Annotated in this window: 50 protein-coding genes, 1 other RNA gene and 1 pseudogene (1 of these 52 running past the window's edge); 32 read left to right on the top strand and 20 right to left on the bottom strand. The window is 46.4% G+C overall.

Annotation, left to right across the window (positions count from 1 at the left end):
* Positions 1–631, bottom strand: the 5' portion of a protein-coding gene (locus BQ5453_RS13225) for an SIMPL domain-containing protein (protein WP_071123540.1). The gene continues 80 nt to the left of window position 1, outside the view; 631 of the gene's 711 nt are visible here — the first part of the coding sequence; it begins with the start codon at positions 629–631; the stop codon falls past the left edge of the window.
* A gap of 388 nt (positions 632–1,019) precedes the next feature.
* Between BQ5453_RS13225 and BQ5453_RS13220 the strand changes: the two genes are divergently transcribed.
* The 21 genes and pseudogenes from BQ5453_RS13220 to BQ5453_RS13115 all read left to right on the top strand — a co-directional run bounded on the left by BQ5453_RS13220 (position 1,020) and on the right by BQ5453_RS13115 (position 25,068).
* Positions 1,020–1,235 (top strand): DUF4492 domain-containing protein, encoded by a 216-nt coding sequence (locus BQ5453_RS13220; RefSeq protein WP_071123539.1) that lies wholly within the window; start codon positions 1,020–1,022, stop codon positions 1,233–1,235.
* A 203-nt stretch (positions 1,236–1,438) separates the two neighbouring features.
* Positions 1,439–2,932: a cytochrome ubiquinol oxidase subunit I gene (locus BQ5453_RS13215; protein WP_071123538.1), complete on the top strand. Its 1,494-nt coding sequence runs from the start codon at positions 1,439–1,441 to the stop codon at positions 2,930–2,932.
* Between the two features lie 51 nt (positions 2,933–2,983).
* Positions 2,984–3,166: pseudogene (locus BQ5453_RS13210) on the top strand (cytochrome d ubiquinol oxidase subunit II); the annotation flags it as partial.
* Between the two features lie 123 nt (positions 3,167–3,289).
* Positions 3,290–3,667 carry an ISAon1 family transposase N-terminal region protein gene (locus BQ5453_RS13205; RefSeq protein WP_143033257.1) on the top strand — a complete coding sequence of 126 codons (378 nt, stop codon included), beginning with the start codon at positions 3,290–3,292 and terminating at the stop codon, positions 3,665–3,667.
* Positions 3,668–3,701: 34 nt separating this feature from the next.
* Complete coding sequence (locus BQ5453_RS13200; RefSeq protein WP_074027632.1) at positions 3,702–4,745, top strand: transposase; 1,044 nt, start codon at positions 3,702–3,704, stop codon at positions 4,743–4,745.
* 168 nt (positions 4,746–4,913) lie between these two features.
* Positions 4,914–5,291, top strand: coding sequence for an ISAon1 family transposase N-terminal region protein (locus tag BQ5453_RS13195; protein WP_143033257.1), 378 nt, complete (start codon positions 4,914–4,916; stop codon positions 5,289–5,291).
* Positions 5,292–5,325: 34 nt separating this feature from the next.
* Positions 5,326–6,369 carry a transposase gene (locus tag BQ5453_RS13190; RefSeq protein ID WP_074027632.1) on the top strand — a complete coding sequence of 348 codons (1,044 nt, stop codon included), beginning with the start codon at positions 5,326–5,328 and terminating at the stop codon, positions 6,367–6,369.
* 33 nt (positions 6,370–6,402) lie between these two features.
* Positions 6,403–7,362, top strand: a complete 960-nt coding sequence (locus BQ5453_RS13185; RefSeq protein WP_071123536.1) for a cytochrome d ubiquinol oxidase subunit II — start codon at positions 6,403–6,405, stop codon at positions 7,360–7,362.
* Between the two features lie 1,274 nt (positions 7,363–8,636).
* Positions 8,637–9,842: a tyrosine-type recombinase/integrase gene (locus tag BQ5453_RS13180; RefSeq protein ID WP_071123535.1), complete on the top strand. Its 1,206-nt coding sequence runs from the start codon at positions 8,637–8,639 to the stop codon at positions 9,840–9,842.
* A 1,418-nt stretch (positions 9,843–11,260) separates the two neighbouring features.
* On the top strand, positions 11,261–12,916 hold the full coding sequence (locus tag BQ5453_RS13175) for a hypothetical protein (protein WP_071123534.1): 1,656 nt from the start codon (positions 11,261–11,263) through the stop codon (positions 12,914–12,916).
* 140 nt (positions 12,917–13,056) lie between these two features.
* Positions 13,057–13,458, top strand: coding sequence for a hypothetical protein (locus tag BQ5453_RS13170; RefSeq protein ID WP_071123533.1), 402 nt, complete (start codon positions 13,057–13,059; stop codon positions 13,456–13,458).
* A gap of 39 nt (positions 13,459–13,497) precedes the next feature.
* The gene (locus BQ5453_RS13165; RefSeq protein ID WP_071123532.1) at positions 13,498–15,027 is read left to right on the top strand and encodes a lipopolysaccharide biosynthesis protein; all 1,530 of its coding nucleotides are present in this window, start codon (positions 13,498–13,500) and stop codon (positions 15,025–15,027) included.
* The gene (locus tag BQ5453_RS13160) at positions 15,015–16,100 is read left to right on the top strand and encodes a polysaccharide pyruvyl transferase family protein (protein ID WP_071123531.1); all 1,086 of its coding nucleotides are present in this window, start codon (positions 15,015–15,017) and stop codon (positions 16,098–16,100) included. Before BQ5453_RS13165 ends, BQ5453_RS13160 begins: the two co-directional genes overlap by 13 nt.
* A gap of 204 nt (positions 16,101–16,304) precedes the next feature.
* Positions 16,305–17,552, top strand: a complete 1,248-nt coding sequence (locus BQ5453_RS13155; protein WP_071123530.1) for a Coenzyme F420 hydrogenase/dehydrogenase, beta subunit C-terminal domain — start codon at positions 16,305–16,307, stop codon at positions 17,550–17,552.
* Between the two features lie 62 nt (positions 17,553–17,614).
* Entirely contained in the window at positions 17,615–18,766 is a 1,152-nt protein-coding gene (gene wecB / locus BQ5453_RS13150; protein WP_071123529.1) for a non-hydrolyzing UDP-N-acetylglucosamine 2-epimerase, read from the top strand.
* A gap of 213 nt (positions 18,767–18,979) precedes the next feature.
* Entirely contained in the window at positions 18,980–20,188 is a 1,209-nt protein-coding gene (locus tag BQ5453_RS13145) for a glycosyltransferase family 4 protein (RefSeq protein WP_071123528.1), read from the top strand.
* The gene (locus tag BQ5453_RS13140; RefSeq protein ID WP_083361242.1) at positions 20,160–20,540 is read left to right on the top strand and encodes an acyltransferase family protein; all 381 of its coding nucleotides are present in this window, start codon (positions 20,160–20,162) and stop codon (positions 20,538–20,540) included. The genes BQ5453_RS13145 and BQ5453_RS13140 overlap by 29 nt, the downstream gene beginning before the upstream one ends.
* Before the next feature lie 594 nt (positions 20,541–21,134).
* Positions 21,135–21,845 carry a glycosyltransferase family 32 protein gene (locus BQ5453_RS13130; RefSeq protein WP_071123525.1) on the top strand — a complete coding sequence of 237 codons (711 nt, stop codon included), beginning with the start codon at positions 21,135–21,137 and terminating at the stop codon, positions 21,843–21,845.
* Positions 21,846–21,968: 123 nt separating this feature from the next.
* On the top strand, positions 21,969–22,925 hold the full coding sequence (locus BQ5453_RS13125; protein WP_071123524.1) for a glycosyltransferase family 2 protein: 957 nt from the start codon (positions 21,969–21,971) through the stop codon (positions 22,923–22,925).
* 51 nt (positions 22,926–22,976) lie between these two features.
* On the top strand, positions 22,977–24,044 hold the full coding sequence (locus BQ5453_RS13120; RefSeq protein ID WP_235860099.1) for an EpsG family protein: 1,068 nt from the start codon (positions 22,977–22,979) through the stop codon (positions 24,042–24,044).
* Between the two features lie 31 nt (positions 24,045–24,075).
* On the top strand, positions 24,076–25,068 hold the full coding sequence (locus tag BQ5453_RS13115) for a glycosyltransferase (protein WP_071123522.1): 993 nt from the start codon (positions 24,076–24,078) through the stop codon (positions 25,066–25,068).
* Positions 25,069–25,073: 5 nt separating this feature from the next.
* On the opposite strand, the gene BQ5453_RS13110 is transcribed toward BQ5453_RS13115, so the two are convergent.
* Entirely contained in the window at positions 25,074–26,288 is a 1,215-nt protein-coding gene (locus BQ5453_RS13110; RefSeq protein WP_071123521.1) for an ATP-binding protein, read from the bottom strand.
* Positions 26,289–26,449: 161 nt separating this feature from the next.
* Between BQ5453_RS13110 and BQ5453_RS13105 the strand changes: the two genes are divergently transcribed.
* Positions 26,450–27,505 carry a glycosyltransferase gene (locus BQ5453_RS13105; RefSeq protein WP_071123520.1) on the top strand — a complete coding sequence of 352 codons (1,056 nt, stop codon included), beginning with the start codon at positions 26,450–26,452 and terminating at the stop codon, positions 27,503–27,505.
* Positions 27,502–28,620: a nucleotidyltransferase domain-containing protein gene (locus BQ5453_RS13100; protein WP_071123519.1), complete on the top strand. Its 1,119-nt coding sequence runs from the start codon at positions 27,502–27,504 to the stop codon at positions 28,618–28,620. Before BQ5453_RS13105 ends, BQ5453_RS13100 begins: the two co-directional genes overlap by 4 nt.
* Positions 28,621–28,695: 75 nt before the next feature.
* Here the strand turns inward: BQ5453_RS13100 and BQ5453_RS13095 are convergent, their stop codons facing one another.
* The 4 genes from BQ5453_RS13095 to BQ5453_RS13080 form a co-directional block, all read right to left on the bottom strand.
* On the bottom strand, positions 28,696–29,739 hold the full coding sequence (locus BQ5453_RS13095) for a transposase (RefSeq protein WP_074027632.1): 1,044 nt from the start codon (positions 29,737–29,739) through the stop codon (positions 28,696–28,698).
* A gap of 34 nt (positions 29,740–29,773) precedes the next feature.
* Positions 29,774–30,151, bottom strand: coding sequence for an ISAon1 family transposase N-terminal region protein (locus tag BQ5453_RS13090; protein ID WP_143033257.1), 378 nt, complete (start codon positions 30,149–30,151; stop codon positions 29,774–29,776).
* A 168-nt stretch (positions 30,152–30,319) separates the two neighbouring features.
* Positions 30,320–31,363, bottom strand: coding sequence for a transposase (locus tag BQ5453_RS13085; RefSeq protein WP_074027632.1), 1,044 nt, complete (start codon positions 31,361–31,363; stop codon positions 30,320–30,322).
* Positions 31,364–31,397: 34 nt separating this feature from the next.
* Entirely contained in the window at positions 31,398–31,775 is a 378-nt protein-coding gene (locus BQ5453_RS13080) for an ISAon1 family transposase N-terminal region protein (RefSeq protein WP_143033257.1), read from the bottom strand.
* Positions 31,776–31,984: 209 nt separating this feature from the next.
* On the opposite strand from BQ5453_RS13080, the gene BQ5453_RS13075 reads away from it, so the two are divergent.
* The 3 genes from BQ5453_RS13075 (at position 31,985) to BQ5453_RS13065 (ending at position 35,544) form a co-directional block, all read left to right on the top strand.
* Positions 31,985–32,608, top strand: coding sequence for a sugar transferase (locus BQ5453_RS13075; RefSeq protein WP_071123676.1), 624 nt, complete (start codon positions 31,985–31,987; stop codon positions 32,606–32,608).
* A gap of 19 nt (positions 32,609–32,627) precedes the next feature.
* A complete protein-coding gene (locus tag BQ5453_RS13070; RefSeq protein WP_071123518.1) occupies positions 32,628–32,840 on the top strand; it encodes a hypothetical protein in 213 nt (70 codons plus the stop codon).
* A gap of 175 nt (positions 32,841–33,015) precedes the next feature.
* A complete protein-coding gene (locus BQ5453_RS13065; protein WP_083361241.1) occupies positions 33,016–35,544 on the top strand; it encodes a DEAD/DEAH box helicase in 2,529 nt (842 codons plus the stop codon).
* Between the two features lie 315 nt (positions 35,545–35,859).
* Here the strand turns inward: BQ5453_RS13065 and clpX are convergent, their stop codons facing one another.
* The 3 genes from clpX to tig all read right to left on the bottom strand — a co-directional run bounded on the left by clpX (position 35,860) and on the right by tig (position 39,399).
* Positions 35,860–37,113 (bottom strand): ATP-dependent Clp protease ATP-binding subunit ClpX, encoded by a 1,254-nt coding sequence (gene clpX / locus BQ5453_RS13060; RefSeq protein WP_071123516.1) that lies wholly within the window; start codon positions 37,111–37,113, stop codon positions 35,860–35,862.
* An 18-nt stretch (positions 37,114–37,131) separates the two neighbouring features.
* The gene (gene clpP / locus BQ5453_RS13055) at positions 37,132–37,800 is read right to left on the bottom strand and encodes an ATP-dependent Clp endopeptidase proteolytic subunit ClpP (RefSeq protein WP_071123675.1); all 669 of its coding nucleotides are present in this window, start codon (positions 37,798–37,800) and stop codon (positions 37,132–37,134) included.
* A gap of 216 nt (positions 37,801–38,016) precedes the next feature.
* Positions 38,017–39,399 (bottom strand): trigger factor, encoded by a 1,383-nt coding sequence (gene tig / locus BQ5453_RS13050; RefSeq protein ID WP_022102058.1) that lies wholly within the window; start codon positions 39,397–39,399, stop codon positions 38,017–38,019.
* A gap of 283 nt (positions 39,400–39,682) precedes the next feature.
* Here tig and BQ5453_RS13045 point away from each other — a divergent pair, with 283 nt between their 5' ends.
* From BQ5453_RS13045 to BQ5453_RS13025, 5 genes are all read left to right on the top strand, one after another.
* Complete coding sequence (locus tag BQ5453_RS13045; protein WP_202614971.1) at positions 39,683–41,707, top strand: transketolase family protein; 2,025 nt, start codon at positions 39,683–39,685, stop codon at positions 41,705–41,707.
* Positions 41,708–41,721: 14 nt separating this feature from the next.
* Positions 41,722–42,147, top strand: coding sequence for a ribose 5-phosphate isomerase B (gene rpiB, locus BQ5453_RS13040; protein ID WP_071123514.1), 426 nt, complete (start codon positions 41,722–41,724; stop codon positions 42,145–42,147).
* Positions 42,148–42,249: 102 nt separating this feature from the next.
* Complete coding sequence (locus BQ5453_RS13035) at positions 42,250–42,540, top strand: HU family DNA-binding protein (RefSeq protein WP_022102061.1); 291 nt, start codon at positions 42,250–42,252, stop codon at positions 42,538–42,540.
* Positions 42,541–42,854: 314 nt separating this feature from the next.
* Positions 42,855–44,438, top strand: a complete 1,584-nt coding sequence (locus BQ5453_RS13030) for an Rne/Rng family ribonuclease (RefSeq protein ID WP_071123513.1) — start codon at positions 42,855–42,857, stop codon at positions 44,436–44,438.
* A 157-nt stretch (positions 44,439–44,595) separates the two neighbouring features.
* Positions 44,596–45,558: an aldo/keto reductase gene (locus tag BQ5453_RS13025; RefSeq protein WP_071123674.1), complete on the top strand. Its 963-nt coding sequence runs from the start codon at positions 44,596–44,598 to the stop codon at positions 45,556–45,558.
* A gap of 92 nt (positions 45,559–45,650) precedes the next feature.
* Here BQ5453_RS13025 and hemW read toward each other — a convergent pair whose 3' ends face one another.
* From hemW to BQ5453_RS13010, 3 genes are read right to left on the bottom strand one after another with little or no spacing between them, the layout of a single operon-like run.
* Positions 45,651–46,781 (bottom strand): radical SAM family heme chaperone HemW, encoded by a 1,131-nt coding sequence (hemW, locus tag BQ5453_RS13020; protein ID WP_071123512.1) that lies wholly within the window; start codon positions 46,779–46,781, stop codon positions 45,651–45,653.
* 21 nt (positions 46,782–46,802) lie between these two features.
* Complete coding sequence (locus BQ5453_RS13015; RefSeq protein ID WP_022102066.1) at positions 46,803–47,411, bottom strand: trimeric intracellular cation channel family protein; 609 nt, start codon at positions 47,409–47,411, stop codon at positions 46,803–46,805.
* Positions 47,412–47,452: 41 nt separating this feature from the next.
* Positions 47,453–48,640 (bottom strand): type IX secretion system plug protein, encoded by a 1,188-nt coding sequence (locus BQ5453_RS13010; RefSeq protein WP_161942432.1) that lies wholly within the window; start codon positions 48,638–48,640, stop codon positions 47,453–47,455.
* Between the two features lie 311 nt (positions 48,641–48,951).
* Between BQ5453_RS13010 and rnpB the strand changes: the two genes are divergently transcribed.
* Positions 48,952–49,363: RNase P RNA component class A (gene rnpB / locus BQ5453_RS13005), an RNA gene on the top strand.
* A gap of 28 nt (positions 49,364–49,391) precedes the next feature.
* Here rnpB and BQ5453_RS13000 read toward each other — a convergent pair.
* The 8 genes from BQ5453_RS13000 to BQ5453_RS12965 are packed head-to-tail and all read right to left on the bottom strand — an operon-like array spanning position 49,392 to position 57,640.
* Positions 49,392–50,087 carry a phosphatase PAP2 family protein gene (locus tag BQ5453_RS13000; protein WP_071123510.1) on the bottom strand — a complete coding sequence of 232 codons (696 nt, stop codon included), beginning with the start codon at positions 50,085–50,087 and terminating at the stop codon, positions 49,392–49,394.
* 27 nt (positions 50,088–50,114) lie between these two features.
* On the bottom strand, positions 50,115–50,939 hold the full coding sequence (locus BQ5453_RS12995; protein WP_071123509.1) for a tetratricopeptide repeat protein: 825 nt from the start codon (positions 50,937–50,939) through the stop codon (positions 50,115–50,117).
* A gap of 36 nt (positions 50,940–50,975) precedes the next feature.
* On the bottom strand, positions 50,976–52,841 hold the full coding sequence (locus tag BQ5453_RS12990; protein ID WP_071123508.1) for a BatD family protein: 1,866 nt from the start codon (positions 52,839–52,841) through the stop codon (positions 50,976–50,978).
* 48 nt (positions 52,842–52,889) lie between these two features.
* Entirely contained in the window at positions 52,890–53,600 is a 711-nt protein-coding gene (locus BQ5453_RS12985; RefSeq protein ID WP_071123507.1) for a tetratricopeptide repeat protein, read from the bottom strand.
* Entirely contained in the window at positions 53,597–54,610 is a 1,014-nt protein-coding gene (locus BQ5453_RS12980) for a vWA domain-containing protein (protein ID WP_071123506.1), read from the bottom strand. Before BQ5453_RS12980 ends, BQ5453_RS12985 begins: the two co-directional genes overlap by 4 nt.
* A gap of 39 nt (positions 54,611–54,649) precedes the next feature.
* The gene (locus BQ5453_RS12975) at positions 54,650–55,651 is read right to left on the bottom strand and encodes a vWA domain-containing protein (RefSeq protein ID WP_071123505.1); all 1,002 of its coding nucleotides are present in this window, start codon (positions 55,649–55,651) and stop codon (positions 54,650–54,652) included.
* 13 nt (positions 55,652–55,664) lie between these two features.
* Positions 55,665–56,762: a BatD family protein gene (locus tag BQ5453_RS12970; protein WP_143033417.1), complete on the bottom strand. Its 1,098-nt coding sequence runs from the start codon at positions 56,760–56,762 to the stop codon at positions 55,665–55,667.
* Between the two features lie 11 nt (positions 56,763–56,773).
* The gene (locus BQ5453_RS12965) at positions 56,774–57,640 is read right to left on the bottom strand and encodes a DUF58 domain-containing protein (RefSeq protein WP_071123504.1); all 867 of its coding nucleotides are present in this window, start codon (positions 57,638–57,640) and stop codon (positions 56,774–56,776) included.
* Positions 57,641–57,671: the final 31 nt, after the last annotated feature.

Here is a 57,671-nt window from a genome sequence, read left to right as displayed (position 1 = left end):
TAGTAAACAAGCCTTGTGACGCATTCTTTATTTTGCCAAGTTTGCTGTCAGAATCCTTTGCAAACTTTTCGGCAGCCTCGCGTGCGTTCTTAGTAGCCTCCTCAATCATTTGTGGCTTGATCTTGTTGAGGCTCGTAAACTCATACTGCACCCTTGTGTCGTAGTCGTTGGCCGAAATGGCAATGCCTTGTTTCAGCAGTTCGCCCATGCGCGACATCAAACTGCGTACCACATCAACCTGCGACGACGATACCGTAATGATGCTCGTCACATTGTATCGGTCGCGCGTTTTGATGTCGTCGGCAGAGCCGTAGCGCTCGGCGCGCAGGTCTACAATTTGGGGAGCCCCCACACTGATGTCGGTCTTGGCCACCCCATTTGATGTGAGGAAAATTGCAATGCGGTCGTTAACGTTATTCAAGTCAGTGTAAATAGTTTGCAGGTCGTTGCCTGTGGTCTTGTAAGTGATAGGCCAAATCACCTTGTCAGCCTTCACCTCGCGCTCTGCCAGTCCGCGCACGTCCACCACGCGGTCTTTTGCAGCAAAGGCCGAAAGCCCCCAATAGATAAACACACCCAACATGAGGGTGCCAATAGCCAGAATGATGGCTTCAATGCGATAGTTCTTCATAATGTATGGTTGTAAAGTTGTTAAAGTTCCAAATTTAGCCCGCACTTGCTAAATCCGAAAGTTGAGTAAAGTTGTTAGTAGTAATGCGTCGGCTGAGTTTGAACACACGCTAAGTAATTCAGTGTACCAACTAGCCAAAGCAAAGGTAAGTGCTTTTATGTTATGTTGCAACATTTTGCCCACAAATACACCATAGCAAAGAACAACGTATGTCAGGAAAAGAAATTCTCAAGCCGTAGGTAACAGAACAACGGGTGGTATGTGGCTGTGTTACACCAACGTACTCGTCCGTCAATTTACCCCCTGCAGGTATGTTATGCAGCATACTTTGTGCAAATAAACAAGTTTCGTATTTGTAATGATTACACCAAATACATATATTTGCCGCATGAACAAATTAGCAGACATATTGAGTGGCATCTGGCTATTCTATTACAATGGCTTCAAGCAGATGACATGGGGGCGCACCTTGTGGCTGATTATTGTGCTCAAATTGTTTGTAATATTTGTGGTACTGCGCTTCTGCTTTTTCCGTCCGGCTATGCAAGGACTCAGCAATGATGAAAAAAGCGAAAGGGTAGGGCAGCAGTTGCAACAGAAATGACAACAACTCGTTGGCGGAATTCTTGGTTAACGGGTTGACAAGTAAGTTCGCTATACACGACTGGTTATGCTAAAGTAAGAATGCTAAGAATCTAAAAGTCTTGGCAAACTTACCCGTCAACCCGTTACCCCCGTCACCCCGTAATTAAAAACTCAAAATCAGGTGTCTGAAACGTCACCTAATTAATCGAACATCTATTTATCATGACACTACTCACAGCATTAGACCCCGGTGCCATTGATTGGGCACGGGCACAGTTTGCACTCACAGCATGCTATCATTGGCTGTTTGTGCCGTTAACTTTAGGTTTGGCATTGATAATGGGCATCATGGAGACGCTCTATTATGTCAAGCGTGACGAACATTGGCGTCGTACCGCCCAATTCTGGATGAAACTCTTTGGCATAAACTTTGCCATAGGTGTGGCCACGGGATTGATACTCGAGTTTGAGTTCGGTACAAACTGGAGCAATTACTCGTGGTTTGTGGGCGACATATTTGGCGCACCATTGGCCATCGAGGGCATCGTGGCATTCTTTATGGAGGCCACATTCATAGCCGTCATGTTTTTTGGTTGGGACAAAGTCAGCCGCGGATTTCATCTGGCTTCAACATGGTTGACAGGTTTGGGCGCCACCATCTCCGCTTGGTGGATATTGGTGGCCAATGCCTGGATGCAGCACCCCGTTGGCATGGCATTCAATCCCGACACTGTGCGCAACGAAATGAACGATTTTGCCGCTGTGGCGCTCTCGCCCACGGCAGTAGTCAAGTTTTTGCACACCGTGTCGAGCGGTTGGCTGACAGGTGCCGTGTTTGTAATAGGTGTGAGCTGCTGGTTCCTCATCAAGCAGCGCAACCGCAATATGGCTTTGCGTTCCATTAAGGTGGCCAGCCTTACGGGTATAGTGGCCGGCCTCATTGTGCTTGGCACGGGCGACCAAAGCGGTGTGACCATGGCACGTGAGCAACCCATGAAACTTGCTGCGGCTGAGGGTTTGCAACAAGGTGGTCAACGTGCTCCCTTCAGCATTGTGCCAGGCATCGAGGTGCCGGGAGCCCTTTCGGTGCTTGCCACGCACAACATAGATGGTTATGTGCCAGGCATCAACGATTTGCTCAACGGCTACAAGCGTCCCAATGGCACATCGGAGCCTTCTGCCGACGAAAAAATGCAACGTGGCCAAAAGGCTATCAATGCCTTTGCCGCCTACCGTCAGCTGCGTGCCGACAATCCGCAGGCTGCTAAATTGGCACTCGACACCCTTAGGGCACATCAGCAATATATGGGCTATGGCTACCTCAAGGACAAGTCCGAACTTGTGCCGCCTACACCTATTATATATTGGGCCTTCCGTTTGATGGTTGGTTTTGGCACATTGCTGTTCGCCATATTGCTCGTGGCGGGTTGGTTGGCTTGTTGTGGCACGTTGCCGCAGCACAAGTGGCTGCTTTGGCTGGGAGTGACATCAGTACCCATGGTCTACGTAGCCGGACAGGCCGGTTGGATAGTAGCCGAGGTAGGCCGCCAGCCTTGGGCCATACAAGACCTCCTGCCGGTTGGCGTGGCCGTGTCGCAGTTGCCCACAACCAATGTGATGTCCACATTCTTTATGTTTGTCGCACTGTTCACCTTGCTGCTTGCGGCCGAAGTGCGCATTATGTGCAAGGCCATAAGTGGCGAAAAATCGGAATAAAGGATTGACGGGTTAACCAGAAAACAATCAACTATCAAATACTTTCTCAATATGTTATCATACACATTCCTTCAGCAGTATTGGTGGTTCTTGGTGTCGCTGCTTGGTGCCTTGTTGGTGTTCCTTATGTTTGTGCAGGGAGCCAACTCGCTGATATTCCGCATAGGGCACACCGAAACCGAGCGCGGCACAATAATAGCCATCACCGGTCGAAAGTGGGAACTGACATTCACCGGCGCACCCGACAAACCCTGTGGAGGGCTGTGCAGATGCTAACCCAAAAACTGAGTTGCCAAACGATACATGATTGCCCAAAAGTAGTACCTTTGCACTATGAATCAGAATGGCAATAAAAATATGTATGAGGGCCTCGCCTCATATTTCCTCCCCGAAGGAGTTCTTAAATATTTCGAGGTGACAGACTTTGCAACACAGCGTACTCTGGACAAGGATGTTCTTTACACAACAGAGCTTCACATCTATCTGGATGAGCGCGACAATCGCACACCAGACATGAAGGATTCCGTGAGCAATGGTTTTGGGGAAGAATCATGTTTACTTGACTATCCAGCCCGAGACAAGAAGGCGGTACTTCACATACGAAGAAGGCGTTGGACAATGCCGGATGGCACAACAAGAAGTGTTGACCTTGACAAGGAGTTTGAACTGAAGCATAAGGGCACTCGATACGCGAAGGACTTCGCGCTTTTTTTAAAGAGGGCGAATGGACTCTGAGACGATAACCGCTCGTCAGATTGGTTATACGTACATGATTAACAGCTCCACGTTTGCCAAAAGATACAAGGACGCCCTGAGTAACTTCGAGACGTGGGAGCAGAAGGATCACGCATCCAAGTGGATTCTTATTCCGCAAAACGTAGGTAAGGAGCAAGGCATAGACGAGACCTCCCTCCAGGGCGAACTGTACACTATCGTTCACAACAAGGATGCCCATGGTCGCAAGGGTGCAATCATAGCAGTAGTCAAGGGAACGAATCCTGCTGACGTACTGAAGGTTCTCATGCAACTACCTGCAGATAAGCGTGAAATGGTTGAGAATATCACGATGGATCTCTCAGATTGCATGCGTGTCATAGCCCGAGAGGCATTCCCTAAAGCCACAGTCATACGTGACTGCTTCCATGTCGTAAAACGCGGTGGAGAGGGCTGCGAAGAGATACGCCTGCGCCTGAAACGAAAAGCCGTAAAGGAGGCGAACAGACAGAAGGCAGAGTTTCGCAAATACCTCGAAAATCTGGCAGCGCAGAGAAAGGCTTACCGCGAGCGAATGAGGAAAAGGCATGGGAAGAACTGGAAGAAGAGCAAGCGCGGAAGAAAGCCTATGAGGCTGAACACTCGCTTTGAACCCAAAAGGCTTGAAAATGGCGAGACTCTTGTAGAGGCACAGACACGATGTCGCAAGCAATTGTCCATGAGCCGAGAGAAGTGGAGCGCAACGCAGAAAAAGCGTGCGAAGATACTTTTCGCACTCTACCCAAAACTTGAAGAAGCATACAATCTGATCAACTCCCTTAGAGCCATATTCAGAAACAAGAAACTCACAAAGGAGACTGCCAAACAGAATTTCAAGGGGTGGTATGAGAAAGTGGCTTCCTGCACTCTGCGTGAAATCAAGTCCGTACGCGATACCATCAGATTCTATGAGGATGAAATCCTGAACTACTTTGACGGACGTAAGACTAACGCTTCAGCTGAATCGTTGAACTCAAAGATCAAATGCTTTCGTGCACAAGTAAAAGGAGTCATAGACATACCATTCTTCATGTATCGTTTAGCAACAGTTTTGGGTTAGCATCTGCACGGCCTACTCCACAGGGTTTGTCGGGTGCGCCNNNNTGGCGCACCCGACAAACCCTGTGGAGGGCTGTGCAGATGCTAACCCAAAAACTGAGTTGCCAAACGATACATGATTGCCCAAAAGTAGTACCTTTGCACTATGAATCAGAATGGCAATAAAAATATGTATGAGGGCCTCGCCTCATATTTCCTCCCCGAAGGAGTTCTTAAATATTTCGAGGTGACAGACTTTGCAACACAGCGTACTCTGGACAAGGATGTTCTTTACACAACAGAGCTTCACATCTATCTGGATGAGCGCGACAATCGCACACCAGACATGAAGGATTCCGTGAGCAATGGTTTTGGGGAAGAATCATGTTTACTTGACTATCCAGCCCGAGACAAGAAGGCGGTACTTCACATACGAAGAAGGCGTTGGACAATGCCGGATGGCACAACAAGAAGTGTTGACCTTGACAAGGAGTTTGAACTGAAGCATAAGGGCACTCGATACGCGAAGGACTTCGCGCTTTTTTTAAAGAGGGCGAATGGACTCTGAGACGATAACCGCTCGTCAGATTGGTTATACGTACATGATTAACAGCTCCACGTTTGCCAAAAGATACAAGGACGCCCTGAGTAACTTCGAGACGTGGGAGCAGAAGGATCACGCATCCAAGTGGATTCTTATTCCGCAAAACGTAGGTAAGGAGCAAGGCATAGACGAGACCTCCCTCCAGGGCGAACTGTACACTATCGTTCACAACAAGGATGCCCATGGTCGCAAGGGTGCAATCATAGCAGTAGTCAAGGGAACGAATCCTGCTGACGTACTGAAGGTTCTCATGCAACTACCTGCAGATAAGCGTGAAATGGTTGAGAATATCACGATGGATCTCTCAGATTGCATGCGTGTCATAGCCCGAGAGGCATTCCCTAAAGCCACAGTCATACGTGACTGCTTCCATGTCGTAAAACGCGGTGGAGAGGGCTGCGAAGAGATACGCCTGCGCCTGAAACGAAAAGCCGTAAAGGAGGCGAACAGACAGAAGGCAGAGTTTCGCAAATACCTCGAAAATCTGGCAGCGCAGAGAAAGGCTTACCGCGAGCGAATGAGGAAAAGGCATGGGAAGAACTGGAAGAAGAGCAAGCGCGGAAGAAAGCCTATGAGGCTGAACACTCGCTTTGAACCCAAAAGGCTTGAAAATGGCGAGACTCTTGTAGAGGCACAGACACGATGTCGCAAGCAATTGTCCATGAGCCGAGAGAAGTGGAGCGCAACGCAGAAAAAGCGTGCGAAGATACTTTTCGCACTCTACCCAAAACTTGAAGAAGCATACAATCTGATCAACTCCCTTAGAGCCATATTCAGAAACAAGAAACTCACAAAGGAGACTGCCAAACAGAATTTCAAGGGGTGGTATGAGAAAGTGGCTTCCTGCACTCTGCGTGAAATCAAGTCCGTACGCGATACCATCAGATTCTATGAGGATGAAATCCTGAACTACTTTGACGGACGTAAGACTAACGCTTCAGCTGAATCGTTGAACTCAAAGATCAAATGCTTTCGTGCACAAGTAAAAGGAGTCATAGACATACCATTCTTCATGTATCGTTTAGCAACAGTTTTGGGTTAGCATCTGCACGGCCTACTCCACAGGGTTTGTCGGGTGCGCCCATTCACCACCCTTGTCACCTTTGGCGGTGCCTTCTTCGCCTCATTCCCCTTGTTCTACAGCACCAGTTTTGGTGGAGCCTATTGGGTGTGGGTATTGTTGCTCGTAAGCTTTGTGCTGCAAGCCGTAGCCTACGAGTATCAGGGCAAGCCCAACAACCTGTTTGGCACCACAGCCTATCGTTGTTTCTTGGTGTTCAACGGCTTTGTAGGGCCCTTTGTGTTGGGGGCCGCAGTGTCAACCTTCTTCACAGGTTCGGCATTTAGTGTGAGCCACGACGCCATGGCCGCTTCATTGTTGAGCAATGCCTCACCCGTTATCAGCCAGTGGGACAGTGCTTGGCACGGACTCGAAGCCTTGGCACAGCCTTGGAATTGGGTGCTCGGCCTTGCCGTGTTCTTTTTGGCACGTGTGCTCGGTGCATTATATCTGCTCAACCGCACCGACCAACCACAGTTGCAGACACGTTTGCGCCGGCAACTGCTAATCGATGCCGTGCCGTTCGTACTTCTGTTTGTGGCCTACGTGGTGTTTCTGCTCACAGCGTCGGGATTGACTTATCAACCCGCCACCCAACAGTTTGTAGCAGAGCCCTATAAATATCTGCACAACCTTTTAGCTCTGCCTTTGGTGTTTGTGCTTTTTGTTGTAGGTGTGGCATTGGTGCTGTATGCCATTGTGTCGTCCGTTCGGCGTGCAGCGTGCCGTTGTGGCATTTGGTATGCCGGTCCGGGTGTAGTGCTTGTCGTGTTAGCGTTGCTCCTGATGGCAGGGTTGAACAATACGGCCTATTATCCATCGCTCACCAGTCCGCAGTCGTCGTTATGTCTGGCCAACAGTTGTTCGAGTCAGTTCACGCTTGGCGTTATGTCGGTTGTAAGCTTGCTCATACCTTTTGTGCTTGCCTACATAGCTTATGCTTGGTGGGCATTGGAGCGCAAGCGCAAGCCATGATGTTGGGAGATAATATCTTTCCTGACTTTATCACTTTTTTGCACCTTCGCTAACGCGAAAACATAGGGACATAAGGACAAAAGGACATAAGAACAAGAGTGCTTCAAGACATACGGGCATGGACTTTTGTTCTTATGTCCTTTTGCCTTTATGGTTCCGCGTTAGCGGTGACGCATTGACGGAGTAAGGAAATCATATCCTTTATTATTGCTGTCTGGTGAAGTGCCCAAGCTTCTATTTATACTTTGGAGTTTCACCCGGACAGCAATATTTTTTAATTGCACAATTTGTCTACACTCTACACTATTTGTCTGCACTGCGTTGATTATCAATCTGTTACGTAGTGTAGACAACTTTATTTTTTATCTGCACTCGTCTACACTTGTCTGCACTTATCTGCACTCGTTTACACTTGTCTGCACTTACCTGCACTCTACACAATTTGTCTGCACTGCGTTGATTATCAATCTGTTACGTAGTGTAGACAACTTCGTTTTTTATCTGCACGGCTGTCTGCACTTATCTACACTCGTCTACACTCGTCTGCACGCTAATTCTTCCTCTGTTTTCCTCTGCCACCGCAGCATGACGTAATGCCTGTGTGGGGGCGGTTAGAACAATAATGGGAGGCAGATTTTTCGGTTGCTCTAATCAAAAATCCGTTTCCCCTATACCGAATTATGTAGGTGGTATAACCGTCGTGCAGCCAGGTGCAGAGGTTTGTAATGAAGGGGGTGCAGACAAGTGCATACAGCGTGCAGACGAGTGTAGATAAGTGCAGACAAATGCAGACAGCGTGTATACAAAAAATGAGGTTGTCTACACTCCGTAATGTATTGATAATCAGTGCGGTGCATACAAAAAGTGCAGAGTGCAGACAATTCGCAATATAATTTTTTGGTGGGCTTTGTGAGAGGTGAAAACTAAATTCTTTTTATTGCCGTATGGTAAAGCGCACACATGCGAACGGACTCAAGCACCAAACGCAAGCACTAATGGGGGCGACGCGTCCCGCGTCGGGAAAAGATTCAGCTATTATTTAGTGTATCTTTCCTTTTAATTATCCCGACGCGAGACGCGTCGCTCCCATTAGTGCTTGCGTTTGGTGCTTGAGCCCGTTCGCATGTTTACTTTTCACCGAACAGCCATAACAACGAATAGAATTCCCCAAAGCGGTTTCGCTAAAAAGTCTATTTTGAACGCCCTGCCTGTTAAGGGCAAAAGCATAACTATCCGCTAAGTATCTAAACTAAACAGCAATAACTTAAAGACTAATGACAAGTATAAAAATCAAGTTCCGTCCCTCGGCAGTGAAGGGCAAAGAAGGCGTATTGTATTTTCAGATAACCCACCAGCGTGTGACACGTCAAATTGCAACCATACATCGGGTGTATGCACATGAGTGGTTGGCTGCGCAGCAACGTGTAGTGACAGATAAGGGCGGGCACGACAGACGGCAATATTTGGACAACGTGACAACCATGCTCGACGGTGAACACCGTTTGCTCAGCCATGTTATATCGCGGTATGAAGTCTGTGCCATGCCTTATACGGCCGATGTCGTAGCGAACGAGTACCGAAGGCTGCACGTTTGTCACACCCTTATGACTTTCATGCAGAGTGTCATACAACACCTTGTTCAGAACGGACAACATTGCACAGCGCGCAACTATCAATCGGCATTACGCAGTTTTATGCGTTTCAGGGGTGGGGCCGACATGCCCGTCAATATGCTTGATGCCTTGGTGGTGCAAGCCTTCGAGGCATGGTTGAAGCGCCAGGGTATATGCCGCAACACCTCGTCGTTTTATATGCGCATATTGCGTGCGGTGTACAACCGTGCGGTCGACAGTGGAATTACCGGACAGTGCCACCCCTTTGCACGGGTGTATACGGGCAATGACACAACACGCAAACGGGCCATGGATATTGTGATCATCAAGACCCTTAAGCAAACCGACCTGTCGGCACGGCCCCAACTCGATTTGGCGCGCGACTTGTTTATGCTTTCATTTTATTTGCGTGGTATGTCATTCGTCGATTTAGCGCATTTGCGCAAAAGCAACCTTTGCAATGGCTATTTGCGCTACACGCGCAGCAAAACGGGACAGAAGCTCTGCATAAAGTGGGAACAGCCCATGCAACGCATTGTTGAGAAATATGCCGCGCAAACAAAAACGTGTGACTGGCTGCTGCCCATATTGCACAACAACCCAACCGAACAAACATACCATTGTGTACAGATGCGTATGGGGCTTTACTTGAAAAGGGTGGCGCGCATGGCTGGCATACAAGGCAATCTTACTTTTTACACCGCCCGCCACTCGTGGGCTACTATTGCACACGACAACCACGCGCCAATATCGGTTATCAGCGAGGCTTTGGGACATGATTCGGAACGGACAACACAAATATATTTGCGCTCCATTCAAACGGCTGAAGTGGATAAGACTAATGCAAATATATTGGCTATGTTGTGAACAAGTGAAGAAGAAGTATCTCTTGGCTTTGTCAATGCGTAACCAAAATCAATCATAGCGGGCTGATAGGGTAAAACATGTCTTATCGGACATTGGGAGCAATGAGTCTTGTTCTGTACTTTAAGGGCTGTTCGCCCTTGTGCCGCTTACCGCGGGGAACATAAGAACATAAGCTACATAAGTAACATAAGGCTGGCGCCGTGTTTTTTTACATAAGTTGAGGCAGGGCTTGCCGCCCTGCCTGTAAGATACATAAGGGTTGCCGCCTGATGAAGAGAACTCTTTAATTGTGTTTCATTATGTGATCACTACAAATTACATAAGAACCAACGACACGGCGCCAGCCTTATGTCTCTTACAAGCAGGGCGGGCAGCCCTGCCTCAGCTTATGTAAAAAACCACGGCGACAGCCTTATGTTACTTATGTAGCTTATGTACTTATGTCTTCGCGGTAAGCGGTACAAGGGCGAACAGCCCTTAAAAGAGCAAAAACGGGCATGGACTTTTGTCCTTATGTTTTCGCGTTAGCGAATAACTATAAACAAATTTGTCATGGATGCCACGTGACAAGTCTTGGCGAAATTTGCGCTTTTATATTTGCGCTCTATTCAAACGGCTGAGGTAGATGAGACAAATGCAAATATATTGGCTATGTTGTGAACAGGTGAAGAAGAAATATCTCTTGGCAAGAGATATAGTTGTATGGAGCAAAGGTAGTGAATATATTTGAAATGACTGCTCTTGGCCTAATATATTTTTGACTTTGATCGTAATAATTGCCAAACATTATACCAACGATTGTTTGACTGTTTTCGTTTTGTAACGGATTGAAATGAATGTGCCTCAACAAGATTTGTGCTTGGCTATATCTCTTGCCAAGAGTTATAGAAATGCATTACATGATAAACAGATGCCGCAGTGACAATTTACATAGAGATAGAACTAAGCCCAACATATCAGTGACTGATGCTTGTCTGTGTAGAGAGAAGTTGCTGCATCAAAGCATAGCAAATGAAGCATGAACTGCTGGCTTTATGCCCATCTGTAGGTATGCTACAGACTGAAAAAGGACATAAAAGCATTGGCAATTAGTGGAAGTTAGTCTATTGATTATCAATGCTGTGGCACCGTTCACACCCAACAGAATCTGGGAAGAGCATTCTTTTCAGGGGAAGAGAGGGTGTATACCTGCAGCAAGGATAACATATCAGCACATTCGCTTTTTAACCTGTCAACCTAATTTAAGACGCAAACACTAATGGGGGCGACGCGTCCCGCGTTATTTTCAGCAGCCTCGTCCCGCATCGGTAAAAATGCAATGTCCGTAAACACATAGGGGCTAACGCCTGCTTGTCCGTCAGAAAACTTTACAGAGAAATTTCAGGTGTCATCACCGTGCTTTTCCCGTTAACATAATTATGTGGCTAATAGTAAGAGTTGAGGATTTTAAGGAACAGAATACCAAAGAAGATCTGTACGAAAAATATCCCGATGTCATTAAAGACATCTATCTGCCGTTGTGCCGCAAGGAGCATGTTGATGCCCGCGGGGTTAAACGTCTGCGTTTCAGACCTCTGTTGTATGGCTTCCTGTTTGTAAAGGTAAAGTCTGTTTCCAGTCTTAAACGGCACATCAACCATAAGGGCTATTTTGTTTACAAACAAGATGCCGCATACGGTCGCACGGGCAATGTTAACGGACAACAAACCGTGAGCATGAGGGCCCACTTGCTTTGCAGCCATGTGCAAGGCTATGATCAGCAGACCATCATTGCACGTTCAACCATAGACAATGAGGATATGGAGCGCTTCATGTTTTACAGCAACCGTTATGCTGACAACATTGAGGGGCTTGCCATTGTGGACAAATGTTACAAAGACCTCATTGGCGAACATGACGTGGTGCGTGTGCTCAATGGACCGCTCGAGGGTTGGACGGGAGTGGTAAAGCAGGTAAAGCACAAGGGCGTGAAGGACCGCCGTCTGTTTGTGAGCTTTGGCAATGACCATTGCCTGAGCATCTCCGATATCCGCAAGTACGACTTGTGCATAGAGCACGAGGCGCGGCACGGACAGCGTTCGGCCGAAGTGGGGGTGTGGCGCGCCATCGACCAGATTATAGGTCACTTGCAGGCGCAGCACCCCACAGAGAGTGCCCCCGCCACATTGCGCGCATTGCTCAAGACTTATAACCTGAAGCAATCCGTGCGTCGCACGGCAGCCATGAGCGATGTGGCGTATGCACGGCAGAGCCAGGAGGTTGAAGTGCGTTACCAAAATAAGGTGCTGGCACAGCTCGATGCCTCCATGCACAGCAACTTCCGCATACTGGCTAAATACTTCAAGGCCGACCGGTCAAACATTGATGAGGCGTTGTGTGAGTTCATTCCCGACCACACGTTGCGTCCGTTTCTTACCCCCACAGCAGGGAGTGTCATGCCCACCGGTGCCGACCATGTGGTGTTGACACACAATGGCATTGTTGAACTGATATGGCGGTGTAACCTTCGTGCACTGTTCTCGTTTGCACAATATGCGCCTGACCGCTACGCGCCGCCTGCTGATGTCGATTACGAATATTTTGCCCATTTTGCCTTACTCCCAACCGATGGCGGACGGGTGAGGGTGGTGGCCTCGTGGGGTGACTTTTATGACCATTTGGCCAGTTTGACGGCCGATGAGCATGACCAGTTGCTTACCGATTTGGTGGCGAAGAAGTATACTAATATGCACCATTTACTGACCAGTACTTTGTGGCATGGTGCCAAGGTGCCGCTTTCGCCCAAGGTGTCATTATCGCATACAGCCGACTGCATTTCAGGATTTTATCACGACACCGCCGTCAATTATGATTTGTCTCATGCCGACAGTATGGCAACGCAAGTGGTGGCAGCATTGAAGGCACCCTTGCCAGACAACCCTTCACTGTCCATATTCAACGCTTTGGCTGCTGCGGCTGTCGAGATGTGGCAAGGCACGCGTCTGCTCATTTGGCGACAATTGCTTCAGCGCCATGTGTTGCTGCACAAAGTGCCGGTGGCAGAGATGGTGACTCATTATTATAATCACTATTAACCTTTTAAGCAAATGATGCTGTGACTTAAAGTTAAGTCTCAGTAATGCAATAAATATACTAAAATATAAAGCAGTAATGGCAGGCACAGCAATGTGTCCGCCTTTTTTCGTGCGTTTTTTTACTTCTAATGCCCCAACTTATGACACCCCACAAAATCATTGTGCTTTATGGTCGTGGCAATCTTGGCAAAACGCGCACCTTGCGTATGGTCATTGACATACTTAACGGCGAGCCCATATCATACACCACCAGCGACACGCAGGCCATCTGCCATTACAACGACCTCACCATAGCCGTTGCCACCAAAGGTGACAATGCCGCCGAGTTACGCGCCAACGTATCATACTTCAAGTCCCACCCATGTGACATTGCCATCACCGCCGCCCGCTCACGTGGCGGCACGCACGACGTGATTAAGGCTTACGCCCAGGAAACTGGTGCCGAGGTGGTGTGGATATACAAACGCGCTGAAGCTGGCGCTGAGAATGCCGTGAACTTGAAGTGGGTCGAGAGAGTGGTGGGTGAGGTGTGCGAACTCTAGAAGCTTGTTGTGGCAGAAGGCCATTAATGTTTAGTATTTATGATATCAGACAACAAACGTATAGCCAAAAACACGTTGTTTCTTTACGTGCGCATGCTGTTCAAGACACTCGTGACGTTTTACACCTCGCGTGTGATACTTGAAGTGCTCGGTGTGGAGGACTTTGGCATCTATAATGTGGTGGCAGGCATAGTGGCCCTGTTTGCTTTTGTCAATAGTTCGATGGCCATATCCGTGCAGCGCTATTTGTCGTATGAGATAGGCCGTGGCGGCAGTGCAGGCAAACTTAACACCATATACAGCATGTCGGTGCTCATACATGCCTTCATAGCTGTGGCACTGATTGTGCTGAGCGAGGCCGCCGGTCAGGTGCTGTTTGAGCATTACTTAAATATTCCCCCTGCCAGGTATGCCGCAGCTTGCAGCTTGTTTCATTGGTCGGTGCTCACTTGTTGCATGTCGTTCATACAAGTGCCTTACATAGCCCTGCTCATATCGTACGAAAAGATGAATGCCTACGCCTATGTGGGCATACTCGAGGTGGTGCTGAGGCTTGCGGTGGTGTATGTGCTCGCGTGGTGCAGTTTCGACCGCTTGCCGTTTTATGGCATACTGCTGTTTGTGGCCTCGTTACTCGTCACGGCGCTCTATGCCTGGTGTTGCCATGTGCAGGTGCGCGCGGTACGCTTCAAGCGTGTGTGGGACACCCGCGTGTTCCGCAATTTGTTCTCCTTTGCCGTGTGGAGTGCTTTGGGCGAGATGGCCTGGGCCGGCACGGGGCAGGGCGTGAACATACTGCTCAACATATTTTTCAGTCCTGTGGTCAATGCCGCACGTGCCATAGCCGTGCAGGTTATTACGGGGCTGAACCAGTTTGTCATGAGTTTTCAAACGGCCGTCAATCCGCAGATTATCAAGTCGTATGCCGCCGGCGACAAGGGCCGCATGATGATGCTCGCCAACAAAGGCGTAACCTATTCGTACTATCTGCTCATGCTGTTGGGGGTGCCCGCCATGCTCAACATGGACTATATACTGAGGTTGTGGCTCAAAACGCCCCCCGACTATTGTGCGGCCTTTTGCAATTTGGCCATAGTGGGTGCCATGGCCGACTGTCTGTCAAACCTGCTGGCCACGGTGGCCAAGGCTTATGGCCGCATACGCAATTACCAGCTGGCCGTGTCGGCGGTGCTGTTCCTCAACCTGCCGCTGTCGTATGTGGCACTCAAGGCCGGTGCTTCGCCAGTGTCGGTGTATGCGGTGTATGTGGTCGTGTCGCTGTTGCTGCTTGTTTTGCGCCTGTGGCTGTTGCACAAAATGGTGGGGTATGATGCCCGCCTTTATGTGCGCACCGTGTTGTGGCGCATATTGCTTGTCACACTCATTGTGGTGCCGGTGGCCTATGTTGTTCGCGCCCAGATGAGCGACGGGTGGCAAACTCTGATAGCCTCGTCACTACTGTCTGTTGTGATAATGGTCGTAACCGTTTATGCAGTTGGCATAACCCAAAGTGAGCGGGCTATTGTTAATGACAAAGTGAAACTATTGATAGCGAGATGGAAAAAGTAAAGACTGCCACCGTTACGTGGATAAACTACAATAATTGTGGCACCTACTTGCAGGCGTATGCCTTGCAGCATGTGGTGCAGTCATTGGGATATGAAAACCACATACTTAATGACGCTCCGCATTTTATAGACCCGCGTCCCGTGTGGCGCAAGGCCCTGTCGTGGTTGTGGCACAAGCTGGTGGCACGGCCCCCCAAAGTGATGCGCCGCGTGAATGAGTGTTATGCACGCTTTAGCAATGACTGGCTCAAAATAGACAGGCAAACGGCCGACCTTGCGCGTGTGAGCAACCGCTACGACACCTTTTTGTGCGGCAGCGACCAAATATGGTCGCCCATTATCAAGCCTGTCAATCCCTACTTCTTTCTCTACTTCACAGACAAGAAGAAGGTGGCTTACGCCCCGAGCCTTGGCAGTACCAGTGCCTCAGATGAGTGGCGGCAGGTAGTACAACCCCTGCTGCAGCAGTTTGCCCACCTTTCGGTGCGTGAACAACAGGGTGCGACATTGCTTTCAGATATGTTGCACCGCAATGTGCCGGCAGTGGTCGACCCCACGTTGCTGCTCACGGCCGACGACTGGCAACCCTTGTGTGCTGAACGCGTGGTGCCTGACGGCTGCAAATATTTGTTCTGTTACCTGCTTACCAACAATCCCGTCTATCTGGACGTGGCGCGGCGTTATGCCGGTCAGCATGGCCTCGAACTGGTGCTGATGGGGCTGCACCCCGAATATGAGGGACAGGCCAGGCATGTGTTGTGGGGCGGGCCGTCGGAGTTTTTAAGTGCTGTGCGCCATGCCGATGTGGTCATGACCGACTCGTTTCATGCCACAGTGTTCTCCATCTTGTTCAAAAAACAATTCTACACCTTCCAACGCTTCAAAGCCGGCGCGTGGAACAATCAAAACTCACGACTTGAAAATTTGCTTGGCAAACTTGCTATCAAGGGCCGTTTCGTGACAGACGGCAATTTTGATAATGTACCGCCAATTGACTGTGACAAAGCCCTTGCCCTGCTTGAAACAGAGCGCGCAGCCTCGTTGCGCTATTTGTCATCATCGTTGAAAAACTGACCATACTCCTTCCCTGGTTGACAGGTTGACGGGTTAACGGGTTGACAAGTTAACGGGTAAGTATGCCATACGCTACTTGTTATGTTAAAGTCAGAATGGTCAGGAACTTAAACTTACCCGTTACCCCGTCAACCTGTAAACTTGTTACCCCGTTAATCCGTTAACCCGTCAATCTGTCACCCCGTCAACCACCTATATCAAAATATGGAACAGATATGTCCCGAACAGCAGTGCACCGCTTGCTCGGCCTGTTATAATGCCTGCCCCAAGCAGGCCATCAGCATGGTCGAGACAGGGGCCGTAGGCTATGTGCACCCCCGCATTGACGCCGCCAAGTGCATTGACTGCAAACTGTGCCAAAAGGTTTGCCCCGTGGTGAACCCTGTCGAAAAGCATGCCCCCTTGCAGGCCTTTGCAGCAATATGTAGTGAGGCTGAGGCGCTTGACAAGAGTGCCTCAGGCGGAGCGGCAAGTACAATGGCACGTGCCATTATCGAACAGGGCGGTGTGGTGTATGGTTGCCGTATGCGCAGCTACACCGACATAGCCCACGAACGCTTTGCCTCGGTGGAAGACATGTGCGCCATGCGCGGCTCAAAATACGTGCAGAGCAGTATAGGCACCACTTTCAGACAGGTTAAAGCCGACCTTAATGCAGGCCTTGTAGTGTTGTTCACTGGCACGGCGTGTCAGATAGCCGGCTTGCGTAATTACTTGCGCCGCAGCTATGACAACCTTTATTGCCTTGACCTGGTGTGTCATGGTGTGCCGTCGCAAAAGCTGTTGCGCGACAACGTCGAAAGTATGTTTCGTAAAAAAGGGCTTCGCCCTGATGGAACGGAACGTGTGACGTTCCGCCGTATACACTCAACCCAAACCTCAAATCTTGATTTGAGGTTTGGCACTTTCGTTGAAAGTGCCATACCTGCTTCGGGCAGCCCGCTGCCCGAAGCAGCGCAGCGTTTTTTGCGCAACACCTACATCACGGCCTTTATGTACGGCCTCACATTCCGCGACAATTGTTACCACTGCCCTTATGCCTGTGCTGCGCGCACCGCTGATGTGACGGTGGCCGACTTTTGGGGTTACCAGGGCACAGTCATACCCCGTGGCAAGGGGGTGTCGCTCATCATGCCCAGCACAGCCAAGGGGCAGCGCCTTGTAGAGATGGTGCGCCCCCACATGTTGATGGAGGAGCGTACTGTGGCCGAGGCCGTCGACGGCAATGGCCAGCTCAAGCGCCCCTCAACCTGTCCGCCCGAGCGTGCCGCCTTTGTCAGTGGTTACGCGCGCCAGAGCGATGCCGTGTTCGCCCCGCTGCTGAGGGGGTATAAGCGGGGGTATAGACTGAAACAAATGAGGGTGAATGCCATAAGTGCCATTCGCCGCATACCTGTAGTTTACCCCCTACTTAAGTATTTGTACAAACGAATTAAACACCGCGTTGGCTGAATTCATTGTCAACTTGTTTGCTAATTCCGTCAACGCGTTAAACATTAACCTTTGATATAAAGATGAAAACAATCCTTTTAGTGTTTGGAACACGTCCGGAGGCCATCAAGATGGCGCCACTCGTGAAAGCTTTTCAACATAATCCCGAAGATTTTAAGACCATTGTGTGTGTGACAGGCCAGCACCGCGAGATGCTTGACCAGGTGCTCAAAATATTTGAGATAAAACCTGACTATGACCTCAATATCATGAAACAGGGTCAGGACCTGTATGATGTGACGGCGCGTGTGCTGACCGGTATGCGCGATGTGCTGAAAGAGGTGCGGCCTGATGTGGTGCTGGTGCATGGCGACACCACGACGTCAACAGCCGCTGCCTTGGCGGCATTTTACCAGCAAATACCTGTGGGCCACGTTGAGGCCGGACTGCGTACGCACAACATTTACAGCCCCTGGCCCGAGGAGATGAACCGCCAGATAACTGGCCGCATAGCCACATATCACTTCGCCCCGACGCAGCTGAGCCGCGAGAATTTGCTGGCTGAGGGCGTGAAGGATAAAATGATTGCAGTTACAGGCAACACTGTGATTGATGCGTTGCACATAGTGGTGGATAAAATTAAAAACGATGCCAGTTTGAACCAGTTGTTGGCAGCAGAACTTGTTTCGGCAGGTTATGACACCTCACGTTTGGTTGGCGGTAAACGGCTTGTGCTGATTACGGGCCATCGCCGTGAAAATTTTGGCGATGGCTTTATCTCGATGTGTCGTGCCATCAAGGATTTGACCATGCAATTCCCCGATGTGGATTTTGTTTATCCCATGCACCTCAATCCCAATGTGCGAAAGCCCATACACGAGGTGTTCGGCACCGATTTGACAGATCTTGGCAACATGTTTTTCATTGAGCCGCTTGAATACTTGTCGTTTGTCTATCTGATGGAAAAGGCCAGCATTGTGCTTACCGACAGCGGCGGCATACAGGAAGAGGCTCCCGGCCTTGGCAAGCCTGTGCTTGTGATGCGCGACACGACCGAGCGCCCCGAGGCATTGGAAGCGGGCACCGTAAAGCTTGTTAGCACGAATTATAACAAGATATATAACAATGTGTCGGAACTCTTGACAGACACTGATGCGTATGCCAAAATGAGTCATGCGGTTAATCCCTATGGCGATGGCAAGGCATGTGGACGTATTGTGGATAGCTTAAGGTGAGTTGTTGAATATAAGCATAACGCGTTGGTGGAATTAGTAAACAAGTTGACAAGCTAACGGGTTAACAGGTAAGTTTGCCAGGCTTTTTAAGCTTCTTACCATTATGGATTTAACATAACAAGTAGTGTATGGCAACTTACTTGTTTGTCAACTTCTTAACTCGTTAACCTGAAATTCCGCCAACGGGTAAGCATAACAGTTAATCATTACATTATGAAGTTAGAAGGCAAGAACGTGATATTTCTTTGGGCTTGTAATTCTCCATACCCAGGCCGCATAATACCATTGTTTGAAAAATTATCTGCGCAACTTAAAGCGGGGGGGGTAAAATCGGTAAGTTGGATTTTCCCTACCCAGTCAGCCCACAGAGGTTGGATTGATGATATCAAGAAGGTTGACAGGGTGTTCTTTACCAATGGAGATTATTCAAAGGTTGCAGGGCAATTGGTACAAATCTTTTCAGAGGTAGCCCCAGATATTATTCATACCAATTTTGAGGCATACGATATACCAGCAGTAAAGGCTTTAAGGTGCATTGGCAGTAAGTGCAAGGTAGTATTTCATGGCCATGACTGGGTACGTTTGAAGCGGACAGGACCATTAGCCTTACTGAAGCAAATACGTTTCCGCTTGCTGATGTGGAGGCATTATCATTGGTATGGAAAGAATGCTTATGTGGTGGGCGTATCGCCGGAGGTGGCTTCGATTATAGGTCAGTGCAAGTGTGCCGGTTTGTTGCCGATAAGGCAGTATGATAACGAGACCTACAAGAAATTGCACTATCCAGGTGTCATGTATCGTATAAATGGTTTGGTGATGGATATGTTTGACGATGTCACACCTATGTCACTTGGTGAAAAGAATTTGACTTTGCCCACATTTACGGCGTATGCAACCCAGCCTGAAGGAAAAGGTGCAGATGTAATATTGTGTGCAGCTGATTTGTTGTGGAAAAAGGGTGTAAAGTTTAAGCTAATCCTTACATACATACGAAGAGAATGGTTTGACGCTTTTCTAAGAGACAGGTTAGGCTTGACATCAATGCCAGAATGGTTGGAGCTTAAGCAAGCGGAGAATAATATAGCTCCATTGTTAGAGCGAACAAGTTGCTTTATTTGTGCCTCTCGAGGTGAAACAATGTCATTAGCCATAGCCGAGGCTACTTATTTCTTGACGCCTGTCATTCAAAGCGACATTCCAGGGATGTATTGGAACTCAAAGAACCCGTCAGCGTTCTTGTTCAAAGACGGAGATTATGAGGATTTGGCAAACAAAATGGAGCAGTTTATACAAGCTGATAAGAAAGAGTTGGAAGAGAAATGTAAAGTAAGCAAGCATAATAACGAAGAATTGCTCTCACCTCGTAGTTGGTGTGAGGATATGACGCAATTGTATGAAAGAATTTTGGGTAAATCAAAATAAATGTATTGACATTACGGCATCGGAGCGTAATGCCATCAGCGTTGTACGTTCATGCGCGATGCTGATGATAGTGCTGTGTCATCTGTTGCAAGCCTATGGCAATAATTGGGCATGGCTATTCAATGTAGGTGTGCAGGTGTTTTTTGTACTCAGTGGCTATTTATATGGACACAAGTACATAGCAGATTGGCGCAAATGGTTCAGCGCAAGAATACGCAAACTGTACATACCCGTAGCATTGTTCTCTGTTGTAATGCTGACAGTCATGAAATTCGCTTGCAATGAGCCTGTGAAACTTCTGAATTACGTGTCGTATCTGTTTGATATTCAAGCTTTTAGGGGGGGGGTATAACGGCCTCTCTCATTTGTGGTTTATGACGGCTATAGCGGTGTGCTATGCCACAACGCCATTGCTGCAACGTTTTAAGAAGTTTGCTCCATATTTGTTGCTCATATTGCTTGTAGCTAATGCGTTAATTTATATGATGCTAAAAAAGGACATTGCTTGTTTTACATGGATTTCACTTTATTCCGCAGGGTATTGTTATGCGAGATTAGGAAGGCTCAGAAATTACGCATTGTGCTTTTTCTCTGTGCTTTTCGTATTATTGACTTGTTACTTGAATTGGGAGGTGATACTCCAGTATGATAATGTGTTGAATAAGGCTTGGCATGGTGTGGCGGGCGTAGCGTTCTGTTTGTTGGGCATCAAGGTCCTTTCTCGCTTGCCCGTTGCTCGCCTTATGCCTGCAATAGTTCCTTTCGACAAATACAGCTTTTACATATACATCACGCATCACATCTTTATACTTGGTCCTTTAGCTCTGATACCACATATCTCTTCACCCTATTTAGCCATAAGCCTTGTAGTTGTGTCGACAATTCTGTCGACAACTGCGTTGGTGATGGCAACAAACTATATAAACAATAAAATAATCAAGACATCATGATTCCCAAAAGGATACATTACTGTTGGTTCGGGCGCGGCAAAATGCCCGAAATGGCACGAAAGTGCATTGCTTCGTGGAAGAAATACCTGCCGGAGTATGAGATAAAAGAGTGGAACGAGGACAATTTTGACCTCGACCAATACCCCTATGTGCGTGAGGCATACGACAATCGCAAATTTGCTTTTGTAACAGATGTGGTGCGTCTGCATGCTTTATATCACGAAGGCGGCATATATATGGACACAGATGTTGAGGTGCTTAAGCCGCTTGACGTGCTACTCCAATATGATGCGGTGTCGGGATTTGAGTCAGCGACGCGAATCCCGACAGGCCTGATGGCTTGTCGGGAGGGCTTGCCAATATTCAAGGAGCTACTCTCTGAATATGATGGCTTGCACTTTGTGAAGTCCGACGGTTCAATGGACTTGACCACCAATGTGACGCGCATCACCAACACGTTGCTTAAATATGGTTTTGTGCCTAACAATCAGCTGCAGACCGTCAACGGTTTCACCCTGCTCCCGCAAGACTGGCTTTGCCCCAAGGACTACGAGACCAAGGTGGTGAATATAACTCCCAACACATTGTGCATTCACCACTTTGACGGGAGTTGGGTGCCGAAGGGTATGAAGGTAAAAGAAAAAATACAAAGAATATTAGGTCGCAGATTGACGGAGCTTTTTGTGAAAATAAAGAGACGTGTATGATATGGTAACTATTTAGTTGTAGCTGATATCTTGTCCTAATCCATATATTATTATTCAAATATGGCTGCTACAAAAAATACAACTATTGTTTGTTAAACGGTAAGAAATGTAGACTGTTATAGTATGGAGAATAAGAAAGTTTCAATACTTGTACCTGTTTATGGTGTAGAGAAATATATAGAGCGTTGTGTGCGAAGCCTATTTGAACAAACGTACGAAAATATAGAATATATTTTTGTAGATGATTGTACAAAGGACAAATCTATAGAAATACTCAATAGCGTATTAGCAGAATATCCTGATCGTAAAAAGCAAACCAAAATACTTCACCATGATAAGAACAGAGGATTATCTGCTGCAAGAAATACTGCATTAGATGCTTCTACAGGTGATTATCTCATGCATGTAGATTCAGACGATTATTTGAGAGAGGACGCAATATTTTTATTGGTCGAAAGGATTAGCCAAAAATCTTCTCAAGTGTTGATTTTTGGTTACTCAATAGTAAAATGTGATGGAATCTTCCCTGTGCCATTGCAAGTAGAGGATAAAGTATCGTTGATAAATAACTATTTATCAAATAGAGTTCCTGCTTCAATGTGGAACAAGTTTTATGATTCCAAATTTTACAAGGCAACTGAAGTTCGGTCTGAAGAGGGCATTAATCAAGGTGAGGATTATGTCGTGGTTCCAAGAATTATTTATAAGGCAGAAAGGATAGATTGGCTTGAAGATACACTATATTACTATGAGCAATCTAATGTGTCTTCATATTCAAACAATATAAATGAGACGTCTATAAATAATATGAAAAGGGCTGATGACTTGTTATTCGATTTTTTTATAAAAGTAGAAGATAAGGACAAGTTTGCACGAAGCTTAAAGGTTTTGTATGCTCGTTCAGCGTTGTTCCTGCTTAAAACAGGGAATCGTGAAAGTTGGAGTAAAATTGAAAGTGTTTATGATATGTATATCCGTAACAGTTTAGCTCTTAGTGTCCGGGATAATTTTATAGTGTTATGCTATAAGATGAAATTGTATGGTTTGTTGGAGTCTATTTTTAATTTGTATAAAAGATAGGTTTATATGCTTTTTACTTATTTCGTTTATTGGGGGTTGATAATACTATCGGTGATTACAGGCTTGTTTGTAAAGCATATAGCCAATGAAAAGAGGAAAATAATTGCTTATTTGTTATTATTCTTGGTTATCGGCTTATTATTGGGCGGGCGTTACGAGGTTGGATCTGACTGGGAAAATTATAAAGGTTATTATGAAGCAATATGTAATTATGGTATAAGTTGGAATGAAATTGTAACTTCGAGACTGGAACCTTTGTATTTAATTATAAATACTATTTGTGCATCGTTGAAGATGTCAACTTCGTTGTTCTTTATGACAATAGTATTGTTGATGATGTTTTTGACGTTTTATTCTACAGACAAAGATTATAAGAGATTTCATTATGTTCTATTCTTCTTTTTTACAACGTTCTTGGCATCGGCATTAAATATACAGAGACAAGCTTTGGCCGCTTGTTTCTTTTTCTTGTCAGTGAAATATATAGGGAAAAACGTATTCAAGTATATAATTTGTTGCTGTTGCGCTTTTTTCATACATTATTCATCGGCTATTTTATTTCCTTTTTATTTTATTGGCAATAAACGCTTAGGGGTATTAGAAAATAGAGGGATTATGATTGTAGTTTACATAGTCTCTATCTTATTTGCTTCGTTTTTTGGAGATTATATAACAAATCTTTTGCCGATGTTTATCTCAAATGAAAAATATTTGGGCTATTTGGAAAACCTTGATATTGATATGGAGGTTTCGACAGGTTTGGGAATCATGGCAAACCATTTGTTGAATATAATTGTTATATCTTTTTCCGTGCCAATGATTAGATATTATAAGTGTGAGTGGGTAAGAAATATATATCGATGTTTTATCGTAGGTGTATTGTTTTCAAACATTTTTGGTATATCTATGTTCTTAAGTCGTGTCCCGTTTGCTTTATGCTCATTAAAAGTCTTATTATTTGCTTATTTGACCTATTTCTTGTTGCATGATTCCAATAGAAATGGTTTATATAAGGTTGTTGTTGGCATTGTATTTATATTTATTTGTATTTCAATGTCGTATTTTGGAATACAACATGGTGATGGTGGAATTTCACCTTATACTTTCAGATGGATTTAAGGAATAAATATGAGTAATTTGTAAAGTAGGCATGAAAGTATCATTTATACTCCCTGTTTATAAAGTAGAGAAATATCTTTCCATTTGTATTGAAAGTCTTTTGTCGCAAACATACAAGGATTTTGAAATACTTTTGATAGACGATGGGTCTCCAGACAAATGTCCAGTGTTATGTGACGAATGGGCAAAACGCGATGAACGCATAAGGGCTTTACACAAGACTAATGGTGGGCTGTCTGATGCCAGAAATTATGGTTTAGAACGTGCTCAAGGTGATTACATTATTTTTGTGGATAGTGATGACTTTTGGGTAGGCAAGGAAAGTCTGGAAAAAATAATGGCGTTGGTTGAGGCTCACCCTGAATGTGATTTTATTAGTTTTAATTGCTCTTATTACAATCAAAATGCCAATACATATACAAAGTGGCCGGCGTATGATGAGAGATTGGCTGTACCTACAGACAAGGACACAGCCATGCGCTCATTGGTAGCGTCGGGGACGCTACCAATGAGCGCATGTCTGAAAGTGATTTCGAAGAAATCACTTTCAGACATGGGGCTTACTTTCATTAAAGGAATGTTATCCGAGGATATACCTTGGTTTATTGATTTGCTTGACGGCTCAAAGAAATGTATGTTCGTTAATGAGTACATTTATGCGTACAGGCAAGGTGTGTCAGGTAGTATAACAAGTTCAATATGTGGCAGAACTATTGATTGTCAACTAAATATAATAGAACGTGAGTTAGAAAAGATTGCTAAACGTAGCTTTGAAGATCGTACTAAAGATTATCTAAAATCTTTTCTTGCGTATGAACTTAGTATTTGTTTGGGGGAATTGGGACAACTGGATAAATCTATTAGGGAAACGTATTATGAACGCTTAAGGCGCTACAAGTGGTTATTAAAGTATAAGCAGAACCCTAAAGCGAGGAACGTCGCATTGTTACATTCTTTATTGGGACTTAGAATAACAAGATACTTTCTTGAATATTATTTCGCAAAGAGGCAAATTGTAAAATAGCAATGTTAGTACCTCTCCATCTTCAAGAAATCTCCCAGATGCACATGCTTGATGCCATCGACATTGCTGCCGGAGGTCCATTCGTCGAGGCTGACCACGTATTTGGGGTAGTTGTTGGCTATAGCTAACAAGTTGCCGAACTCACGTTGGCGGGTGGATTCATCGGTCAGTTGCAGGCAGGCCTGCACATAGACAACCTCGTCCTTGCGCATGGCAACGAAGTCTATCTCGCGCCCTCCGTTTTGCTGGCCTGTATATACCTGGTACTGAAGTTGGCGGAGGTGCAGGTATATGGCATTTTCAAGTAATTTGTGAATGTCCTTTTGCAAGTTGAAGCCAAGGTGACAGTTGCGCAGACCCAGGTCTTCGAAGTAAAATTTGTCGCCAATCTCGAATTTTCGCAAGCCGTTCACGTCGATGCGTTGCACTTTGTGTATGAGAAAAGCGTTTTGCAGTGCGCGCAAATAGTTTATGACAGACAAGGGCGTCATGTTTACCTTTTGTGATTTCAGATATTTGCTGATGTTGGTAGATGAGAACAGGTTGCCGACATTATCTGCTGTGTAAAGGGCCAGTTGTTCGAGAAAATCTACGTTGCGAATGCCCTCGCGTTTTACAACATCTTTCAACAGAATGGTGGAGTAAACATTGCGCAGGTATTCGAAGGCTATGTCTTCCTCTAAAACGAGGTTTGACAAATAAGGTAGTCCGCCGAAGGTAAGATATTTGCGCAGATTTGCGGTGGAGTGGTCAAGTTTGTGGAATGTCAAGAACTCAAGGTAGCTTAGGCTGAATATGTGAAATTCGATGTAGCGGCCAGAAAGGTAGGTGGCAAGTTCGCTTGACAGCATGGTGGCATTGCTTCCGGTGATGTAAATGTCGCAGGCGTCTTGCGCTTGCAGGCTGCGCAGGGTATGTTCGAAACCTGCGATGTCCTGCACTTCATCAATAAAAAGATAGTTAGGCTTTGTGTTATCGAGGTGCTGATTGATGTAATCGGTTAGCTCTGTGTTTGAACGCAGAGATGAAAATTGCTCAAACTCCTTGTTGATGTAAATGATGTTTGCCTCTGGGGTACATTCCTTTATGTGTTGTTGTAATTGCAGCAGAATGCAGCTTTTGCCAACGCGGCGTTGGCCGGTTAGCACTTTGATGATGTTTTTATTGACAAATGGCTTGATACGCTCTGTGTACTGAGGACGATTGATAAGTTGTATCATGTGTAACTTTTTGCTATGATTAAAAGATATGGCAAAAATAGATATTCTTTTTGTTATAACAAAACGAAATAGTATGTCTGGCTATATGCGTATGGTATAGCAAAAAGATATACGTGTTGTTTGTAATGTATAAATTGCAATAAGTAGATTTATTTTAGAATATGACCATATTACAAGTTATAACGTGCTCCAATCTTGGTGGAGCGCAGTCGGTTGTAGCCTGTCTGTCGAATGCTTTGTGTAGAGAACACAAGGTGATAGTTGTGGCAGGTGAGGGAGATGGAAAATTGTGGAATATGCTTGACGAGAGAGTAGTACGCGAACCGTGTATGTGCTTGAAGCGTGCTTTGTCTCCGTTGAATGACGTAAAGGCATGTTTCAGCTTGCGCGCCTTGTGCGGCAAATACAAGCCCGATGTGATACACTTGCATTCATCGAAGGCTGGTATGTTAGGGCGTGTGGCTTTGCCGAAAAGCAAAATTGTGTACACGGTACATGGGTTTGATTCCATACGTGTGGCTTACCGCAAATTGTTACCAATAGAGAAACTGATGCAGCGGCGTTGCCAGTACATCGTAGGGGTGAGTAAATACGACGAGAAACATTTGTATGAAGAGGGTATAACTCACCATGTCAGAATGGTGTATAATGGCATTCCGCAAAGTGACAATGGTGCGGTATGTCGTGTGGATTGGCAAAGTATTAGTGATGGTTACGAAAAGACTGTGCTTTGTATAGCCAGACTTTCCCCTCAAAAAAATGTAAGCCTATTTTTGCAGATTGCAGCATTGTTGCCTCAGTATGCGTTTGTGTGGATTGGTAATCAGCAACCCGTGACCGAGCCACATGGTAAAAATGTGTATTTCTTAGGCAATATACAAGAGGCCGGGGCTTGCTGTAAAATGGCAGATATGTTTGTGCTGTCAAGTAACTACGAAGGGCTGCCGATGGTGCTGATTGAGGCAATGCGGGCGGGATTGCCTGTTGTGGCATCGAATGTGGGGGGCGTAAGCGAAATCGTGCGAAACGGTGAAAATGGTTTTGCGCTTGAAAACAAAGCGGAGGTTTTTGCCGATAAAATAAAATACATATTAGAGCGTGAAGATATTTATAAAGCCTTTGCCGAAAAATCTGCAAGGATTTTCAGTACAGAACTGACAGCAGAACAAATGGTAGATGGATATAAAAAACTATACGATAGAATCATAAACAAATGAACAATTTAGGCATTGACCAAAGGCACATGCCTTTGGTGAGGCTGTTGCGTAAATCTTTTGCATTGCCAACAGAAGCCCCGTTAGCGTTTTCGCAACATGAGTGGCAGCAAGCTTTTGATGATGCGCGCAAGCAGGCTTTGGTGGGTGTGCTCTGGCCATACGTCAGCAGTTTGCAGGAAAAAGAGCGTCCGCCACGAGATGTGTTGCTGAGGTGGTATGCCGTGGCAGAACAAATACAGGTGATGAACGAACGCGTGAATGCGGCAGCAATAGATGTAGTGAAAACTTTTGCGGCTAATGGATTTCGTTCGGCAGTATTAAAAGGACAAGGACTTGCGTTACTTTACCCGCACCCTGAACTCCGCAATCCAGGTGATGTAGACTTGTGGGTGGAGGGAGAGCGCAAGCAGGTGCTTAAATATGTGCGCAAGGTATGTCCAAAGGGTGAGGTACGCTATCACCATGTAGATTATCCGCCCGTGAATGGGGTGGAGGTGGAGGTGCATTTTACCCCTTCGTGGATGAACTCTTGTTTGTCGAATGCCCAATTGCAGCACTATTTCAAGCAGCAATCGGCTTTGCAATTTGAGCATTTTGAATTATTGAGAAATGGTAGCGGTGCTACCTTGCCAGTACCAACGGAGAGCTTCAATGCCGTATATGTGTTGATACATATCTATCGTCATCTGTTGGGCGAGGGCATTGGGCTGAGGCAGGTGATGGATTATTATTACGTGGTAAAATCATTGCCGGTTGATAAGCGTGAACAAGTGGTTGCGCATTTTGAAAGTTTGAATTTGACGTCATTTGCCAGAGCCTTGATGTATGTGTTGCAACAGTTATTTGGGCTTTCGACAAATTATTTTATTGTGCCGCCCGACGAATATTCTGGCCGCTTTGTAATGGACGAAATATTAAGGTCGGGCAATTTTGGTAAATATGACGAACGGCTCAAGCGTAAGGCTAACGAAACGGCTTTGTATCGTTTTGTGCGGTCGTTACATCGCAATGTACGCTTTGTAAGATATTTCCCTACTGAAACATTGTGTGACCCTTTGTTCAAATTGTGGCAGTTTACATGGCAGCATTTGCATCGTTACAGAAGAAAAAACTAACCTTTTTGATAAGCGCGCTATAAAGACCAAAAGGCGGCGCACCCGACAAACCCTGTGGAGTAGGCCGTGCAGATGCTAACCCAAAACTGTTGCTAAACGATACATGAAGAATGGTATGTCTATGACTCCTTTTACTTGTGCACGAAAGCATTTGATCTTTGAGTTCAACGATTCAGCTGAAGCGTTAGTCTTACGTCCGTCAAAGTAGTTCAGGATTTCATCCTCATAGAATCTGATGGTATCGCGTACGGACTTGATTTCACGCAGAGTGCAGGAAGCCACTTTCTCATACCACCCCTTGAAATTCTGTTTGGCAGTCTCCTTTGTGAGTTTCTTGTTTCTGAATATGGCTCTAAGGGAGTTGATCAGATTGTATGCTTCTTCAAGTTTTGGGTAGAGTGCGAAAAGTATCTTCGCACGCTTTTTCTGCGTTGCGCTCCACTTCTCTCGGCTCATGGACAATTGCTTGCGACATCGTGTCTGTGCCTCTACAAGAGTCTCGCCATTTTCAAGCCTTTTGGGTTCAAAGCGAGTGTTCAGCCTCATAGGCTTTCTTCCGCGCTTGCTCTTCTTCCAGTTCTTCCCATGCCTTTTCCTCATTCGCTCGCGGTAAGCCTTTCTCTGCGCTGCCAGATTTTCGAGGTATTTGCGAAACTCTGCCTTCTGTCTGTTCGCCTCCTTTACGGCTTTTCGTTTCAGGCGCAGGCGTATCTCTTCGCAGCCCTCTCCACCGCGTTTTACGACATGGAAGCAGTCACGTATGACTGTGGCTTTAGGGAATGCCTCTCGGGCTATGACACGCATGCAATCTGAGAGATCCATCGTGATATTCTCAACCATTTCACGCTTATCTGCAGGTAGTTGCATGAGAACCTTCAGTACGTCAGCAGGATTCGTTCCCTTGACTACTGCTATGATTGCACCCTTGCGACCATGGGCATCCTTGTTGTGAACGATAGTGTACAGTTCGCCCTGGAGGGAGGTCTCGTCTATGCCTTGCTCCTTACCTACGTTTTGCGGAATAAGAATCCACTTGGATGCGTGATCCTTCTGCTCCCACGTCTCGAAGTTACTCAGGGCGTCCTTGTATCTTTTGGCAAACGTGGAGCTGTTAATCATGTACGTATAACCAATCTGACGAGCGGTTATCGTCTCAGAGTCCATTCGCCCTCTTTAAAAAAAGCGCGAAGTCCTTCGCGTATCGAGTGCCCTTATGCTTCAGTTCAAACTCCTTGTCAAGGTCAACACTTCTTGTTGTGCCATCCGGCATTGTCCAACGCCTTCTTCGTATGTGAAGTACCGCCTTCTTGTCTCGGGCTGGATAGTCAAGTAAACATGATTCTTCCCCAAAACCATTGCTCACGGAATCCTTCATGTCTGGTGTGCGATTGTCGCGCTCATCCAGATAGATGTGAAGCTCTGTTGTGTAAAGAACATCCTTGTCCAGAGTACGCTGTGTTGCAAAGTCTGTCACCTCGAAATATTTAAGAACTCCTTCGGGGAGGAAATATGAGGCGAGGCCCTCATACATATTTTTATTGCCATTCTGATTCATAGTGCAAAGGTACTACTTTTGGGCAATCATGTATCGTTTGGCAACTCAGTTTTTGGGTTAGCATCTGCACAGCCCTCCACAGGGTTTGTCGGGTGCGCCNNNTCGGCGCACCCGACAAACCCTGTGGAGTAGGCCGTGCAGATGCTAACCCAAAACTGTTGCTAAACGATACATGAAGAATGGTATGTCTATGACTCCTTTTACTTGTGCACGAAAGCATTTGATCTTTGAGTTCAACGATTCAGCTGAAGCGTTAGTCTTACGTCCGTCAAAGTAGTTCAGGATTTCATCCTCATAGAATCTGATGGTATCGCGTACGGACTTGATTTCACGCAGAGTGCAGGAAGCCACTTTCTCATACCACCCCTTGAAATTCTGTTTGGCAGTCTCCTTTGTGAGTTTCTTGTTTCTGAATATGGCTCTAAGGGAGTTGATCAGATTGTATGCTTCTTCAAGTTTTGGGTAGAGTGCGAAAAGTATCTTCGCACGCTTTTTCTGCGTTGCGCTCCACTTCTCTCGGCTCATGGACAATTGCTTGCGACATCGTGTCTGTGCCTCTACAAGAGTCTCGCCATTTTCAAGCCTTTTGGGTTCAAAGCGAGTGTTCAGCCTCATAGGCTTTCTTCCGCGCTTGCTCTTCTTCCAGTTCTTCCCATGCCTTTTCCTCATTCGCTCGCGGTAAGCCTTTCTCTGCGCTGCCAGATTTTCGAGGTATTTGCGAAACTCTGCCTTCTGTCTGTTCGCCTCCTTTACGGCTTTTCGTTTCAGGCGCAGGCGTATCTCTTCGCAGCCCTCTCCACCGCGTTTTACGACATGGAAGCAGTCACGTATGACTGTGGCTTTAGGGAATGCCTCTCGGGCTATGACACGCATGCAATCTGAGAGATCCATCGTGATATTCTCAACCATTTCACGCTTATCTGCAGGTAGTTGCATGAGAACCTTCAGTACGTCAGCAGGATTCGTTCCCTTGACTACTGCTATGATTGCACCCTTGCGACCATGGGCATCCTTGTTGTGAACGATAGTGTACAGTTCGCCCTGGAGGGAGGTCTCGTCTATGCCTTGCTCCTTACCTACGTTTTGCGGAATAAGAATCCACTTGGATGCGTGATCCTTCTGCTCCCACGTCTCGAAGTTACTCAGGGCGTCCTTGTATCTTTTGGCAAACGTGGAGCTGTTAATCATGTACGTATAACCAATCTGACGAGCGGTTATCGTCTCAGAGTCCATTCGCCCTCTTTAAAAAAAGCGCGAAGTCCTTCGCGTATCGAGTGCCCTTATGCTTCAGTTCAAACTCCTTGTCAAGGTCAACACTTCTTGTTGTGCCATCCGGCATTGTCCAACGCCTTCTTCGTATGTGAAGTACCGCCTTCTTGTCTCGGGCTGGATAGTCAAGTAAACATGATTCTTCCCCAAAACCATTGCTCACGGAATCCTTCATGTCTGGTGTGCGATTGTCGCGCTCATCCAGATAGATGTGAAGCTCTGTTGTGTAAAGAACATCCTTGTCCAGAGTACGCTGTGTTGCAAAGTCTGTCACCTCGAAATATTTAAGAACTCCTTCGGGGAGGAAATATGAGGCGAGGCCCTCATACATATTTTTATTGCCATTCTGATTCATAGTGCAAAGGTACTACTTTTGGGCAATCATGTATCGTTTGGCAACTCAGTTTTTGGGTTAGCATCTGCACAGCCCTCCACAGGGTTTGTCGGGTGCGCCCAAAAGGCGTGCTTTAATTATATCACGAAACCAATATGAAGAACAACATACACCAGCTATTTCAACAAACAATCAAAGAGCAGAATATGGAACATTTTAAGTTCATACCCGATGGTATGAATGCCTTTGAACGTAATGTAAAGCGTATAATTGATATGTTTACGGCACTTGGGTGCTTGATAGTGTTTTCGCCCCTATTTCTGTACTGCTACATAGCGGTGAGACGTGAGGACGGTGGCCCCGCCATTTACAAGCAAGAGCGCATAGGGCGCTTTGGACGGCCATTCTACATTTACAAGTTCCGCTCCATGCGGCTTGATGCCGAAAAGATGGGGCCGCAACTGTATAACACGGGACATGACCCGAGATTGACAAAGATTGGCAAATTTCTGCGTGAACACCATCTTGACGAATTGCCGCAGTTGTGGAATGTGTTTTGTGGCGATATGGCTTTTATTGGGCCGCGCCCCGAAAGGCAATTTTACATAGACAAGATAATGGAGCGCGACCCGCGTTACACTTGCTTGTATCAAATACGCCCGGGGGTGACATCGTATGCCACGCTCTATAATGGCTACACCGACACGGTGGACAAGATGGTTGCCCGATTGCGCTACGATCTTATTTATCTTGAACACCGCTCGTGGTGGCTCGATGCCAAAATATTGTGGCTCACGTTTTACCGCATTGTGTCGGGTACAAAGTTTTAAGAACGTAATAGTGAATAATATGAACTATAAAGAACAAGACAGAGAACGGATAATCAACTATATTAAACAGCATGGCGGCCGTTGCGCTGTGGCTGACATCATGCAGCACAGTGGAGCCGAGAAACTGCGTGTGCACACCATACTGTTTGAGGAGTGTATGGCGGGACGCATGGAGGCTGTTGAAGAAGGCCCCTTTGGTAGTCCAAGGGTGGTGATGCTTGTTGAGGCGTAGGCCCGCTATTCGTTCGGTTTCAATGGGCTGCAATATTATATGGGTGATTCTAAAAATTCTGTTTTAAGAGTTTTGCAATACTGAAATGTGAAAAGCACTTTCGATAGCGCACAAATCCCTGTTCCAGAATTGTTAGAACCACCCATATTTCCTTTTTCCAAAATCAGGAATACGCATGAGTAGTATGCGACTTTACGATTATCAGCTTGACATGAAGCAACGAATTGATGCGGCCTTTGAGTCGCATCAATCTGTTATGGTACAAATGCCAACAGGCACGGGTAAAACCTGCTTGTTGGCTTTTTGCGTTTGTGACTGGTTGAGGCTGCATGGTGGTTGCGTGTGGATAGTTACGCATCGTCGCGAATTGGTGGCCCAGGTGCGGCATACCTTGCAGCAGGTGCTGCCCGAGGTGTTTGGTGCGGAGGGTGGTGCTGCAGCTGGGGCGGTCCATGATGCCAGAATAAAGGTGTATTCCATTCAGTGGCTGTGCCGCCATTACGGAGAGATGGGCGAACAACCGGGTTTGATGGTGATAGACGAGGCGCACCATGCGCTGGCTGCTACGTATGCCGAGGTGATGAACGCTTGCCATGGGGCTAAAAAGCTGGGACTGACCGCCACCCCGTGCCGGCTCAACTGTCGTGGATTTGGACAATTGTTTGAGGTGTTGCTGCAATCGTGGTCGTATAATAAGTTTATAGCTAACGGCCGTTTGTCGCTATACGACTACATGTCGGTAAGGCCCGACAGCGAGGAGCAAAAGGTGGTGTGCGGATTGAAAAAACGTGCCGCAGACGGCGATTTCTCGTTGAGGGAAATGCGCGAAAAACTTGATGTGCGTCCCAGTATAGAGCGACTTTGCCATACAGTGCAGCAATATGCGTATGGCAAGAAGGGCATTGTTTATGCCATAGACATAGACCATGCCAATCATGTGGCCGATTACTATTGTGCTCATGGCATAAAAGCGCTGGCCATCAGTGCTCGAACACCTGCTGATGAACGCAACCGGGCGGTTGAACGCTTTAAGCAGGGACAAATAGATGTGCTTGTGAATGTTGACTTGTTTGGCGAGGGATTTGACTGCCCAGATGTGGAGTTCATACAGTTGGCGCGCCCAACACTTTCGTTGGCAAAGTATTTGCAGCAGGTGGGGCGCGGCATGCGTGTGTATGAGGGCAAAAAGTATTGTTTGATATTGGATAATGTGGGGCTTTACCGCTTGTTTGGTCTTCCTTCGGACGATCGTGACTGGCAGGCCATGTTCGATGGGCGTGTGGCGGGAAAGGCAGATGTAAGGCAAGCAAGGAGCGTACTCGACATGGGGATTTTGACCAGTCGGTCTAAAACGTCAGACGTTATGTCTACAGATGCGAAACGAACCGAAATGGTTGTGGTGATGACACACGACGGGCACCGCTACGACTTGAATTTGGACTATGGTTACAAACTGGTGCGTGGTATGGACGGTCGACAGGGCATAGTTGATGCGCAAGGCAATGAGGTGTTGCCGTGCACGTATAGCAAAATAGAGTTGACCGCACATGGCCTTGCCCGTTTGCATAGCCGACGCAATTCAGACCGGGAACGTCCTTGGATTGACTTAAAAAATGGTGTGCGTTTTGTGCGGAAACCCAATGTGGTGCGATGTGAATGGCTCGAATTTGTTACGGCTGATGGTGTGCGACTCTACCCCAGAGTGCAGACACGATGGCTGACAGAGACCGACTTTGTTACACATGATGCGTTGCAGCGTGGCGTGGAGGACGGGTTGCGCTTCCGTCAATATTATATTTCGCCTTCGCCTGTGCCACAGCTCTATCGTTTGGTTGACAGAATGGACGGTTATGCCCTGTTTGAAGCACACGATGGACGTTATTATTACAAAAAGGATTATAGCAGGAATTTGATGCCAATGGAGTGGGCCGAATGGAAAATAGAGAAGGATCAGTGGACAAGGCGCAAAGAGAGCTTTGAACAAAAAGCAAGGCATTTTAGAGAAACGTGTATGTTTGCCTACCCCGTAATGGCTGATGTGAGTGCTGGCTATAGATTGGCAGACTATCGTGAACCAATGGACGTGCGCATAGTGCGTAATGGTGCAACGGGTTACAACACATTGGTGCGTGATGAAAGAACCGGCCGGTGGCGGCCGGCTGGCTCGTACACGGCGGTGGGGCAGCAGGCTTATGGCGTACGTGTGGTGAAAAATTGGGAGGGCAAGTATTTGCTGCGAACACAATACTTTGAGAGGTTTGACGCACACGTTGATCCTAAGTTTGACTATGCCGAATTGCTTGATGATGCCTATTTGCATGTGAAAGAGCACGGCACAGAATACTATGTAGACCTTGAAAGCCGGATATGTTTTGACACAAAGCCTGAACTGGTAGAAATAGGGTGCGTGAAATTTCAGCGAGCGGGTGACTTGTATTTGCCATTTGACTATCGCTTGCCTGGCATCACTCCATACAGGCGTGGCGAGATAGTGGGTGGCAATGGCATTTGTTTTGTAGGCAAGCATCTGGTGGTGCTTGAGGGACATACTGAGGCTTATGAAGTCAAACATTGTTATGCCGACGGCAAGCGGTTTGTGGTGAGCCGTGTGGGGCATAACGATACGCTTGATTTGTACTACGACGGCAAGGGGGAACCAGAATTGTTGAATCGTGTAGATGCAGGTAAGGTACTTCACCAATGAATGAACTTGAAACATTCGTCTGCACTGCATTGAGTATCAGCGCTTTAGGCGGTGTAGACAAACTATGTGTCTGCCTGCACTAAATCAGCACAGAGCCTGCACGCAAAAGTAGGTGGTTGCACATGTTGTGCGCATCGGTTTGTAGTGTAACGGCGTAGCGTTGAACGCGAAACGGGGAGTAGAAATCTATCAGATGGATAGATCTTTCTACTCCCCGTTTCGCGTTTTTTTATTTACTGATTGCAAGAGAATGCTGTCAGCTCTTGGCAGAAAATAATATGATGGTGTATGCTGCCAGTGTGTGCACTGTCGTAGTTATGCCAGATTGCCGCGCTTTTCCATTTGCGCTTCGGCATATTCTTTGGTCACTTCAAAACTCTTCTTGTCGGTAGATGGCACTTCGAACATGGCGTCCATCATGATGGTCTCGACAATAGAGCGCAGACCGCGGGCGCCGAGTTTGAACTCGACAGCTTTGTCAACAATGTAGTCAAGCGTGTCCTGTGTGAAGGTGAGTTTAACACCGTCCATTTCGAATAGCTTGATGTATTGTTTAACGATTGAGTTTTTAGGTTCAACCAAGATGCGGGCAAGTGCTTCGCGGTCGAGCGGATTGAGATAGGTGAGAACCGGCAGACGTCCGATAATTTCGGGAATTAAACCAAATGATTTGAGGTCCTGCGGCTCGATGTACTTCATCAGGTTTTTGGGGTCAATCTTTTTGGCATTCTGCACCGAGTTGTATCCTACGGTGTGGGCATTGAGACGCTGCGCTATGCGCTTTTCGATGCCGTCAAATGCGCCTCCGCAAATAAACAGAATGTTGCGGGTGTCGACGTGGATATAGTCCTGGTCGGGGTGCTTTCGGCCTCCCTTTGGCGGCACGTTGACCATTGTGCCCTCGAGCAGTTTGAGCAGGCTTTGCTGCACACCCTCGCCGCTTACATCGCGTGTGATTGATGGGTTGTCGGCTTTGCGGGCAATCTTGTCTATCTCGTCGATAAACACAATGCCGCGTTCGGCCTTGGCCACATCGTAATCGGCCACTTGCAACAAACGCGAAAGAATGCTTTCAACGTCCTCGCCTACATAGCCGGCCTCGGTAAATACGGTGGCGTCGACAATGGTGAATGGCACATCGAGCAGGCGGGCTATGGTGCGGGCAAGCAATGTTTTGCCCGTGCCGGTTGAGCCAACCATGATGATGTTAGACTTTTCAATTTCAACATCATCGTCCTTTTTGCCGTCTGTGGCTTGGGCCAGGCGCTTGTAGTGGTTGTATACGGCTACGCTCATAAAGCGTTTGGCATCGTCTTGTCCTATGATGTATTGGTCGAGGTATGCCTTGATGTCCTTTGGCTTTGGCACTTCATTGAGGTCAATGTCCTTCAGGGTGGTTTTGGTGTTTTTGCCGTTTTGTGTGGCACCAGGCATATATTCCTCAAGCATGTGGAAGGCACTTTGCACGCAGTCTGAGCAGATGTAGCCATCGGCGCCGTTGAGCATCATGGGCACTTCGCTCTCAGAGCGGCCGCAGAATGAGCATTTGTGCTCTTTTTTGTTAGCCATATTTAGTGTATGTGTGCTTTAAGCTTTCTTGGGTTCGAATATTTTGTCAATCATGCCGTACTCTTTGGCTTCCTGTGCTGTCATCCAATAGTCGCGGTCGGAGTCGGCCCACACTTTGTCGAAGTCGGTGTGTGAGTGGTCGGCGATGATGGTGTAAAGCTCTTTCTTGAGTTTTTGAATTTCGCGTGCGGTGATTTCGATGTCTGAAGCCTGACCCTGTGCGCCACCCATTGGCTGGTGAATCATGACGCGGCTATGGGGTAGGGCAGAGCGCTTGCCTTCCTGGCCTGCTACGAGCAACACTGCTGCCATTGAGGCTGCCATGCCGGTGCAGATGGTGCACACGTCGCTTTGAATGAATTGCATGGTGTCGTAGATGCCCAGGCCTGCATAAACTGAGCCGCCGGGAGAGTTGACATAAATGGAGATGTCCTTGCCGGGGTCAGTAGAGTCGAGGTAGAGCAGCTGTGCTTGCAGTGTGTTGGCAGTGTAATCGTCAATTTGTGTGCCAAGGAAGATGATGCGATCCATCATCAGACGTGAAAATACGTCCATTTGGGTGACGTTGAGCTGGCGCTCCTCAAGAATGTAGGGGTTGAGGTATTGGTTCTGGCTCTTTATCACATCGTCGAGCACCATTGAGTTGATGCCAGCATTGGCAGTGGCAAATTTTTTGAAATCGTTGATGTTCATGGTGTTACTTGTTATGGCAAATGTGCAAATATGCTCATGCTTTGATGGGACAGCGTTTGTAGCAAAGCTCTCTCATTTGCGCATTCGTATATTTGCACATTTGGAATGTAGTTTAATAAGTGTCGGGGAGGGGTGGGAAGCTCTTTATGGCGAATAGCGTGCAGCCTCGATAGCCCTGTGTGCCCCGGTGCTTAGTTTGTAAGAACTATATTAGGCTTGTGCCTCGTCAGCCTTGTTGTTTTCTTCAAACATCTTGGCAAAGTCCTCAGATGAGATGTTCTTGTGGTTGAGTGTAACAACCTCCTTGAGGGCGGCAGCAAGTTTCTGATCAACACAACGGTCAACCAACTGGTTAACCTGCTCCTGGTGCTTCAGCATTTCCTGAGCGTAATTTTCGAGGTATTCGTCAGGAATGTTGTTCATGCCATACTGGGCAAACTGGAAGCGTGCGGCCTGAACTGCAGCAGCCTTTATGTCCTTGTCGTTAACCTTGATCTTGTTGGCCTTGACAAGCTGCTCTTTGATAAGGTGCCACTTGAGTTCGACGATGCTCTTGGCATAGTTGTCCTCAACAAACTTTTCGTCCTTGTCCTTGTTGTTGGCCTTCATGATTTTCTTGAGCAATTCGTCGGGGAATTCCAACTCGCCAACCTTCTGCTCCATATAGGCGCGTACGTCGAGCATGAACTTGTAGTCGCTGTCGTTAACCTGGAGGTCGTGAATGCTCTCCTTGATTTTGTTACGTGCGTCGTCCTCGCTCTTAACTTCGTCCTTGCCAAAAACCTTGTCGAAGAACTCCTGATCGAGTGTGGCGGGTACGAAACGGCTGATTTCGTTAACCTGGAAACTGAAGTTGCCAGCGTGGTTGGCCACGTCTTCACGTTCGATCTTGAACAATGACATCAACTCAGCCTCGTTAGCCTCGTAGGCAGTAGTGGGGTTGAAGGTGATTACATCGTTCTTCTTGGCGCCATCGAAGATTTTCTTCTGGTCGTCGTTCTTGAAATATTCGGGCATCAAAGAGGCTGTTTCGATAACCAAGCCACCTTCTTTGGGCTGGCCGTTCTCATCGAGTTCGGCCAAAGTGCCACGCATAATGTCTTTGGGCTCGTAAGAGTCTACATCTTCGGGGTGGCCAGCCTGCTGCTGGAGTGCACCGAGTTGCTTGCTGATGATATCGTCGCTAACTTCGATGTCGTAGTAGTCGATGTTGTCTTCGTTGTTAAGTTCGGCCTTGAACTTGGGCGCGATGGCGATGTCGAAGATGAAAGTGAAGTCATCTTGCTTTTCGATGTCCTGCGGTGTTTGCTTTTCGCTGCCGAGGGGTTCGCCAAGCATGTCAATCTTCTTGCTCTTGATATAGTCGAAAAGGCTGTCCTGCAGAAGTTTGTTTACTTCGTCAGCCTTAACTTGGGTACCGTACATTTTCTTAACAAGACTTGCGGGAACGTGACCGGGACGGAAGCCGGGCATTTGTACCTTTTTGCCTAATTCCTTGAGAGACTTGTTAACGTTGGCTTCGTAGTCAGCCTTGGCCATGTTGATGGTGAGTTCGCCACTAACTTTGCCAATCTTTTGAAATTGAATATCCATTTTACTGTTTTCTGTTTGTATTTCAGTGTTATTACGCCTATTTATATAAGGACCCATCTGTTGCGTGTTGCTCCGAATGGCCTTATGGCATAAGCGGTGGCAAAATTAGCATTTTTCTTTGATAATGGGCGTAAAAGCGGCAATCTTTTTTCTGTTAGGAGGGTGTAATGTGCTGTGAGTATATAGTTTTTTCGTATAAAAGGGATAGTCCTACTGAATTTTTTGTACTTTTGCACACAAATAGTTATTTTGCTACAAAAACAAAAAGAATATAGCAATGTCAATGCAACATTCAAAAGAACTCATGAATCTTGCCGCCGATAATATACGTATATTGGCTGCGAGTATGGTAGAACGTGCAAAGTCGGGCCACCCGGGCGGTGCCATGGGCGGTGCAGATTTTATAAACGTGCTCTATTCCGAATTTCTTAACTTCGACCCCGAAGATGCCAAGTGGCGTTGCCGCGACCGTTTCTTCCTTGACCCTGGTCACATGTCGCCGATGCTATATTCACAATTGGCATTGATTGGCAACTATACAATAGATGAGCTGAAGCAATTCCGCCAATGGGGTTCGGTTACTCCTGGACACCCGGAGGTGTGCCAAGAGCGTGGTATTGAAAACACGAGCGGTCCGTTGGGACAAGGTCATACCTTTGCAGTAGGTGCTGCTATCGCTGCCAAGGCGTTGTATGCACGTACTGGGAACCCTGGTTTTGACAAGGAAAAGATTTATGCCTATATATCAGATGGCGGTGTGCAAGAGGAAATATCGCAGGGCGCAGGACGTCTTGCGGGTCACCTTGGTTTGAATAACCTCATCATGTTTTTTGATGCCAATGAAATTCAGTTGTCAACCGAGACTTCGGCTGTGATTTCAGAGGATACAGGCATGAAGTATCGCGCTTGGAATTGGAATGTGCTGGAAATTGACGGCAATGATGCAGATCAAATCCGCGAGGCTCTGAAGGCTGCTAATGAAGAAACTGCACGTCCTACTTTGATTATCGGTCATTGTGTGATGGGCAAGGGCTGCCGCAAGGCTGATGGCACTTCGTACGAACATAACTGCAAGACACATGGTGCCCCGCTTGGCGATGGCGCGTATGTGAACACTATTAAGAATTTGGGCGGTGACCCTGAAAATCCCTTCGTTATTCGCGATGAGGTAAAACAGATGTACGAAGAGCGCAAGGCCGAACTTCGTAAGATTGTAGCTGCCCGCCGTGCTGAAGAAAATGAGTGGGAGAAGAATAATGCTGAAAAGGCATCGCAACTCAATGACTGGATGGCTCGCAAACTGCCCAATATACCTTGGGAAACTGTGGAACAAAAGCCCAATTCGCCCACACGTAATGGCTCTTCAGTTTGCTTGAGCTTGCTTTCAGAGTATGTGCCCAACATGATTGTATCGTCTGCTGACCTTTGTAACTCGGACAAGACGGACGGCTTCTTGAAGCATACAACAGAAATCACGCGTACCAACTTTGCTGGTGGTTTCTTGCAAGCTGGTGTGTCGGAACTGACAATGGCTTGTGTTTGCATAGGTATGATGCTGCATGGTGGTATCATAACTGCCATGGGTACATTCTTCGTGTTCTCAGACTACATGAAGCCCGCCATACGTATGGCTGCGCTGATGGAAGTGCCTGTTAAGTTTGTTTGGACACACGATGCTTTCCGTGTAGGTGAAGATGGCCCAACTCACGAACCTGTGGAGCAGGAGGCTCAAATTCGCTTGATGGAGAAGTTGAAAAATCACAGCGGACGCGACAGTGTACGTGTACTCCGCCCCTGTGACGTGCATGCTGTAACAGAGTGCTGGCGCATGGCAATGGAAAACATGGATACACCGACTGCCATGATTTTCAGCCGTCAGAATGTGAACGACTTGCCTGCTGGCACTGATTATCACGAGGGTATATTACATGGCGCTTATGCCGTAGTGAAGGAAGCAAATCCCGATGTAATACTCGTGGCATCAGGTTCGGAAGTGGCTACTTTGGTTGATACTGCAGCTCTGCTTAAGGCTGATGGTGTTCGTGCCCGTGTAGTTAGTTGTCCGAGCGAAGGCTTGTTCCGCCGTCAGAGCAAGGAATATCAAGAGGCTCTGTTGCCAACGGGTGGCAAGATTTTTGCCCTCACGGCTGGTTTGCCTGTGACTTTTGAAGGCATAGCAGGCTCAAATGGTAAGGTATATGGCTTGGAAAGTTTCGGTTTCAGTGCTCCTTACAAGGTGCTTGACGAGAAACTCGGATTTACGCCTCAGAATATCCATAAGGAAGTATTGGCGTACTTGAACAAGTAAAATCAAATAAGAAAATGGTAGGACTTGCAAGTGATCATGCTGGTTTTGAACTGAAACAGTATGTAAGGGAGTACCTTGAAGCCAAGGGAATTGAATATAAAGATTATGGTACATATTCGACAGACAGTTGCGACTATCCTGATTTTGCACATGCGCTGGCCCGTGGCATAGAGCAGTGTGAGGTGGATAAGGGTATTGCAATTTGTGGCAGTGGCGAAGGTATCTCGATGACTCTGAACAAACACCAACGTATTAGAGCTGCATTGGTGTGGATTCCTGAAATAGCCCACATGACGCGTTTGCACAACGATGCGAATGTGTTGGTTATGCCCGGACGCTATATCGATACGAAGGTGGCACACGACATAATGGACGAATTCTTCAATACAGAGTTTGAAGGTGGACGCCATGTGCGCAGAATAGAGAAAATTCCAGTGTAGTTAGTTGAAAAATCAGAGTGAATGCGTTCTAAATCAGTAAGATTTCGTATCTTTGCAGTCGCTTTGGCAAAAATAATATTAAACTAAATACATTAAACTGGAATGACTAAATCAGAAATCATCAAGGCTATAGCAAGCAAGAAGGGTTTCGACCGCGACACTGTGTCGAAGGTGTTGGAGGCTTTCACAGGCGAAATAAAGACAGCGTTGCTCGATGGTAAGAGCGTAAGTATGCGTGGCTTTGGCACATTCTATTTGAAGCACCGTGCTGAAAAGACTGCCCGTAACATGCAAAACAATACCACTATCATCATACCAGAGCACGATATTGCTGCATTTAAGCCTGCTAAGGAGTTTGCCGTGTCGGTGAAAGATAAAAGTCAGAAAGCTTAAAATATAACTAACATAATTAACCATAAAACGTAATAGGTATGCCTAACGGAAAAAAGAAGAAAAGACACAAGATGTCTACTCACAAACGTAAAAAAAGACTGCGCAAGAATCGTCATAAGAGCAAGTAAAGGCTCGACGGCTCTCAGCAAGAGTCTCTTTTAACCCACCAACGAGTAAACGAGCTAAAGTTATGGCTCCGAAAGGAGCATGATTACTCGTTTGCTCGTTCTTTTTTACTTAAATGAAGGTAGCTGGTGCACAGTTAATATTTGATGTGTGGGCAGACTACTTTCGAAAGAATTATATTTATATTCATGACAAGCGAAGTTATTGTAGATGTTACGAAAAAGGATATTTCCATCGCGTTGCTCGAGGATAAAAGACTCGTTGAGTACCAGCGCGAGGGACGTTCTGAGCATTTTTCGGTAGGAAACATCTATTTGGCAAAGGTGCGCAAGCTCATGCCAGGACTGAATGCTTGCTTCGTGAATGTTGGTTTTGAGCGTGATGCCTTTCTGCATTATTTGGACTTGGGCACACGCTATCATGCTCAAGAGAAATATCTGCAGTTAATTGCAGATGGGCGACGCAATGTGACACTCGACAAGGTGGGCAAACAGCCTGACCTGGACAAGGACGGCAGTATACAAAACACGCTGAAAGTTGGACAGGAAATATTGGTGCAGATAGTGAAAGAACCTATCAATACCAAAGGTCCACGATTAACTTCGGAACTTTCATTTGCAGGCCGTTTCCTTGTATTGATTCCATTTAGCGAAAAGATATCGGTATCGTCGAAAATCAAGTCGGGAGCTGAACGCACGCGATTGAAACAGCTCATTCAAAGCATTAAGCCTAAGGGCTTTGGCGTGATTATACGTACGGTGGCTGAGAACATGCGTGTGGCGGAACTCGACAACGAAATGCGAATTTTGCTCAAGCGTTGGGAAAACACCATAGCTAAGGTGAAGCAAACTCGCCGCGAGGCATTGACCTTGCCACAGTTGGCCTATGAGGAGACAAGTCGCACTGTAGCTTTGCTGCGTGACTTGTTTAATCCTTCGTATGAGAACATTTATGTCAACGATCAGACGGTGTTCAACGAGGTGCGCAACTATGTGAGCTTGATTGCTCCTGAGTGTAAGGATATTGTGAAATTGTATAAGGGGGTTGTGCCCATATTCGACAATTTCTCGGTGACCAAACAGATTAAGACTTCGCTCGGTCGCACCGTAACATACAAGCATGGCGCTTACTTGATAATAGAACAGACTGAGGCTTTGCATGTTGTTGACGTGAATAGTGGTAATCGATCAAAAAGCTCGGAAGGACAGGAGGTTAATGCGCTTGATGTGAACCTTGGTGCCGCAGACGAATTAGCACGTCAATTGCGCTTGCGCGATATGGGTGGTATCATTGTGGTCGACTTTATTGACATGAACTTGCCCGAAAATCGCCAAAAACTTTACGAGCGCATGGTTGAGAACATGCGTAAGGATCGTGCTAAGCATAGCATTTTGCCGCTCTCGAAGTTTGGATTGATGCAGATTACGCGTCAGCGTGTGCGTCCGGTAATGGATGTCAACGTAGAGGAGACTTGTCCTACTTGTGGTGGCACAGGAAAAATTAAGCCCAGCATATTGTTTACTGATTCTCTTGAAACTAAGATTGACACTTTGGTAAACAAACTTGGCATCAAGCGTTTCCGCCTTTATGTGCACCCGTTTGTAGCCGCATATATAAACCAGGGATTTTTCTCAATCAAAAGACGCTGGCAAATGAAGTATGGTATGGGCGTAAGGGTTTATCCCAACCAAAAATTAGCTTATTTGCAATATGCTTTTTATAACACGAACGGCGAGGAAATACTGATGAACCAACATAATGACATGAAGTAAGAACAGTATTAAAACAAAACAAAAGTGATGCCCCAGAAAACTATTATGAGTTTTTTGGGGCGTTATTTGTTGTGTGGTGCTTAGAAATGCCGATATTTGCAAATGTGTGCAGGGTACTCTGCATTCGTTATTATCATTAAAACAAAATATGGATAACATGCAACCAATACAAAATTATCGGGCTTGTGCAAACAGGTATGATGCTGCAGACATCTTGTACAAGCGATGTGGAAAGAGTGGTGTGCTCTTGCCAAAGGTAAGTTTGGGCTTCTGGCATAATTTTGGGGGTGACGATTCGTATGCTCGTTGCCGTGAAATAGCGCATTATGCTTTTGACCATGGTATTACGCATTTTGACTTGGCAAACAATTATGGCCCCCCTCCAGGTAGTGCAGAAGAAACTTTGGGACGCCTTCTGCGTGACGATTTCGCTCCTTATCGTGACGAATTGTTTATTGCAACTAAGGCCGGATATGACATGTGGCCCGGACCATACGGAAATTGGGGGTCGCGCAAATATTTGATGTCAAGTCTTGACCAAAGTTTGAAGCGTATGGGCATTGAATATGTGGACTTGTTCTATAGCCATCGCTATGATCCAAACACACCTTTGGAGGAGACATTGCAAGCTATGGTCGATGTGGTTAAACAAGGTAAGGCTTTGTATCTTGGCATAAGTCGTTGGCCGTTGGAGGCTCTGAAGTTCGCTTACCAATATTTGAAGGAACGTGATTGCCCGCTCTTGATTTATCAAGGACGCTTAAACTTGATAGATCGTGCACCGCAGGATCAAGGAATATTGGATTACTGCGCAGAACAGGGCATTGGCTTTATATCGTTTTCGCCTTTGGCACAGGGGCTGCTAACAGACCGTTATATCAATGGCATTCCTGCTGATAGCAGAATGGCTAAGGAGCATTTTTTGAAACATTCGGCTCTTACACCAGAATTGTTGGACAACTTAAAGGCATGGAATATGGAAGCGGCTGCTCAGGGGAAGACCTTGGCAGAAGAAGCACTTGCATGGATATTGCGCCAAAAGGGTGTAACAAGTGTACTCGTTGGTGCAAGTTCGGCAGCACAACTTGAGAAGAATATGCGGTGCGTGTATGATTGTTGATAACACGCAACTCTTTTACAAGTCAAGCAAAAAGCCCCAATGGCAGATTGCACAATCTGTTATTGGGGCTAAGTTGGTGTTCTGGTTGCAACTTATTCTGCACGCATCAAGTCGCTGATGATATCATTACTTGTCATAATACCTTTTCGTGTGAGGCATAGCGTGTTGTTGTTGAAAGTCAAGCTTCCACTGGAGATATGTTTTTGCGCAGCTCTTTTCAAGTCTTCAAGCCATGCTTCGCCAAACCTCTTTTCCAAGTTTTTGAGCGAGAGCCCTTTGCGGGTGCGTAGAGATGTAAATACTTGCTCGTCAAACTGATCGGAGAGCGTGAGGTGCTCGATGGTGTGTGGCGGAAGTCCCGCTGCTGAAATATATTTTCCTAAATTCGGCTCGTTATATTGTCTTTCGTCTGTACCGTTGAACGAGTGCGCTCCAGGTCCAATGCCAAGGTAGGGGGTGTTGTTCCAATATCCAGAATTATGCCTTGATTCAAAGCCAGGTAAGGCAAAGTTCGAAATTTCATAATGTTCAAACCCATGTGCGTGAGCCTGTTGCATCATGATCTCGTATTCGGCTATAAAAGTGTCTTCGTCGGTTTCGGCAAGTTCGTTAGATTGTATCTTGCGTTGTAGCAAGGTTCCTTGTTCAATGCTTAGCGCGTAGGTTGACAAATGCTTGATGGGCAATGAAAAGGCTTTTTGTAAATCTGACGAAAAATCTTGCATCAGTTGAGTGGGCAATCCATAAATCAAGTCAATGCTAATATTGTCAAGCCCGGCTTGTTGCAGGGTGTGTACGGCATCTTGTGCCGTAGCTGCATCATGACGTCGATTGAGCATTTTCAATATCCGGTCATTGAAACTCTGTACGCCCAAACTGACGCGGTTGAAACCAAGGTGGCACAGATTGTGTGCAAAGTCGGGTGTAACATCATCGGGGTTAGCTTCGAGCGTGATTTCAGCGTTGGTATCAATATCGTAGTGTTTGTTGATACTATCGAGAAGTATCGCAATCTCTTTTATTTGTAATTGTGATGGAGTCCCCCCCCCAAAGTATATGCTTTGGATTAGTCTGTCAGCCAGGTAGCTCTTGCGATTGGCAAGTTCGGCACAAGCCGCATTGACATATTCGTGTCTGACAGTTGCTGATTGGGTGGTAGAATAGAAATCGCAGTAGATGCAGCGGCTTGTGCAAAATGGCACATGCAGGTATATCATGCTCATGGTGGTAAGTAGCTGTGCAGTTTACTCGTTGTCGCCTTTGAGTGTTGGTAAGTGTATTTTGTAGTGAACAGCCAAGATGCGGGATATGATGACAAATAGGCCGCATATCAGTCCTGAAGCAATGTTGCCCATGCCGATTTTGTAGCAGATGAAGTAGGCTATGCCGCCAATGATGCAAGCCATGGCATAGATCTCTTTTCTGAAGATAAGTGGTACTTCGTTTATAAAAACATCACGGAATACACCCCCTCCGGCACCAGTCATGGTACCCATAATTATGGCTGTCCAAAATGGAAATCCGGCAGCAAGTGTCTTTTCGATGCCAACGACGGCAAAAAGAGCCAGTCCAATCGTGTCGAACAGGAACCAAGTATTCTCTTGCTTAATGAGGAACTTGCGAAATATGATTACCCAAATAAGGGCAAAGCCTGTGCAAATAAGGTAAAAAGAATTTGTCATCCAAAACGGAGGCTGGCTCAGTAAGAGGTCTCGCATGGTGCCTCCGCCAATGGCAGTAGTCAAGCCTACGCAGTATGCGCCCAATAAGTCGAAATGCTTGGCAGAGGCCAAACGAATGCCAGATATTGCAAAGGCAAATGTGCCGATAAAGTCGAGTATTTGAATAAACATGTTTGTGTGATGTCGGTGTAAAGTGGTGGAGTAGGGAAGTATTATTTGTTTCGATAAATAGGTGTGAAGCAGCCTACCAGTTGCCAATATCTTGTGCCAGTTGGCTTGTGGTACACAAGAATATCATATTCGTTTTCTGTTTGAAAGAAATTGCCCTCGGTTGGTTGTGTATAACCTCTTGCTGAGTCGTTTTTAGCGCAAAGATACATGTAGTTGTAGTAACCGCATTTCATCAAGATGTCAGCCGTGTAAGCCTGTTCAGAGTCGTTGTATTGCATTCGACAGGTTGGGTTAAGGTTGTTACCAGCCCATTGCCCGTACACATAGACTTGTTGGTCTTGAGGTAAGCATGGCATGTCAAGTTTGAAGTGCATCATGACGTAGTCAGCTTCATAATCGGCATCACCATTGCTGTCGTATCTTGTTACGCTGAGACCATTTTTGTCCTCGTCGTAAAGGTAATTTTTGCGTGGGTAATCGGTCATCATCGTGTAGTGGTAGAATGGATCTATCCATCTAACACTTTCGCCGTGCATTCCAGGGTAGCGTGTAGACAGAAATTCGGCCTTGCGGTATTCATTGCCGGCTTCGAATATTAAGCTGTGGCAGTGCTCCCAAAGCAAAGTGTTGTTGTTGATGCCTGTGTATTGTGGCCCAATGACGGCATTATCCCATCGCCGATTTTGCAAGACAATTACTTTGACTTCATTTTCAGCATCACGTAGAAGTAAGTTGCTGCAGTCAATTTTGAGTGATAATTGTTGGTGAGAATTATTGTGGTCAATGTCGGTATCAGTTGTGCATGTGGGGTAAATGCTGACTCTTCGGTCAACTATGGCAAAGTATGTTTGTATTACCGGCACATTGCTGCCTTCGTCATTTTCGGTGCTGATGGTGATGCGGTAATTGCCCGAAAGCAGTGGCCGCATTTGTGTGTTAGGCAGTGTAAACGAATAATGTGTGTAATTTACAGTTGTGTTTTGACTCGGCTCGTAGTCTTCGATGACAACCTCATTGCTCGTGGCATTGACATACTCATTGTCAAATAAATCTTCAGATACATTGCCGTAGACATCGCAATGTTCCACTTTGTAGGTGTAACGGCGGTACTCGTGTGTCATGTCGTCGAAACTGACCTCCAGAGTTTTACCATCGTTAAGTTTCAATACGGGAAAAGCTTCAATTTGGTTGTCAACAATAAGTCTTACAGTATGTATATTGGGGGCCAAGATTGTTGTACGTCCTGGTTGTGCCCAAATTCGCAGTGTCGAGAGCCAAACAACAGCTATGAGTAAAAGCCCTTTTTTCATGAGGTTTAGGTATGATTAGTAGGTGTCCAGAATTATATTATACAATCGGCAGGCGTCAGTGCAAAGAGAACACCTACTTATATAATCGGCAACGTTTATGACAACATCCTTGTAATCAGCAAAGCCGTAATATGTATGCAAGGCGTTTCATTAGTTTGCAAAAGTACATTTTTTTGAGCATACGACATTCGTAGACGTTAATTTTTTTGTACCTTCGCGTTACATAAGAATCAGTCGGCCGGCTTGCCGTGTGCATTCGTTTTTTGAGATGCAGGAGGAAAGTCCGGGCAACGTAGAGCATTCTGCTTCTTAATTGGAAGTCATCCGTGAGGGTGAACCAGTGCAGAAGAAAATAACCGCCCGCTGTCACTATAACAGTAGGGTAAGGGTGAGAAGGCGGGGTAAGAGCCCACCAGGCACATGGTGACATGTGTGCTGTGCACGTCAGAAGTTGAAAGTTCATGTATACCAGCGTAAGAGGGCTGCTCGTCCGAGCATTTAACGCCTAAACAGTATTAAATGCGCGTTGGAGGGTAGAACGATAGAGCACTTTGGCAACAAAGTGCGCGGATAAATGGCAGGCGCTGTGCATCTTTTTAGGGTGCATGGGCACAGAACCCGGCTTATAGGCCGTCTGATTCTTTTTGTTTTTATGCAAAGACACGTTTCCCTATTCTGCAAAGAATAAGGCTTTGAAAGCAATATATAAATATGTAGTTAGTAGTGCAGCAATCAATAAATGTGATTGGTGCAAAGTGTAATTGCTTGTCGTAAAATATGGCTTTTCTGCAATAAGGAGTGCATATTGCGCTTTCCGTTGCGTTTGTGCCACTTTCATAGACCAAAACACAAAGAGTTTGTATATGCCGACTCCAACAATGCCACCCCACACGAGTCCTGTAAACAAATCGCCGGCATAGTGCACTCCAAGATAAATGCGTGTCCAACAGTTGAGCAATACCCAACTGCCGAGCCAGTAACTGAGCGTTTTGCGGCGCATTAGCAACGTGACAAAGGTGGCAACAGCCATGGTGTTGGCTGCATGACTTGAAAAGAAACCATAGTTACCCCCTCGATAACCTCGAACAATATCAACCATATACATGATGTAGGGGTCGTGCGTCGGACGCCAGCGCGCTACTAAGGGCTTGAATACGCTCGATGCCACTTGGTCGGCCAATGCGATGCAAAGGCTGATGCAGATGATTATGCGCAGAATGCCCCTTAAATCATTTGCCTGAATAACGACATATAGCAGCACAATGGCAAGTGCCAACCAAGTGGTTGTTTGTGTCGCGGTCCATGCGATGCCGTCCAGGTAGAGCGAAGAACTGCCGTTTAGTAGCAAGGTTATAGCTTGGTCCATGAGTGGCTTATTGTAGTGGGAGTTTTTTTAGTAAAGCTGCCAAAGTTTGACAGACGGGCTAATGGGTGAAGTGCATAAATCATTTGCATTTGGCAGGGTGATATCCGATTGTAGGTATACAACCATGCCATCTTGCAATTCGGCCTCTATCCAATTATTGCCTGTGCGTCCGTTTACACCAATAATGGCCCCCTCGTGCAAAGTGCGCGTTTTGGCCGAAGTGACAGTAGGTGATGCGTAAGTTTGTATTTCTTGAACAACAACAGCTTGAGTGCCAGGGTATATGAAGTGCTGCTCAATGTATGCGAAAGCGTATGCAGATAGTGTGAATATGCCAAAGATAATACTGAAAGCGAAACTTGCTTTGCGTATGTTTATGCTTTTACCCATTTTGCAAGTCAAAGCAGATGCCACGCACAGAACCAACATGATGAGCGCTACGACACCCCATGTATCACTACTTGCAGTGCAGACCGCCTTTTTGAAGAAGGTGGTAAAAAATAGCCCAGTTGATGCGTTCAGGTTATCTTGCGTTTTGGTCTGTGAAAGTTGCAGATTGAATTGGGCATCATCGTCAGCAGGATTTATTCTGAGAGCCTGCTGATAACACCAAATGGCTTGTCCTATATTCTTAAGTCTGTAGTGGCAGTTACCCAAATTGTAGTATGTGGCTTCCAACTCCTTTGCGTTGTGGCTTACTTGGCCTTTTTGTGGCAAGAGTTGGGCATAGCTTTTAGCAGCTTGCACATAATCCTTTTGTTGGTAAGCTTGTTCAGCCTTGTCATTGGCTGTTTGTGCCGTTACATTCGTGGCAATCAGCATGACAAGTAATGATATGATGAAATTTCGCATCGAATTATTACGTATAGGTGAGAGTGAAAATAATGTTTATGCCTTATTCTTCAAGGCATCATCAATCAACTTAATAACGTCTTTGGCTTTGGCTAAGGTCTGAACTTTGTCAGCATCATTATTGGGGGCAAATTCAGCATATTGACAATAATCAGTAACTTCAAACAAGTTGTTGATGACCGTATCATCTATGTGCTTGTCTCGTAATAAATGCCGTATGCTGTCTTTGTTCATGTCAGACTTTTGCAGGCCGAAATAAGTTGCCAAATAGTTGTCGATAGCTTGGCTTATTGTACTATAATATTTGCCATTCTCTTGTCCTTTAGCTGTGGGGTCTGCCAGTCGGAGTGTGCGCATGGCATTCTTGTATGCGCGACTGTTGTTATGCAGGGAAGTATCATGTTGCTTCCTGTTCCAAATACTAACAAGTATCCACAAAACTATAGATATGGCAATGAGCAAAATGTTAAGCACAACATAGCTCGTGCTGCCCCAGGCCAATATAGAGCTATGTTCGGTAGGCTTGCATTTTCTAATATCACTCTTGAGCAAAGCTAACTGCTTGTCAACGTCGGCATTTGATTGTGAGCCTTTTGATATGTGCAGTTTTACTGGACTTGTACGTATGGTGCGATAAGTACCTGTGGCAGAATCGAAAAATACGAAATCTGTAGCAGGTATCGTATAATCGCCCACGTTTCGTGGTACGAAGGTGTAATCAAAGGTCAACTGTCCATGCAGCCCATCGGTGTTGACTTTCGTGTTGTCTGTCGTTTTGGCATCAAACGTGTCAAAGTCTTTTGGGAAGTTAACCGTAGGGGCCGTAATGAGTTTAAGATTGCCTAATCCGCTAAGCGTAATGCGGTAAGTGGCCACATCATTTGTTTTGATATGACTGTTGAGTAATTCTCCTTTTATATTAAATTTGCCCACAGCTCCCGAAAAGTTTGCAGGACGTGGCATGGGCAGTGGCGAAACTTGTAATTTCAGTGGTGCCACACTGCGGCGTACTTGTACCCCAATAGTACCTCCGCCATTGAAAAAAGCATCAGCCAAATTCATTGTATGGTCTTGTTGCACTACTGCACAATCAAAGGTGATGCTCGGAATGGTAATGCTGCCGCTATGCTGTGGAAAAACTAAGTATTGTAGAATAGTTCCGGTACGATATGCCGCGCCGTTCCGGTGTTCAAGAGTAGTTTGGATTTGGTTGCCAGGCAAAGGTAACTCTTGTGAAATGAGACCTTTGAAATCGGGCTTTTGAACCAAACTCGTATTCGACAATCCCACCCCCACACGGGCATGTATGCGGTAGGTCAATAATATGGCCTCTTGTTCATATACTTTAGTACGGCTGGGAGTTACATCTATAAAAAGGTCGCGTTGCGTCACCTTGCTGCCAGCCTGTTGCAACTGGTCATAGCTTGTATTATTTTGTGATGCACTACTGTGACTGCCTGTGCCGTTGTTACTGCCAGATTGTGCGTGCAGACTGATAGGGCGGCTGTGCAAAGTGCGGCCATTAACTTGCACGGTGGCTGCGCCAATAGTTATATGCCCGCTTTTGCGTGCAGACAGTATGTATGTGTAAGTAGTACTTTCGTTGTGTGATGCTCTGCCGTTAACTATTTGATAGTTACTTGATGTAAATGTGCTTGGGCCACTCAACACCTCAAAAGCCGAGAGCGAGGGTGGGGTAAAGCCCTTGACATCACTGCTCGTTACCGTAAAGGTCAGGCGATAGTAGCCGCCCACATCCTCAATGTTGGCTTTGAATGATTGTGCACAAGCATTGATGCAGGCAAAAAGTGCTATGAATAATGTGGCAAGGTGCGAAAGAAGCATATGTCCTTTGCCCTTTATATTGTATATGTCAGAAATGTTAGTAGAGATATATGGCATGTGTTCAATAAAATCTTGTTTTCCTTTCGTGCAAGGCTATGTGTCGTATCACCAATTCTTGTCCTTGCTGCGTTGCCTGGGTTGGTGCTGTTTGAGCTTTTCAAGCGCTCTACGCTCTGCTTGCCTTGCCAAATTCATATATTGCTCAGTTTGCTGCTTGTCTTGCTGCTTGTTGCTGTTGTTCTTTTGTTGTTGCTGTTGCTGTTGTTCGTTCTGTTTGTTCTTTTGTTGCTGTTGCTGCTTTTGTTGTTGCTTGTTCTGCTGTTTGTTGTTAGTGCTTTCTTTAAGTTGCTTTTGGCACAGGGCCAAATTGTAACGGGTGCGGTCGCTATGTGGCTCAAGTCGCAGTGCTTGTTTGTATTGCTCAATGGCGGTACGCAGCAATTGTTGTTCTTGCTCGCGACTTTGTAAGGCAGCTCTTTGGCTAATGTATCCACGATTATGCCAAGCCATAGACCGTACTTGTGGGTTAGTTTCAATCTGCGTCACCTTGTTGTACAGACTGTCTGCCCCCTTTACATCACCTTTAGCCAGATACGCATCGGCCAGATTAAACATGGCTCTGCTGTTATTAGGTGCCTCTTTCAACAGTCGCAAGTAATATTGTTCAGCTTTGTCAGTCTGTCCTTTATGGAATTTCTGATTTCCAATATGCGTATACCTATATATCCAATTTTGGGCGTGCACACTTGTAGCCATATTGGGCGACAGGCATGCTAAGACTATGATAATGTATGTAATAATGCCAGACCGTATCATTTGTTGAATATTTTGAACTTGTTAAAGAACGCATTTTTCGTGTCATTAATACATGCCTCAATAATAAGCAAGAGCAAGGCAATCAAGGCTACGGCTTGAAATTGCTCGTTGCGTGCAGTATATGAGGTTGTAGTAGTTGACTGCTTAAGTTGTTTGAGTTGTGTCTGCAGTTCGTCTTGTGCACTATTGCTTTGGTCAAGATGCAGGTAAAGTCCTTTTCCGGCTTGTGCTATGTCACGGCACATTTGTTCGTTAAGTGCGGTGTGCACAACTTGTCCATTGGCGTCAGTCAGTGGACCATTTGCGGTAGGAATTTCGCTTCCTTGTGTAGTGCCCACCCCAATCACATATACATTTATGCCAGCCTTGGCTGCGGCTTTGGCAGCCTCTTCGGCGCCTCCCTCATGGTTCTCGCCATCAGTTATGAGTATGATAGCCTTGCCCACGTCCTTGTTCTGTGTAAAACTCTTACACCCCAGGTCAATGGCGGCTGCAATATCAGTGCCTTGCATGGTAACCATGCCTGCCGACAACGCGTCAATAAATGTTTTGGCTGCAGCATAGTCCGATGTGATAGGCAGTTGCGGGTATGCTTCACCGGCAAATACACCAAGTGCTACCTTATCGTTTTTCATCTTGTCCACCATGTTGGTCACAAGCAGTTTGGCACGATCCAAACGCGATGGCTGCACATCGTTGGCAAGCATAGAGTTTGACACGTCCACCATCACAACCGCTTCAATGCCGTTAGCTGTTTCGGTTTGTTGCTTTGTACCATAGAGCGGACGTGCTATGGTCAGAACGAGTGCAGCTACAACAAGCATGAGCAAGCCAAAGCGTATGTGTTTGCGCCATTTAGATCGTCCAGGCATTAAGGCCATAATTCGGTCACGATTGCCCAGTACAGCCATCTTCTTGCGCTGGCGTATTGTTTGATAAATGTATATGATGCAGCACAAAGGTATGAGCAGCAACCAATATAGGTTGTGTGGACTTTGAAATATTAGCATAAATAATATCTATAAGTAGATGTTCAAAACTTATACGTTTTATAAACGTTTGAACCACGTGATGCGCAGCAGCGTATCAATCAGCATTACTATCAATGCAGCAATGGCAAAGGGCATGTAAGCCTCGTAGTGTCGGTTGTGGTTGTTGACCTTCAATTTCGATTTCTCAAGTTTATCAATGTCGGCATACACCTTCTTCAATGATGAGCGTGAGGTAGCCTTATAAAAAGTTCCCCCAGTTTCATGTGCTATCTGTTTGAGAGTAGTTGGGTCCACTGTATCATCAACTTGTTGGGTGTAAACTTCGCCATTGGGCAGTTGAGCCACAGGCACGTTCACCTTACCTTCGGTGCCTAACAATATGGTATAAATGCGTATGCCAAGAGATTTGGCCATGTCGGTGGCCATTAAGGGAGAAATTTCGCCAGTATTGTTTGCTCCATCAGTAAGCAGTATGATAACTTTGCTTTTGGCTTGGCTGTTATTCAAATGCGACACGGCGCTTGCAATACCCATACCTATAGCTGTGCCAGGCTGTATGATGCCATCGTTTTGCAGTGAACATGTGGCACCCTTAAAACTTCGCATCAGCGTACCATGGTCGGTTGTAAGTGGGCACTGTGTGTAAGCTTCTCCGCCAAACAGCGTAAGGCCGATGTTGTCATTCGGTCGGTTGTTGATAAACTCCAGAGCTACATCCTTGGCGGCAGATATACGGTTGGGCGAAATATCGGGAGTGGCCATAGACGTTGAAATGTCGAGTGTCATCATGATGTCTATGCCTTCAGTTTCGCCAGTGTGCCAATAGCGGTCGCTTTGTGGGCGTGCCAGCACCATCACTATGAGCACAAAACTCACAACGTGCAGAAAGAAAGGCAGGTGAATGAGACGTGTGCGCCAGGTCGACGGTGCATGGCGAAAGGTTTCGGTGCTTGCCCATAATATATGGCTTTCGTGTTTTGAACGAAACAGGAAGTACCATATAAAATAGGGCACAAGCAGCAAAAGTAGCAAAAAGTATGTAGGCGATGCGAATGTCATAATAAAGTGCTGATTAAGCAAAACTGCAATAAATAAGGTACAGATTGTATGCGCATAATGCCAGTGTCGCTATAGCCAGGCCGCATGATGCCACACGCATAACGTTGCGCCAAAAAATCTGTTTTTTGTTTGAGAGCGACACATACTCGATGCGCGGTTTGGGCATTTGCTTAGGCTCAAGTTTTGTAGCCTGCACGTAGTTCATTGCTTGTACAAGGCTGCGGTCCTGCTCAGACATCGTAGTAGTATGCTTGGCAAATTTCACCAAGTCAGCTGTAATAAGCACAGTTTTCAATTCAGCAATAGCCTCTTCGTTCTTAAGTTGGTACAGGTTATCCAGAATTTGACTGGTCGTCATCTCTTTGGCATTAAAGCCGAAGCGTTTCTCGATGTATGCGCGCAGGGTGTCGGTCAAGGCCATGTAGTACTGCTTGGTGTCATCTTGTGGCGCGAGCTTTATCTTTTCTATTTGGTCAATGGCCGTTACGTGTGCAGGGGTGGGAGGCATTACAACCATGCGGCGTGTTATCAATTTAGGGTCGGCAAGTCGTATTGCCATCATAACAACCGCAGTCAGCATCAGCATGCAAGCCAGTGCTATTAAAGTAATAGTCCAACTCCATTCAAATGGTTGCTCCACTACATCGTGAGGCCCATTAAACTTGTCTGGGTGGTTCAAATCCACTGGTACGGTGTTAACCTTGATACCAATGTTGCCCCTTGACAGATAGGTTTTGCCGTCAACTTTCACCTTGAAAGGGGGAATGTTGTACATGGCAGAGTCAAAAGACGTGATGGTATAGCGGCGCGTCAGCTGAATGCGTTTGCCGTTGTTGAGCATGGTTGTGTCAATGCGTCCGCAGTCAATCACTTCAACACCCGGTACAAGTTGCTGCTGAGGTTGAAAATATGGAAAATCAACGCGCTGGCGTGCGTTTGCCGTACATTTAACAGTAAGTTGAATTTGTTCGCCTATCAAGAAACTGGCCGTATCTGTACGTGCCTCAACAACAACCTGTGCCGAGACGACGGTATTAAAGCACATTGATAATAGTATGACCAATGTGGTAGCCAATTTCGATATAAGGCAATGTGAGTATCCTCTCTTCATAATAAAATAGGTCAGCGTTGGGCAAAAAGGTTCATGAGCGGGCGCACATAATCCGCGTCTGTGGCGATAGACGTATAGTCAACTTTGCTCTTACTGAAGCGAGTGGCCAATTCCTCATTGTGTGCTTGCCACCACTTTTGCTGATGTTGGCGAGTGGCTTTGCTTGATGTGTCAAGATATTGCTCGTGTCCTGTTTCAGCGTCTGTTACTTTTATTAGTCCAATGTCGGGCAATGAGGCCATACATTGGTCGTACAAGTGCAGTGCCACCACGTCATGTTTGCGTGCGGCCACCATGAGCGGGCGCGAATAATCGTCGGTGGTAAGGAAGTCGCTCAACACAAAGGCTATGGACCGTTTGGTCATGATTTTTACAAGATACTCCAAAGCCATGCCCACATTCGTACGGTTGCCTTGTGGCTTGAAGTCAAGCAGCTCCCTGATGATGTAAAGCACATGCTTGCGCCCTTTTTGTGGCGGGATAAACTTTTCGATGCGGTCGGTAAAGAATATCACACCAATCTTGTCATTATTCTTCATGGCCGAAAAAGCCAACGTTGCCGCAATCTCTGTAGCCAATTCGCGCTGTGTGCGTTGGTGGGTACCGAAATTTTGACTGGCAGACAAGTCTATAAGCAGCATGAGCGTCAACTCGCGTTCTTCTTCAAACACCTTTACGTATGGCCGGTTCATACGAGCCGTTACATTCCAATCGATGTCGCGTATGTCATCGCCAGGTTGGTATTCACGCACTTCGGCAAATGACATACCACGGCCTTTGAAGGCTGAGTGGTACTCGCCTGCAAAAATATTGTTGGTGATGGCTTTTGTCTTAATTTCAATACTGCGAACACGGCGTAGAAGCTCCGAAGTATCCATCTGTTGCTGTATGTTTGTTAATGCTTTATTT

Origin of the sequence: Prevotellamassilia timonensis, from assembly GCF_900106785.1 — a bacterium.
GTDB lineage: Bacteria > Bacteroidota > Bacteroidia > Bacteroidales > Bacteroidaceae > Alloprevotella > Alloprevotella timonensis.
This window is presented reverse-complemented; position numbering and strand designations above follow the sequence as displayed.

Coding starts and splice junctions, on each gene's coding strand:
- BQ5453_RS13220 (WP_071123539.1), top strand. CDS start 1,020: ATGAACAAATTAGCAGACATATTGAGTGGCATCTGGCTATTCTATTAC.
- BQ5453_RS13215 (WP_071123538.1), top strand. CDS start 1,439: ATGACACTACTCACAGCATTAGACCCCGGTGCCATTGATTGGGCACGG.
- BQ5453_RS13205 (WP_143033257.1), top strand. CDS start 3,290: ATGTATGAGGGCCTCGCCTCATATTTCCTCCCCGAAGGAGTTCTTAAA.
- BQ5453_RS13200 (WP_074027632.1), top strand. CDS start 3,702: ATGATTAACAGCTCCACGTTTGCCAAAAGATACAAGGACGCCCTGAGT.
- BQ5453_RS13195 (WP_143033257.1), top strand. CDS start 4,914: ATGTATGAGGGCCTCGCCTCATATTTCCTCCCCGAAGGAGTTCTTAAA.
- BQ5453_RS13190 (WP_074027632.1), top strand. CDS start 5,326: ATGATTAACAGCTCCACGTTTGCCAAAAGATACAAGGACGCCCTGAGT.
- BQ5453_RS13180 (WP_071123535.1), top strand. CDS start 8,637: ATGACAAGTATAAAAATCAAGTTCCGTCCCTCGGCAGTGAAGGGCAAA.
- BQ5453_RS13175 (WP_071123534.1), top strand. CDS start 11,261: ATGTGGCTAATAGTAAGAGTTGAGGATTTTAAGGAACAGAATACCAAA.
- BQ5453_RS13170 (WP_071123533.1), top strand. CDS start 13,057: ATGACACCCCACAAAATCATTGTGCTTTATGGTCGTGGCAATCTTGGC.
- BQ5453_RS13165 (WP_071123532.1), top strand. CDS start 13,498: ATGATATCAGACAACAAACGTATAGCCAAAAACACGTTGTTTCTTTAC.
- BQ5453_RS13160 (WP_071123531.1), top strand. CDS start 15,015: ATGGAAAAAGTAAAGACTGCCACCGTTACGTGGATAAACTACAATAAT.
- BQ5453_RS13155 (WP_071123530.1), top strand. CDS start 16,305: ATGGAACAGATATGTCCCGAACAGCAGTGCACCGCTTGCTCGGCCTGT.
- wecB (WP_071123529.1), top strand. CDS start 17,615: ATGAAAACAATCCTTTTAGTGTTTGGAACACGTCCGGAGGCCATCAAG.
- BQ5453_RS13145 (WP_071123528.1), top strand. CDS start 18,980: ATGAAGTTAGAAGGCAAGAACGTGATATTTCTTTGGGCTTGTAATTCT.
- BQ5453_RS13140 (WP_083361242.1), top strand. CDS start 20,160: ATGAAAGAATTTTGGGTAAATCAAAATAAATGTATTGACATTACGGCA.
- BQ5453_RS13130 (WP_071123525.1), top strand. CDS start 21,135: ATGATTCCCAAAAGGATACATTACTGTTGGTTCGGGCGCGGCAAAATG.
- BQ5453_RS13125 (WP_071123524.1), top strand. CDS start 21,969: ATGGAGAATAAGAAAGTTTCAATACTTGTACCTGTTTATGGTGTAGAG.
- BQ5453_RS13115 (WP_071123522.1), top strand. CDS start 24,076: ATGAAAGTATCATTTATACTCCCTGTTTATAAAGTAGAGAAATATCTT.
- BQ5453_RS13110 (WP_071123521.1), bottom strand. CDS start 26,288: ATGATACAACTTATCAATCGTCCTCAGTACACAGAGCGTATCAAGCCA.
- BQ5453_RS13105 (WP_071123520.1), top strand. CDS start 26,450: ATGACCATATTACAAGTTATAACGTGCTCCAATCTTGGTGGAGCGCAG.
- BQ5453_RS13100 (WP_071123519.1), top strand. CDS start 27,502: ATGAACAATTTAGGCATTGACCAAAGGCACATGCCTTTGGTGAGGCTG.
- BQ5453_RS13095 (WP_074027632.1), bottom strand. CDS start 29,739: ATGATTAACAGCTCCACGTTTGCCAAAAGATACAAGGACGCCCTGAGT.
- BQ5453_RS13090 (WP_143033257.1), bottom strand. CDS start 30,151: ATGTATGAGGGCCTCGCCTCATATTTCCTCCCCGAAGGAGTTCTTAAA.
- BQ5453_RS13085 (WP_074027632.1), bottom strand. CDS start 31,363: ATGATTAACAGCTCCACGTTTGCCAAAAGATACAAGGACGCCCTGAGT.
- BQ5453_RS13080 (WP_143033257.1), bottom strand. CDS start 31,775: ATGTATGAGGGCCTCGCCTCATATTTCCTCCCCGAAGGAGTTCTTAAA.
- BQ5453_RS13075 (WP_071123676.1), top strand. CDS start 31,985: ATGGAACATTTTAAGTTCATACCCGATGGTATGAATGCCTTTGAACGT.
- BQ5453_RS13070 (WP_071123518.1), top strand. CDS start 32,628: ATGAACTATAAAGAACAAGACAGAGAACGGATAATCAACTATATTAAA.
- BQ5453_RS13065 (WP_083361241.1), top strand. CDS start 33,016: ATGAGTAGTATGCGACTTTACGATTATCAGCTTGACATGAAGCAACGA.
- clpX (WP_071123516.1), bottom strand. CDS start 37,113: ATGGCTAACAAAAAAGAGCACAAATGCTCATTCTGCGGCCGCTCTGAG.
- tig (WP_022102058.1), bottom strand. CDS start 39,399: ATGGATATTCAATTTCAAAAGATTGGCAAAGTTAGTGGCGAACTCACC.
- BQ5453_RS13045 (WP_202614971.1), top strand. CDS start 39,683: ATGCAACATTCAAAAGAACTCATGAATCTTGCCGCCGATAATATACGT.
- rpiB (WP_071123514.1), top strand. CDS start 41,722: ATGGTAGGACTTGCAAGTGATCATGCTGGTTTTGAACTGAAACAGTAT.
- BQ5453_RS13035 (WP_022102061.1), top strand. CDS start 42,250: ATGACTAAATCAGAAATCATCAAGGCTATAGCAAGCAAGAAGGGTTTC.
- BQ5453_RS13030 (WP_071123513.1), top strand. CDS start 42,855: ATGACAAGCGAAGTTATTGTAGATGTTACGAAAAAGGATATTTCCATC.
- BQ5453_RS13025 (WP_071123674.1), top strand. CDS start 44,596: ATGCAACCAATACAAAATTATCGGGCTTGTGCAAACAGGTATGATGCT.
- hemW (WP_071123512.1), bottom strand. CDS start 46,781: ATGAGCATGATATACCTGCATGTGCCATTTTGCACAAGCCGCTGCATC.
- BQ5453_RS13015 (WP_022102066.1), bottom strand. CDS start 47,411: ATGTTTATTCAAATACTCGACTTTATCGGCACATTTGCCTTTGCAATA.
- BQ5453_RS13000 (WP_071123510.1), bottom strand. CDS start 50,087: ATGGACCAAGCTATAACCTTGCTACTAAACGGCAGTTCTTCGCTCTAC.
- BQ5453_RS12995 (WP_071123509.1), bottom strand. CDS start 50,939: ATGCGAAATTTCATCATATCATTACTTGTCATGCTGATTGCCACGAAT.
- BQ5453_RS12990 (WP_071123508.1), bottom strand. CDS start 52,841: ATGCCATATATCTCTACTAACATTTCTGACATATACAATATAAAGGGC.
- BQ5453_RS12985 (WP_071123507.1), bottom strand. CDS start 53,600: ATGATACGGTCTGGCATTATTACATACATTATCATAGTCTTAGCATGC.
- BQ5453_RS12980 (WP_071123506.1), bottom strand. CDS start 54,610: ATGCTAATATTTCAAAGTCCACACAACCTATATTGGTTGCTGCTCATA.
- BQ5453_RS12975 (WP_071123505.1), bottom strand. CDS start 55,651: ATGACATTCGCATCGCCTACATACTTTTTGCTACTTTTGCTGCTTGTG.
- BQ5453_RS12970 (WP_143033417.1), bottom strand. CDS start 56,762: ATGAAGAGAGGATACTCACATTGCCTTATATCGAAATTGGCTACCACA.
- BQ5453_RS12965 (WP_071123504.1), bottom strand. CDS start 57,640: ATGGATACTTCGGAGCTTCTACGCCGTGTTCGCAGTATTGAAATTAAG.